63 protein-coding genes (2 of these 63 running past the window's edge) are annotated in these 56365 nt (G+C 43.3%); 42 read left to right on the forward strand and 21 right to left on the reverse strand.

Annotated features, from left to right (window positions below):
* A protein-coding gene (locus J0L83_11730) for a class I SAM-dependent methyltransferase (protein MBN8665240.1) crosses the window boundary here: on the forward strand, window positions 1-584 show its 3' portion. It extends 94 nt beyond the left edge of the window; 584 of the gene's 678 nt are visible here — the last part of the coding sequence; its start codon lies off the left edge, out of view; its stop codon occupies window positions 582-584.
* On the opposite strand, the gene selD is transcribed toward J0L83_11730, so the two are convergent.
* The 3 genes from selD to J0L83_11745 all read right to left on the reverse strand — a co-directional run bounded on the left by selD (window position 581) and on the right by J0L83_11745 (window position 3772).
* Complete coding sequence (gene selD, locus J0L83_11735; GenBank protein MBN8665241.1) at window positions 581-1633, reverse strand: selenide, water dikinase SelD; 1053 nt, start codon at window positions 1631-1633, stop codon at window positions 581-583. The two genes, J0L83_11730 and selD, sit on opposite strands and share 4 nt — an antisense overlap.
* 1 nt (window position 1634) lies before the next feature.
* Window positions 1635-2819: an MFS transporter gene (locus J0L83_11740; protein MBN8665242.1), complete on the reverse strand. Its 1185-nt coding sequence runs from the start codon at window positions 2817-2819 to the stop codon at window positions 1635-1637.
* Between the two features lie 65 nt (window positions 2820-2884).
* Window positions 2885-3772 carry a biotin--[acetyl-CoA-carboxylase] ligase gene (locus J0L83_11745; protein MBN8665243.1) on the reverse strand — a complete coding sequence of 296 codons (888 nt, stop codon included), beginning with the start codon at window positions 3770-3772 and terminating at the stop codon, window positions 2885-2887.
* A gap of 6 nt (window positions 3773-3778) precedes the next feature.
* Between J0L83_11745 and rsfS the strand changes: the two genes are divergently transcribed.
* From rsfS to J0L83_11775, 6 genes are read left to right on the forward strand one after another with little or no spacing between them, the layout of a single operon-like run.
* Window positions 3779-4183 (forward strand): ribosome silencing factor, encoded by a 405-nt coding sequence (gene rsfS / locus J0L83_11750; protein MBN8665244.1) that lies wholly within the window; start codon window positions 3779-3781, stop codon window positions 4181-4183.
* Window positions 4184-4223: 40 nt separating this feature from the next.
* Entirely contained in the window at window positions 4224-6290 is a 2067-nt protein-coding gene (gene ftsH / locus J0L83_11755) for an ATP-dependent zinc metalloprotease FtsH (GenBank protein ID MBN8665245.1), read from the forward strand.
* Entirely contained in the window at window positions 6287-6916 is a 630-nt protein-coding gene (locus J0L83_11760) for an LUD domain-containing protein (protein ID MBN8665246.1), read from the forward strand. Before ftsH ends, J0L83_11760 begins: the two co-directional genes overlap by 4 nt.
* A 27-nt stretch (window positions 6917-6943) precedes the next feature.
* The gene (locus tag J0L83_11765; protein MBN8665247.1) at window positions 6944-7372 is read left to right on the forward strand and encodes a gamma-glutamylcyclotransferase; all 429 of its coding nucleotides are present in this window, start codon (window positions 6944-6946) and stop codon (window positions 7370-7372) included.
* 9 nt (window positions 7373-7381) lie between these two features.
* A complete protein-coding gene (locus tag J0L83_11770; GenBank protein ID MBN8665248.1) occupies window positions 7382-8137 on the forward strand; it encodes a UDP-2,3-diacylglucosamine diphosphatase in 756 nt (251 codons plus the stop codon).
* Window positions 8138-8146: 9 nt separating this feature from the next.
* Window positions 8147-9235, forward strand: a complete 1089-nt coding sequence (locus tag J0L83_11775) for a mechanosensitive ion channel (protein ID MBN8665249.1) — start codon at window positions 8147-8149, stop codon at window positions 9233-9235.
* Here J0L83_11775 and J0L83_11780 read toward each other — a convergent pair.
* Both J0L83_11780 and J0L83_11785 read right to left on the reverse strand, forming a co-directional pair.
* Window positions 9232-9753 (reverse strand): thioredoxin family protein, encoded by a 522-nt coding sequence (locus J0L83_11780; GenBank protein MBN8665250.1) that lies wholly within the window; start codon window positions 9751-9753, stop codon window positions 9232-9234. The genes J0L83_11775 and J0L83_11780 overlap by 4 nt on opposite strands.
* The gene (locus tag J0L83_11785) at window positions 9750-10394 is read right to left on the reverse strand and encodes a MerR family transcriptional regulator (GenBank protein MBN8665251.1); all 645 of its coding nucleotides are present in this window, start codon (window positions 10392-10394) and stop codon (window positions 9750-9752) included. Before J0L83_11785 ends, J0L83_11780 begins: the two co-directional genes overlap by 4 nt.
* Before the next feature lie 91 nt (window positions 10395-10485).
* Here J0L83_11785 and J0L83_11790 point away from each other — a divergent pair, with 91 nt between their 5' ends.
* From J0L83_11790 to J0L83_11875, 18 genes are all read left to right on the forward strand, one after another.
* A complete protein-coding gene (locus J0L83_11790; protein ID MBN8665252.1) occupies window positions 10486-11337 on the forward strand; it encodes a 3-hydroxybutyryl-CoA dehydrogenase in 852 nt (283 codons plus the stop codon).
* The gene (locus J0L83_11795) at window positions 11288-12463 is read left to right on the forward strand and encodes a glycosyltransferase family 4 protein (protein ID MBN8665253.1); all 1176 of its coding nucleotides are present in this window, start codon (window positions 11288-11290) and stop codon (window positions 12461-12463) included. The genes J0L83_11790 and J0L83_11795 overlap by 50 nt, the downstream gene beginning before the upstream one ends.
* A gap of 36 nt (window positions 12464-12499) precedes the next feature.
* Window positions 12500-12844, forward strand: coding sequence for a gliding motility protein GldC (gene gldC, locus J0L83_11800; protein ID MBN8665254.1), 345 nt, complete (start codon window positions 12500-12502; stop codon window positions 12842-12844).
* 11 nt (window positions 12845-12855) lie between these two features.
* Window positions 12856-13308 carry a GatB/YqeY domain-containing protein gene (locus J0L83_11805; GenBank protein ID MBN8665255.1) on the forward strand — a complete coding sequence of 151 codons (453 nt, stop codon included), beginning with the start codon at window positions 12856-12858 and terminating at the stop codon, window positions 13306-13308.
* Between the two features lie 88 nt (window positions 13309-13396).
* Window positions 13397-13906 carry a CvpA family protein gene (locus tag J0L83_11810; protein ID MBN8665256.1) on the forward strand — a complete coding sequence of 170 codons (510 nt, stop codon included), beginning with the start codon at window positions 13397-13399 and terminating at the stop codon, window positions 13904-13906.
* A 126-nt stretch (window positions 13907-14032) separates the two neighbouring features.
* Entirely contained in the window at window positions 14033-14797 is a 765-nt protein-coding gene (locus J0L83_11815) for an alpha/beta hydrolase (protein ID MBN8665257.1), read from the forward strand.
* A gap of 50 nt (window positions 14798-14847) precedes the next feature.
* Window positions 14848-15507, forward strand: a complete 660-nt coding sequence (locus tag J0L83_11820) for a CBS domain-containing protein (GenBank protein ID MBN8665258.1) — start codon at window positions 14848-14850, stop codon at window positions 15505-15507.
* 86 nt (window positions 15508-15593) lie between these two features.
* Window positions 15594-16472: an NAD kinase gene (locus J0L83_11825; GenBank protein MBN8665259.1), complete on the forward strand. Its 879-nt coding sequence runs from the start codon at window positions 15594-15596 to the stop codon at window positions 16470-16472.
* Between the two features lie 120 nt (window positions 16473-16592).
* Window positions 16593-17387 (forward strand): outer membrane beta-barrel protein, encoded by a 795-nt coding sequence (locus tag J0L83_11830; protein MBN8665260.1) that lies wholly within the window; start codon window positions 16593-16595, stop codon window positions 17385-17387.
* A 64-nt stretch (window positions 17388-17451) separates the two neighbouring features.
* Complete coding sequence (locus J0L83_11835; GenBank protein ID MBN8665261.1) at window positions 17452-18216, forward strand: isoprenyl transferase; 765 nt, start codon at window positions 17452-17454, stop codon at window positions 18214-18216.
* Window positions 18217-18353: 137 nt separating this feature from the next.
* Window positions 18354-21095, forward strand: a complete 2742-nt coding sequence (locus tag J0L83_11840; protein ID MBN8665262.1) for a BamA/TamA family outer membrane protein — start codon at window positions 18354-18356, stop codon at window positions 21093-21095.
* Between the two features lie 22 nt (window positions 21096-21117).
* The gene (locus J0L83_11845) at window positions 21118-21633 is read left to right on the forward strand and encodes an OmpH family outer membrane protein (protein ID MBN8665263.1); all 516 of its coding nucleotides are present in this window, start codon (window positions 21118-21120) and stop codon (window positions 21631-21633) included.
* 30 nt (window positions 21634-21663) lie between these two features.
* Complete coding sequence (locus J0L83_11850) at window positions 21664-22263, forward strand: OmpH family outer membrane protein (GenBank protein ID MBN8665264.1); 600 nt, start codon at window positions 21664-21666, stop codon at window positions 22261-22263.
* Window positions 22264-22330: 67 nt separating this feature from the next.
* Window positions 22331-23164 (forward strand): glutamate racemase, encoded by an 834-nt coding sequence (gene murI / locus J0L83_11855; protein ID MBN8665265.1) that lies wholly within the window; start codon window positions 22331-22333, stop codon window positions 23162-23164.
* Between the two features lie 155 nt (window positions 23165-23319).
* Entirely contained in the window at window positions 23320-23475 is a 156-nt protein-coding gene (rpmH, locus tag J0L83_11860; GenBank protein MBN8665266.1) for a 50S ribosomal protein L34, read from the forward strand.
* Between the two features lie 76 nt (window positions 23476-23551).
* Window positions 23552-23950 carry a ribonuclease P protein component gene (gene rnpA, locus J0L83_11865; protein ID MBN8665267.1) on the forward strand — a complete coding sequence of 133 codons (399 nt, stop codon included), beginning with the start codon at window positions 23552-23554 and terminating at the stop codon, window positions 23948-23950.
* On the forward strand, window positions 23925-24155 hold the full coding sequence (yidD, locus tag J0L83_11870) for a membrane protein insertion efficiency factor YidD (protein MBN8665268.1): 231 nt from the start codon (window positions 23925-23927) through the stop codon (window positions 24153-24155). The genes rnpA and yidD overlap by 26 nt, the downstream gene beginning before the upstream one ends.
* Before the next feature lie 191 nt (window positions 24156-24346).
* Window positions 24347-24799 carry a CHRD domain-containing protein gene (locus J0L83_11875; GenBank protein ID MBN8665269.1) on the forward strand — a complete coding sequence of 151 codons (453 nt, stop codon included), beginning with the start codon at window positions 24347-24349 and terminating at the stop codon, window positions 24797-24799.
* A 40-nt stretch (window positions 24800-24839) separates the two neighbouring features.
* Here the strand turns inward: J0L83_11875 and J0L83_11880 are convergent, their stop codons facing one another.
* From J0L83_11880 to J0L83_11890, 3 genes are all read right to left on the reverse strand, one after another.
* The gene (locus J0L83_11880) at window positions 24840-25454 is read right to left on the reverse strand and encodes a hypothetical protein (protein ID MBN8665270.1); all 615 of its coding nucleotides are present in this window, start codon (window positions 25452-25454) and stop codon (window positions 24840-24842) included.
* Between the two features lie 68 nt (window positions 25455-25522).
* Window positions 25523-26128, reverse strand: a complete 606-nt coding sequence (locus J0L83_11885) for a superoxide dismutase (protein ID MBN8665271.1) — start codon at window positions 26126-26128, stop codon at window positions 25523-25525.
* A gap of 103 nt (window positions 26129-26231) precedes the next feature.
* Window positions 26232-26678, reverse strand: coding sequence for a nucleoside deaminase (locus J0L83_11890; GenBank protein MBN8665272.1), 447 nt, complete (start codon window positions 26676-26678; stop codon window positions 26232-26234).
* A gap of 109 nt (window positions 26679-26787) precedes the next feature.
* Here J0L83_11890 and J0L83_11895 point away from each other — a divergent pair, with 109 nt between their 5' ends.
* From J0L83_11895 to J0L83_11905, 3 genes are all read left to right on the forward strand, one after another.
* A complete protein-coding gene (locus tag J0L83_11895) occupies window positions 26788-28155 on the forward strand; it encodes an aldehyde dehydrogenase (GenBank protein ID MBN8665273.1) in 1368 nt (455 codons plus the stop codon).
* Window positions 28156-28268: 113 nt separating this feature from the next.
* A complete protein-coding gene (locus J0L83_11900; protein MBN8665274.1) occupies window positions 28269-28811 on the forward strand; it encodes a glutathione peroxidase in 543 nt (180 codons plus the stop codon).
* A gap of 38 nt (window positions 28812-28849) precedes the next feature.
* Window positions 28850-29563 carry a CPBP family intramembrane metalloprotease gene (locus J0L83_11905; protein ID MBN8665275.1) on the forward strand — a complete coding sequence of 238 codons (714 nt, stop codon included), beginning with the start codon at window positions 28850-28852 and terminating at the stop codon, window positions 29561-29563.
* On the opposite strand, the gene dusB is transcribed toward J0L83_11905, so the two are convergent.
* A complete protein-coding gene (dusB, locus tag J0L83_11910) occupies window positions 29545-30582 on the reverse strand; it encodes a tRNA dihydrouridine synthase DusB (protein MBN8665276.1) in 1038 nt (345 codons plus the stop codon). The genes J0L83_11905 and dusB overlap by 19 nt on opposite strands.
* Before the next feature lie 60 nt (window positions 30583-30642).
* On the opposite strand from dusB, the gene J0L83_11915 reads away from it, so the two are divergent.
* The 5 genes from J0L83_11915 (at window position 30643) to J0L83_11935 (ending at window position 33608) form a co-directional block, all read left to right on the forward strand.
* On the forward strand, window positions 30643-31557 hold the full coding sequence (locus tag J0L83_11915) for a CPBP family intramembrane metalloprotease (GenBank protein MBN8665277.1): 915 nt from the start codon (window positions 30643-30645) through the stop codon (window positions 31555-31557).
* Complete coding sequence (locus tag J0L83_11920; protein MBN8665278.1) at window positions 31554-31760, forward strand: DUF2007 domain-containing protein; 207 nt, start codon at window positions 31554-31556, stop codon at window positions 31758-31760. The genes J0L83_11915 and J0L83_11920 overlap by 4 nt, the downstream gene beginning before the upstream one ends.
* Window positions 31761-31762: 2 nt before the next feature.
* Window positions 31763-32641 carry a phosphatidate cytidylyltransferase gene (locus J0L83_11925; GenBank protein MBN8665279.1) on the forward strand — a complete coding sequence of 293 codons (879 nt, stop codon included), beginning with the start codon at window positions 31763-31765 and terminating at the stop codon, window positions 32639-32641.
* A gap of 41 nt (window positions 32642-32682) precedes the next feature.
* A complete protein-coding gene (locus J0L83_11930) occupies window positions 32683-33339 on the forward strand; it encodes a phosphatidylserine decarboxylase family protein (protein MBN8665280.1) in 657 nt (218 codons plus the stop codon).
* A gap of 71 nt (window positions 33340-33410) precedes the next feature.
* Window positions 33411-33608 carry a hypothetical protein gene (locus tag J0L83_11935; protein ID MBN8665281.1) on the forward strand — a complete coding sequence of 66 codons (198 nt, stop codon included), beginning with the start codon at window positions 33411-33413 and terminating at the stop codon, window positions 33606-33608.
* Window positions 33609-33641: 33 nt separating this feature from the next.
* Here the strand turns inward: J0L83_11935 and J0L83_11940 are convergent, their stop codons facing one another.
* Complete coding sequence (locus J0L83_11940; protein ID MBN8665282.1) at window positions 33642-34337, reverse strand: YjjG family noncanonical pyrimidine nucleotidase; 696 nt, start codon at window positions 34335-34337, stop codon at window positions 33642-33644.
* 69 nt (window positions 34338-34406) lie between these two features.
* Here J0L83_11940 and J0L83_11945 point away from each other — a divergent pair, with 69 nt between their 5' ends.
* The 3 genes from J0L83_11945 (at window position 34407) to J0L83_11955 (ending at window position 37186) form a co-directional block, all read left to right on the forward strand.
* Window positions 34407-35105 (forward strand): SDR family oxidoreductase, encoded by a 699-nt coding sequence (locus tag J0L83_11945; protein ID MBN8665283.1) that lies wholly within the window; start codon window positions 34407-34409, stop codon window positions 35103-35105.
* 70 nt (window positions 35106-35175) lie between these two features.
* Complete coding sequence (locus tag J0L83_11950) at window positions 35176-35706, forward strand: PH domain-containing protein (GenBank protein ID MBN8665284.1); 531 nt, start codon at window positions 35176-35178, stop codon at window positions 35704-35706.
* Window positions 35687-37186: a PH domain-containing protein gene (locus J0L83_11955; GenBank protein ID MBN8665285.1), complete on the forward strand. Its 1500-nt coding sequence runs from the start codon at window positions 35687-35689 to the stop codon at window positions 37184-37186. The genes J0L83_11950 and J0L83_11955 overlap by 20 nt, the downstream gene beginning before the upstream one ends.
* Here the strand turns inward: J0L83_11955 and J0L83_11960 are convergent.
* Genes J0L83_11960 through J0L83_11970 form a run of 3 tightly spaced genes read right to left on the reverse strand, consistent with a single transcriptional unit; the run spans window position 37166 to window position 39553 of the window.
* Window positions 37166-38056 (reverse strand): flavin reductase family protein, encoded by an 891-nt coding sequence (locus J0L83_11960; GenBank protein ID MBN8665286.1) that lies wholly within the window; start codon window positions 38054-38056, stop codon window positions 37166-37168. The two genes, J0L83_11955 and J0L83_11960, sit on opposite strands and share 21 nt — an antisense overlap.
* A gap of 41 nt (window positions 38057-38097) precedes the next feature.
* Window positions 38098-38484, reverse strand: coding sequence for a GxxExxY protein (locus J0L83_11965; GenBank protein ID MBN8665287.1), 387 nt, complete (start codon window positions 38482-38484; stop codon window positions 38098-38100).
* 55 nt (window positions 38485-38539) lie between these two features.
* Window positions 38540-39553 (reverse strand): fumarylacetoacetate hydrolase family protein, encoded by a 1014-nt coding sequence (locus J0L83_11970; protein MBN8665288.1) that lies wholly within the window; start codon window positions 39551-39553, stop codon window positions 38540-38542.
* Window positions 39554-39631: 78 nt separating this feature from the next.
* On the opposite strand from J0L83_11970, the gene J0L83_11975 reads away from it, so the two are divergent.
* On the forward strand, window positions 39632-42220 hold the full coding sequence (locus J0L83_11975; protein MBN8665289.1) for a glycoside hydrolase family 9 protein: 2589 nt from the start codon (window positions 39632-39634) through the stop codon (window positions 42218-42220).
* Here the strand turns inward: J0L83_11975 and J0L83_11980 are convergent, their stop codons facing one another.
* Window positions 42221-42490, reverse strand: a complete 270-nt coding sequence (locus J0L83_11980; protein ID MBN8665290.1) for a hypothetical protein — start codon at window positions 42488-42490, stop codon at window positions 42221-42223. It abuts the gene before it with no gap.
* A 96-nt stretch (window positions 42491-42586) separates the two neighbouring features.
* Window positions 42587-43366 carry a TIGR02757 family protein gene (locus tag J0L83_11985; protein MBN8665291.1) on the reverse strand — a complete coding sequence of 260 codons (780 nt, stop codon included), beginning with the start codon at window positions 43364-43366 and terminating at the stop codon, window positions 42587-42589.
* A gap of 70 nt (window positions 43367-43436) precedes the next feature.
* On the opposite strand from J0L83_11985, the gene bglX reads away from it, so the two are divergent.
* Window positions 43437-45665: a beta-glucosidase BglX gene (bglX, locus tag J0L83_11990; GenBank protein MBN8665292.1), complete on the forward strand. Its 2229-nt coding sequence runs from the start codon at window positions 43437-43439 to the stop codon at window positions 45663-45665.
* Window positions 45666-45717: 52 nt separating this feature from the next.
* Here the strand turns inward: bglX and J0L83_11995 are convergent, their stop codons facing one another.
* The 3 genes from J0L83_11995 to J0L83_12005 are packed head-to-tail and all read right to left on the reverse strand — an operon-like array spanning window position 45718 to window position 48077.
* Entirely contained in the window at window positions 45718-46857 is a 1140-nt protein-coding gene (locus J0L83_11995) for a cystathionine gamma-synthase (protein ID MBN8665293.1), read from the reverse strand.
* A gap of 26 nt (window positions 46858-46883) precedes the next feature.
* A complete protein-coding gene (locus tag J0L83_12000) occupies window positions 46884-47456 on the reverse strand; it encodes a DUF2911 domain-containing protein (protein MBN8665294.1) in 573 nt (190 codons plus the stop codon).
* Between the two features lie 30 nt (window positions 47457-47486).
* A complete protein-coding gene (locus tag J0L83_12005; GenBank protein MBN8665295.1) occupies window positions 47487-48077 on the reverse strand; it encodes a DUF479 domain-containing protein in 591 nt (196 codons plus the stop codon).
* A 353-nt stretch (window positions 48078-48430) separates the two neighbouring features.
* On the opposite strand from J0L83_12005, the gene J0L83_12010 reads away from it, so the two are divergent.
* From J0L83_12010 to J0L83_12025, 4 genes are all read left to right on the forward strand, one after another.
* On the forward strand, window positions 48431-48874 hold the full coding sequence (locus J0L83_12010; GenBank protein MBN8665296.1) for a hypothetical protein: 444 nt from the start codon (window positions 48431-48433) through the stop codon (window positions 48872-48874).
* A 118-nt stretch (window positions 48875-48992) separates the two neighbouring features.
* On the forward strand, window positions 48993-49967 hold the full coding sequence (locus tag J0L83_12015; GenBank protein ID MBN8665297.1) for a deoxyhypusine synthase family protein: 975 nt from the start codon (window positions 48993-48995) through the stop codon (window positions 49965-49967).
* Window positions 49968-50062: 95 nt separating this feature from the next.
* Window positions 50063-52105: a penicillin acylase family protein gene (locus J0L83_12020; protein MBN8665298.1), complete on the forward strand. Its 2043-nt coding sequence runs from the start codon at window positions 50063-50065 to the stop codon at window positions 52103-52105.
* Between the two features lie 69 nt (window positions 52106-52174).
* A complete protein-coding gene (locus tag J0L83_12025) occupies window positions 52175-53842 on the forward strand; it encodes a putative transporter (protein ID MBN8665299.1) in 1668 nt (555 codons plus the stop codon).
* 62 nt (window positions 53843-53904) lie between these two features.
* Here J0L83_12025 and J0L83_12030 read toward each other — a convergent pair whose 3' ends face one another.
* The 3 genes from J0L83_12030 to tatC all read right to left on the reverse strand — a co-directional run.
* Window positions 53905-55428 carry a M28 family peptidase gene (locus tag J0L83_12030; protein MBN8665300.1) on the reverse strand — a complete coding sequence of 508 codons (1524 nt, stop codon included), beginning with the start codon at window positions 55426-55428 and terminating at the stop codon, window positions 53905-53907.
* 17 nt (window positions 55429-55445) lie between these two features.
* The gene (gene rpiB, locus J0L83_12035) at window positions 55446-55898 is read right to left on the reverse strand and encodes a ribose 5-phosphate isomerase B (protein ID MBN8665301.1); all 453 of its coding nucleotides are present in this window, start codon (window positions 55896-55898) and stop codon (window positions 55446-55448) included.
* 65 nt (window positions 55899-55963) lie between these two features.
* Window positions 55964-56365: the 3' end of a twin-arginine translocase subunit TatC gene (tatC, locus tag J0L83_12040; protein ID MBN8665302.1), read on the reverse strand. It continues 453 nt past the right edge of the window; the window shows 402 of its 855 coding nt (coding positions 454-855); its start codon lies off the right edge, out of view; it ends in the stop codon at window positions 55964-55966.

Consider the following 56365-nt stretch of genomic DNA (forward strand, 5'->3'; position numbering starts at 1 on the left):
TGGTAACGAATGCAGCAATTGTGAAAGCCATTACCCAATTGCAACCTGCTTCTGTATTGGACTTAGGTTGTGGCGAAGGGTGGTTGAGTCGTGCTTTGAAAGCTGAACTGCCACAAGCCAATATCAAAGGTGTGGATGCGATTCCTGCGTTGATTGATGCAGCAAAGAATTTATCGACAGCTATTGATTACACAGTAGCTAGTTATCAGGATATTATTGCAGGTGCATTACATGATGCACAATACGATTTGATTGCCATCAATTTTGCTTTGTTTGGTGATGAATTGGTGCGTGACTTATTACAAACCCTGCGCAAGCATATTACAGAAGGTGGTTATTTGGTGATTCAAACATTGCATCCAGTTGTGGCTTGTGGTGATTTGCCTTACCAAAGTGGCTGGCGAGAAGGCAGCTGGGCCGGCTTCTCCAGCGATTTCAAAGATGCACATCCTTGGTACTTCAGAACACTGGAAGATTGGTTGGCTTTATTCATTCATTGCGGCTATCGAATTCAATCCATGCAGGAACCTATGCATCCCAAAACAGGTAAACCTGCTTCGGTGATTTTTATTTTGAAGAATTAAATCACCATCACTCTTTTCACTCCCGCAGCAGTCATGCGACCAATCGGCTGGGTAAATGCAGCCAAATTATTTGCTTGAAAGATGGCTTGTACTTCAGCCAAAGCAGTTGGTGCAACCGCAATCAATAAGCCGCCATTGGTTTGTGGATCGGGTAAAATGCTGAATGCTTCCATCACATTCACGCCTGCACCAAAACCGGTTTGTGCATTATAACTATTCCAGTTGCGGTAAGTGGCATCGGGTACAATTCTATCTTTTAAATAAGTTCTCGCAGATTCAAGAATGGGTATTTGCTGATAATGCAGTTCAGCGCCCAATCCGCTGCCCTCAGCCATTTCCATGCAATGGCCCAATAAACCAAAGCCGGTAATATCCGTCATGGCATGCACACCTTCAATTTGTCCTAATTGTGCGCCAATCTTATTGAGTGTTGTGAGTTGTTGTATCAATGCTGTTTGGTGTTCAGCTGCCAACACACCACGCTTCATCGCTGTGCTGAGGATGCCCACGCCGAGTGGTTTGGTCATGAGTAACACATCATCTTCTTTTGCAGTGTTGTTTTGTTTCAGTGCATGCGTAGCGACTAATCCGTTTACGGATAAACCAAAAATGGGTTCCTTGCTATCAATACTATGTCCGCCTGCCAAAGGAATATTCGCTTCTGCGCAAATGCTACGTGCACCTTCCAAAACTGCTTTCGCCAAATTGGCTGGTAATTGTTCTACAGGCCAGCCGAGAATCGCAATCGCTAAAGTGGGTGTGCCGCCCATGGCATACACATCGCTGATGGCATTGGCTGCAGCAATGCGACCAAAATCAAAAGCATCATCCACAATCGGCATGAAGAAATCCGTGGTGCTGATGAGCGCCTGACCATTCCCCAAATCATAGACTGCTGCATCATCTTTGCTGCTGTTGCCCACCAATAGTGATGGAAAATCGCCTGCAGGTAGATCGCTATGCAAAATGGTTTCCAGCACAGCAGGTGCAATCTTGCAACCACAGCCTGCGCCGTGCGAATATTGGGTGAGTTTGTATTCAGTGCTCATCTTATGCTTGTTTGGGAATGCGTGCCGCCACAAAGGTAGCCAGTATCACAACTGCCACACTAATGAATCCCACAATGGGATAATGTTCCAATTGTCCGTCAGGTGCTTTGGTAACAACCACACCTGCAAGCAAAGTAGCTAAACCTGTAAACGCTTGTGTGATACAACTATTGAAACTTTGGAAGCTGCCGCGTTGGTGCGGTGGTACTACATTGCTTACAATCGCTTGTGCAGGAATGTTTCGGCCACTGCTGAGTAAAAACCAAATACCTGTTACCACTAATACATAGTAATAAGGAATGCGGGGCATATTGGTGATGAGGAAAATCGGTATCACACTCAGCAAAGCAAAAATGGTAAAGACCTTGTGCTTGCCGTATTTATCAGAAAGCTTACCGGCCATGGGCGCAGAGAAAATGGTGACGGTGCCGCCCACCATGTACACCAGTTGTCTTTGCCATTCATTAAAGCCCACATTGAACTCCATGAATGGATTTAAAAATGGAATGATCACAAAGTGTCCCAACATTAAAGTAGCCGACAAAGTAAAAGCCGTCAAATTGATTTTACTGCCAAGAATATTGCGCAGTATCTGCATGGGCTTTTCCTTTTCAGCCAATAAATGCTCGGTCATGGGTTGCATGAAACGTGCAATGGATGGAATGATGATGATGCCCAAAGCACCAATGAAAAAGAAAGGCGCATGCCAACTGAACGTATCTGCTAAGAAAAGTGAGAGGGGCACACCTACAATAGAAGCCACTGAAAAAGCCGTAAACAAAAAGCCCATGGCTTGTCCGCGTCTTTCGTAGGGAAATGTATCTGCAACAATGCTCAATACCTGTGCGCCAATGAGTCCGCCAAACAAACCTGCAACGATTCTGCTACCTAACAACAAATAATGTGTGGGTGCAATGCCGCAGAAAATGGTACCAATGATGAATCCGGTATAACCGAAAAGCAATACTTTTTTTCTATCGAAACGATCTACGAAAAACATTCCAATCAATCCGCTTACAAAAGCACTAATACTGTATGATGCTACAATAATGCTGAATTGTTGGGGTGTGATATGAAAATAGGGCATGAGTTTGTTGCCGAGGGGCATCATCACCATAAAATCCAGGATATGGGTGAAGTTGATGCTGGCTAATAAAAACAGAATGATTCTTTCCTTCCAGGTCATGTGGTTGTGTAAGGGCGCAAAGTTGCCTGAATTATCCGGGCTGCAGAAATTCTGTTGACGAAGGGCTACATAATCACCCATTCTGCTTCACCATGGTTGAAAGCCGGTTGCATGGCACCATCAACAAGTAGCTGACCTTCTTCATTCACCCCAAGCACGGTACAGCTGAAGGCTGCATTGTTCTTGCGAAGGCGGATAACCTGCCCTTTTTTGTAGAGAATGGCGTTATAATCACTCAAAATGGGCGTAAGGCCTTTATGTAGCATTTGCTGGTAGCGTGTTTCCAGACAAGCGCAGAGCTCTTTAGCCAATGCTAATGTATCCATTTGTCTGCCGGTGATTTGTTTAAGGGATACCGGATTAATGAGTTCAGGCGGAAACAGGGTTTGGTTGATATTGATACCAATGCCGATAATCGCCCATTTCCAGACCGGCTCGCCGAATGTGTTGCTGCCAATCACCGATTCGATGAGGATACCACCTGCCTTTCTGTCACGCCAATACAAATCATTGGGCCATTTAACAGAACTTTCATCACCTGCATACTTGCTGAAAAAATCATACACACCCAAGGCAACAGCCATACTTAGCCCGAATTGTTGGTGCATTCCCCAATGGCTGGTATCGGCTACCAGTGATAAAATGATGTTTTGCCCTTCCGCCGTGCGCCAAACCTTGCCCATCTGGCCCCTGCCTGCAGTTTGTGCATGGGCAAAAAAGGCCGTTCCATGGGCAGCCGTATTGGCTTTCACCTGAAACATGGCATAACTATTGGTACTCGTAGTAGCAGCCAATTCTATGAACGGTGTTCCGAGGGGATTAGGGTTGGTTGGGGCTGACAAAGAATCACTATTTTTGAACGAATTTAGGTGAAGCCGCGTTAGCTTAGTAGTGCTTGTCTTGAATAAGACAGCTAACCAGGAAAAGAGCGATTGATAACTTAAAAACAGCATTCATTATTGGCAACACTATCTGTTTCGAATCTGCGTAAGAAGGGTACCGTGCTCCGGATCAACCGGAATTCTAAAGTGTTCAAGACCATTATCAGGGCCATTCAGGATAAAAAGGGCGAGCACATCGTCAGTTTAGACCTGCGTAAAGTGGCGGAAGCAGCAGCAGATTTCTTTATTGTCTGCGAAGCAACCAGCACAACCCAAATCAAAGCCATCATCGATCATGTAGACAATCAGATGCGGCTGGAATGCGCAGAAGCGCCTTACAGACAGGAAGGTTACAAGGGTATGCAATGGGTTTTACTGGATTACGTGAACATTGTCGTGCATGTGATGCACCCGGAATCACGTAAGTTCTACAAACTCGAGGAGATGTGGAGCGATGCCGATTTACAAGAACATAACTTATAAGCAAACAAGCGATCAATACAACTAAGAGGGAGAATGTGTTATGCCACAAGATGAAAGAAATCAGCGATTCAATTTTCAAGACAATAAGGGCGGCGGCGACGGACAGCGTAAAACGCCCCGTTTCAATATCTACTGGATCTATGGTCTGATTGCACTGACCTTACTGGGTGCGCAGTTCATGCGCTTCTCACCAGACCTGGTACGTGTATCTGAACAGGAATTCAAGCAGCAAATGCTGGTTGCAGGCGATGTTGAGAAACTGGATCTCGTTAAAAACAAAGACCTGGTACGCATCTATGTAAAGCCTGATGCGCTGGGTAAAGAGTTCTATGTAAAGAAGTTTGGTAAAGTATTGCCCCGTGAAAAAGTGAAGGGCATGCCTTTGTTCGAGTTTAATGTAACTGACTGGCGTAGCTTCAAAGAAGACCTACGCGAGTTTTACAAAGCCAATAATCTTGCTGAAGTTCCTGAGAACACAGTTAGCGAAGCCGAGTGGTTTGGTCCTGTGTTGAACACAGTAGTGAGTTTACTGGTGATTGTATTTGCCTGGATTCTACTCATGCGTAAAATGGGTGGACCTGCAGGTGGCGGCGGCCCCGGTGGTATTTTCAATATTGGTAAGTCGAAAGCAACCTTGTTTGAAAAAGGCACCAAGGTGAACATCACTTTTGCGGACGTAGCCGGTTTGGATGAAGCCAAGGTGGAAGTGATGGAAATTGTTGACTTCCTCAAAAATCCTAAAAAATATACTTCACTCGGTGGTAAGATTCCAAAGGGTGCTCTGTTGGTAGGTCCTCCGGGTACAGGTAAAACCTTGCTGGCTAAAGCCATGGCGGGTGAAGCACAAGTGCCTTTCTTTAGCCTGAGTGGTAGTGATTTTGTGGAGATGTTTGTGGGTGTGGGTGCAAGCCGTGTGCGTGATCTGTTCAAGCAGGCACGTGAGAAAGCACCTTGCGTGATCTTTATTGATGAAATTGATGCCATCGGTCGTGCACGTGGTCGTAACGCCATCATGAGCAACGACGAAAGAGAAAATACGTTAAACCAGTTGTTGGTGGAGATGGATGGTTTTGCAGGCGATGCAGGCATCATCATTCTGGCGGCTACCAACCGTCCGGATGTATTGGATTCAGCCCTGCTGCGTCCGGGTCGTTTCGATAGACAAATCACTATCGATCGTCCGGATCTGAAAGGTCGCGAAGCGATTTTCAAAGTGCATTTGGGACCGATTAAAATTTCTGAGAAACTTGATATTCATAAGCTGGCAGAACAAACACCTGGTTTTGCAGGTGCAGATATTGCCAACGTGTGTAATGAAGCAGCTTTGATTGCCGCACGTAATGGCAAAGAAGCGGTAGATATGAAAGACTTCCAGGATGCGATTGATCGTGTGATTGGTGGTCTGGAGAAGAAGAATAAGATCATCCTGCCGGAAGAGAAGGAAGTAATCGCTTATCACGAAGCCGGCCATGCGATTTGTGGTTGGTTCCTGGAGCATGCGTATCCTTTGCTGAAAGTAACCATCGTACCACGGGGTACAGCCGCTTTGGGTTATGCACAGTATACACCGAAAGAACAATACCTCTATACCATTGAGCAGTTGATGGATCAGATTCGTATGACATTGGGTGGACGTGCAGCTGAAGAAATTTTCTTCGGTAAGATTTCTACCGGTGCGTCTAATGATCTGCAGCAGATTACCAGAACTGCTTATGCCATGGTAACGGTGTATGGTATGAACAGCAAAGTGGGCAATGTGAGCTATTATGATCCTTCTGCTGAGAATACATTCACCAAGCCTTACAGCGAGGAAACAGGTAAGATCATTGATGAAGAAGTACGCAAGATCATTGACCTGGCTTATCAGCAAACACTGGTGCTTCTGCGCGAGAAGCGTGAAGAAGTGGAGAAACTGGCAAAAGCCCTGTTGGAAAGAGAAGTCTTGCACCAGAGCGATGTAGAAGAACTGATTGGTAAGCGTCCTTTTGGTGAGAAGAAATTGCTGGAAGTAGAAGAAGCAGAAGTAGTAGCGACTGAGACAGTTTCAACAGAACCTGCACCAGCTGCTGATACCACAACTGAACAAAATGATCAACCTGTTGCATGAGTCAGTCTGCAAGAGAAAATATTTTAAATAGGATTCAACAGGCACTGCAACAGCAAGTGCCTGTTCCCTTTCCTGCAAGAACAGTAGATCGTGCAGTCTTTCATGCATCTACTGAAGAACTGGCTATTGCCTTTGCAGAGAATTTTTCCAAATTACAAGGTCGATTTTCTTTCTGTGCCAATGAAGCTGAGTTGGCAGCTCAACTGCAGCAATTGGTGGAAGCCAGGCATTGGGAACATTTGTATTGCCGTGAGCAAAAGATTGTGGATATGCTTTCAGCCCAAGGCTTTCAAGCTGCCACTACAGATGACCTGCATCATTGTGATGCATCTATTACATCATGCGAGCAATTAGTAGCCAGAACGGGCAGTATGCTGCTGAGTAGCGCATCTGCAAGTGGCAGAACCACCAGTGTATATGCACCCGTACATATTTGCATTGCGTATACAGATCAGTTGGTTGATGATATTGGTGATGCTTTGTTACAAACAGCAGATCAGCATCAGCAATTGCCCTCACTGATTAGTTTAGCAACAGGGCCAAGCAGAACTGCCGATATCGAGAAAACACTGGTTGTTGGTGTGCATGGTCCCAAAGAAGTATTTTGTTTTCTCGTAGAACGCTGAGTCGGAATGGTTTATCTTTATGGTGTTATGCCAGATAAGTGTTATCAATTATTCGTGTATGGTTCTTTAAGAAGCGGATTCAAGCATCCGGCATATGCGTATATCAGCAATTTTTTCACGTTGGTAGGAGAAGCATCGGTGCCTGGTTGTTTGTATGATATGGGCGAATACCCTGCAGCCATTCCCAGCGATGCTGGATGCATGATTAAGGGAGAATTGTATCATATCACCAATGCAGATCAGTTTGGCTGGGCTATTGCACAGTTGGATGATTATGAAGGGGTGCAAGCTGAAGATGGTGAACAACCGCATTATCGCAGGGCCATCACCAAAGTGGTCTACAATGGTGCAGAATCCACTGCCTGGATTTACTGGTACAATCTTTCGGTTGAAGGCCGCCCCTTAATTGAAAGCGGCGATGTGCTGGAATACCTTTTCCGCAAAAACAATTCCTGATACTTGCAAGTGTTTAGTTCAAATAAGAAATTATACCTCCTGTCTGATTTTCATCTGGGTGCACCCAATGCTGCAGCCAGCCTGGAAAGAGAAAAAGCTGTGGTGGCTTTTTTGGAGTCTGTTCGTCACGATGCAGGCCGCATCATTATTGCTGGAGACATTTTTGATTTTTGGTTTGAATACAAGAAAGCCATTCCTCGCGGGTTTACACGTTTGCTTGGTAAGTTAGCTGAGTTAACAGATAGTGGTATTCCCGTGGAAGTATTTGTTGGCAACCACGATATGTGGATGCGCGATTATTTTCAGCATGAGTTGAATATACCTGTGCACTACGAGCCCAAAGTATATGAGTGGAATGGCAAAAGATTTTATATCGGCCATGGCGATGGTTTGGGCCCCGGTGATCATGGCTTCAAATTCATCAAGAAAATATTTCGAAACCCACTTTGTCAGTGGCTCTTTGGTTGGCTGCATCCCAATTTGGGTATTGGATTGGCCAATTATTTCAGCAGAAAAAGCCGGGAGAAAACGGGTGAAGCTGATGCGGAATTTTTAGGTGCAGATAAAGAGTGGTTGATTATTTACTGTAAGGAAGTATTGTTGAAAGAACATTACAACTATTTCATTTTCGGACACAGACATTATCCGATTGATTTTGCGCTGAATGAACGAAGCAGGTATATCAATCTGGGCGATTGGATACGGAATTTTACCTATGCCAGTTTTGATGGGCAGGACGTGCAATTGCATCATTGGAAAAAATAGTATTGAGCTATGCAGGATTTTTTGAATCAGGTGATTTGGAATAACACCGTACGCAGTTATTTGCTGGTGCTGCTGGCTATTGGTATGATTGCCCTGATCAGGCGAATCATCTCCAAATACTTTGCCGGATTGATTTTCAAGCTTGTCTCCAAGAAAGGCAGACAGACATTACGCATGTCTTTTGTGGATTTGGTGAAGCAACCACTGGAATTATTTCTAATTACGTTTATCACTTTAATTGCTGTAGAGAAACTACGTTTTCCCTCAGCACTGGATGTGTCTATTTATAAAGTAACGCTGAAGAATCTGGTGAGTGGTCTGGGCGATTTAATTCTCATCAGCACATTTATCTGGCTTTGTTTACGCCTAATCGAATTCATTGCCTTGATTCTGGAAGAGAAAGCCAGTAAAACAGCTGATCAAACGGATAATCAGTTAATTGTTTTCTTCAAGGATTTTCTAAAAGTGCTGATCGTGCTGAATGGCATCCTGCTCATTCTGCATTTTGTATTTCATAAAGATATTGGCAATCTGCTTACGGGCTTAAGCATTGTGGGTGCGGCCATTGCATTGGCAACAAGAGAAAGTTTAGAGAACCTGATTGCTTCATTTATTATCTTCTTTGATAAACCTTTTGTTACGGGCGATTTGGTGAAAGTGCAAGGCTTTACTGGAACCATCGAGAAAATTGGTTTACGCAGCACACGTATTCGTACAACAGAAAAAACCTATATCTCTGTGCCTAATAAGCAGATGGTAGATAGTATTGTTGACAATATTTCTTTGCGTACACAACGCAAAGCGGAAATGAAGCTGGAGATTGGCTTAAGTGCCAGTGCTGCACAATTGACTGCATTAACTGCTGCTGTGAAGCAAATACTTGCAAAGCCAGGTATCGACGGACAAGTTGTGTTTTTATCGGATACAGGTAAGCATGCACATGTATTCACCATTGAGTATATGGTATCTATGGAGTACAATGTTGAAGCATTCAACGAATTGCGTGCGCAGATTAATTTGGAGATCATCCAGTGGTTAAATGAACAGCAAATTGAATTAGCTGCTGCCAGCACCGATGTGGTTGTGCGTCAGGCTTAAAGCTTGGCAACAATCGCACCCAATTCTTTTATCGGGTCGCCGGTTTCACCGTATTCAATAACCCGCCCAACTTCTTTTCCATGTTTGATGACAAGAAACGCGGGCACAGCATAGACTTTATACTGCTCGTGTAAATTATTGGCAGCTTGCTTTTTTCTATCTGTTGCGATCAACTTTACTTTCTCTAAAGGAAAACCGCTTGCATCGGTGAGTTGATAAAGTTTAGGCAATAAGTTTTTGGTATCTAAGCACCAAGTGCCAACAAAAACCACCAGCGAGAACTGATCTTTTTTCTCGCGAAATGCCTGCACGGCTGCATCGTCTGGCCTGCCGTACTGCATATTGGATTTCAGCCAGCTAAATGCGGGATCATTTTCTAAAGTGGCCCGTGTAATAATGCCTTTGAGTACTTTATCTGCAGAATCAGGTACAACAGTAAAATCAGCTTTGGTAACTGCGCGTTGGGTGCTGCAGGAAAATACTACTGCAGTCAAGATCAATAAGAGGGCTTGCTTCATGCGTCTAAGTTAGCACGCAACTCCAGCAGAAAGGCACGGAATTTTGTTAAAGATGCTACTACCTGCATTTGTGCATCGGCTTGTTGCTTGTGCTGCTTCAAATAATTGCGTGCACCTTCAATAGAAAATTTGCGTTGGCGCAATAGATAATAAATCAGTTGTAGGTTCTTGATATCTTCTACGCGAAAGAGACGATCGCCTTTTCTGTTCTTTCTAGGCTTTAAAATATCAAACTCGTTTTCCCAATAACGAATCAACGAAGTGTTCACACGAAACCAGCCTGCTACTTCGCTTATAGAGTAATACAATTTTTGTTGTAGGGTGGCATCATCGGGCACATCAATCAAATCAACCTCAGCATCCAGTTCCTTTAGTGATTTTCTCCCACGCTTGCCTTTGGCTGCAGCAGGTTTGGGTTCTTTTGCTGGTATTGGTTCAGCTGGTTTTGTGGTAACAGATTCTGCAACAACCTTGGCTTTTACCTTCACGCTGATGCGTCCATCATTGAATACTTCCGGATTGGGCTCAGCCACTACAGATGGCTCAACCGGAGGAGGCACAGCTTTCGCCGCCTTCTTTTTGGGTGCAGCAGGCTTGGGTGCCGGCGTGTACGCATTACCAAATAGATCGAGTTGTTCCATCATGCTGTAAAAATAGTGCAGGTAAACCCCATAAAATGCTGATTGGCAGGCATGGTGGATAAACTGTAAGTTTGCCGTTCAAATCTCAGCCATGTATACGGTGGAAACGATCTGTGTTTGCGGCGCTGGCACTATGGGCAGCGGTATTGCTCAGGTAGCTGCACAAGCGGGTTTTTATACCATTTTGTTCGATCTCAATGCTGGAGTTCTGGATAAAGCTGCAGGTAATATCCGCGCCAGCCTGGATCAATTAGAGGCTAAGGGCCGACTGCAAGCGCCTGCGGCTGATGTGTATGCACGCATTCAATTTACCGGTGATTTGCAGTTATGCATTGCCGATTTGATCATCGAAGCCATCATTGAACAGACTGGAGCCAAAGTGGCTTTATTCAACCAATTGGCTGAGCTCAACCACAGCGAAACCATTTTTGCCACCAATACTTCTTCAATCTCAGTAAGTGCGATTGCTGAAAAAGTGGTGAATCCATCCCGCGTTGCTGGTATGCATTTCTTCAATCCTGCTCCTTTGATGAAACTCGTGGAAGTGATCCGCGGCACGCAAACAGATGAAACTGTTATTGCTATGCTCGTAGATATTGCTAAGCGTATGCAGAAAGTACCGGTTGTATGTAAAGATGCACCGGGATTTATTGTGAATCGTGTGGCCAGACATTACTACCTCGAAGCCATGCAATTGGTAGAGCAAGGTCTCGCAGATCCTGCCACGATTGATCATGTGATGGAAGCGACTGGTTTCAAGATGGGGCCCTTTAAACTCATGGACCTAATTGGTATGGACATCAATTACGGTGTGAGTCAGATTGTGTGGGAAGCATTGGGTAAACCAGAGCGATTAACACCATCGCCTGTACAGGCCGCAAAAGTAGCCGCCGGTGAATTGGGCAGAAAAACAGGAAAAGGATTTTACGATTACAGCAAGTAAAATGACCATCGCCATCAACGCCATATTTCTGCAGAGAGGTCAGCTGGAAGGCTATGGCTATTTTGTGCAGGAGATTGTGCGCAGGTGGGTGGCGCAATATCCGCAACACCAGTTTGTGTTGGTATTTGACAGACCAGCAGATTCTTCGTTTCGTTTTGCAGAGAATGTAACGCTGGTAGAAGTTGGTCCGCCTGCGCGACACGCACTGGGCTTTTTGTATTGGTACAACCTACGGCTGCCAATGGCATTGCGTAAATACAAGCCTGATGTATTGGTACAGCCTTATGGTTTTTGCAGCATCACAACCAACATTCCGCAGGTGATGGTGGTGCATGATCTATCATTCAAACATTTTCCGCATTTTGTGCCGGTCTACCATCGTTGGTTTTATCAATTGTTTACCGGGGCATTTATCAAGAAAGCAACGCAGTTGGCAACAGTATCTGATTTTTCCGCCAAGGACATCATCCAGCATTATCCAAAAGCTGCAGGAAAAATCAATATTGTGTATAGTGCAGCCAAACCATTTTTTCAGCCGTTAGATTACGAAGTAAAAGCTGCGGTGAAAGCGCAGTATGCGAACGACTGCGAATATTTCTTATTCACCGGAGGTATTCATCCGCGTAAAAATCTCTTGAATTTGCTGAAAGCATTTTCTGTATTCAAGAAATGGCAGCGTAGCAATATGCAATTGCTGGTGGTGGGCAGAAAAGCCTGGCAGTATGAAGATGTGTTGGAAAAACTGAGCACGTATAAATTCAGGGAAGATGTGGTGCTGTTGGATTATTTGGATGAAGAGGAATTAGCCAAAATCACGGCATCGGCATACGCGGCAGTCTATCCTTCTTTTTGGGAAGGTTTTGGTGTGCCCATTGTAGAAGCCATGCAATCCGGCGTGCCCATTATTACCTCCAATACCAGTGCCATGCCTGAAACTGGTGGGGATGCGGCATTGTACGCAGATCCTGCTGATCCGAATACGATCGGTCAATTGATGAAACAACTTTATAAAGACGAGCAGCTGCGTAGCAGATTGATAGCCAAAGGGCTGGAGCATTCAAAACAGTTCAGTTGGGAGCGTACAGCTCAACTGCTTTGGACTGGTTTGGAAAAAGCCAAGGGCTGATGGCTTTGTTATACATTTGCGCTTCAATTTTACTCTATGCGTAAATCAACAATAACAGTAGACGTTCACTTGGATGAGGATAAAGTGCCTGAGCAGATCAACTGGACTGCTACAGATAGCACTGCGGATATGATGCAACAGGCCAAAGCCATGATGCTGGCTTTTTGGGATGGTGCTGACAAATCTGCCCTGCGTATTGATTTGTGGACCAAGACCATGATGGTGGATGAGATGGCAGATTTTTATTACCAGACCATGATGGGCATGGCAGATGCATTTGAACGTGCTACGCACAACCAAGAACTGGTAAAGGAAATGAAGGATTTTGCGAAAGAGTTTTATAACAAATTCCGCGAACAGCAATTAAAAGAAAACGCTTAAATCAAGATACCATGAGTTTGGAAGCAAAAGTGATGGAAGGCATGAAGGATGCCATGAAAACCAAGAATGAAGCTTTGTTGCGTGCTTTACGTGCCATCAAAGCGGAAATCATCAAAGCCAAAACAGAGCCCGGTGCCAATGGTGCAGTGAGTGAAGAAGGCGAGCTGAAATTGTTACAGCGTATGGCTAAGCAGCGTAAAGATTCACTGGAAGTGTTTACCACACAGGGCCGTGCAGATCTCGCGCAGAAAGAACAAGAAGAATTAGACATCATCGAGCAATTCCTGCCTAAGCAATTGGGTGCGGATGAGCTGAAAGTGATTTTGGAGAAAATCATTGCGGAACTTGGTGCTGCTGGTCCGCAAGACATGGGTAAAGTAATGGGTGTGGCCACCAAGCAACTGGCCGGTCAGGCAGATGGTAAAGTAGTTTCTGCACTGGTAAAAGAATTACTGGCGAAATAATTACAGCGACCAATCGTTTTTATCAGACCTGCTCTTGGGCAGGTCTGTTTGTTTTATGATAGATATTGCGTTTCTCATATGTATAGCAATGGCTGTTTGGAAGGGTTATTCCAAAGGCCTAGTGGTGGCTTTGTTCAGCTTTGTGGGTATGATTGTTGGGATGTTGCTGGCATTGAAGTGTTCAGCCGTGGTGGCAGTCTGGCTGGGGGAAGAGACTAAATTGGATGCAAAATGGTTGCCCTTTCTGGCTTTCTTACTCATTATCATTGGTGTGTATTTTGGTGTACGCATGTTGGCTGCACTGGTGCAGAAGAGCCTGGAGTTTGCAATGCTGGGCTGGGCAAATAGAGTTGGTGGTATCTTATTGTATGCATTGCTCTACAGTAGTTTGCTAATATTGGTGCTCTTTTATGCAGATAAAATGGAATTATTGTCGGCAGAAGCAAAAGCCGATTCTCAGTTTTATCAATTCATGCATGGATTTGCAAAACCCATCATCAGCTTTATTGCAGATGCGCTTCCATTTATTAAAAACATGTTGCATCAACTCACTGATTTTTTTGCTGATCAACCTGCTTCAAGCACAGCCTTGCTATAGGTTTATACAAGTAAATCAATTATCTTAGCGGACACTGCTTAGTAATTAAGTAACAGGCATTTCTGCAGATTTTTGGAGGTTTTTCCTTTATTTGTGTTTGTCTGACGATTGCCGAAACAACTGAACATGAATTACGAGATCAAACAGGTAGATAAATTCAAATTTGTAGAAGTAGGTGAAGGTGAGCCGCTGGTCTTGCTCCATGGCTTGTTTGGTGCCCTTAGCAATTTCAAAGAACTGGTAGAACATTTCAGACACACACATAAAGTGGTGGTGCCTATTTTGCCTTTGTTCGACTTGGATATTTTTCATACCACAGTAGGTGGATTGGAAAAGCACGTACAGAAATTCATTGAAACAATGGATTATCAAAATGTGCACCTGCTGGGTAACTCACTTGGTGGGCATGTGGCTTTGGTGCATGTGCTGAAACACCCTGAACGTATTAAATCCCTGATTCTAACCGGCAGCTCAGGCTTGTTTGAAAATGGCATGGGTGATAGCTATCCTAAGCGCGGCGATTATGAGTATATCAAGAAAAAAGTAGAGATTACTTTTTATGATCCGGCTGTTGCTACCAAAGAGCTGGTAGATGAGGTTTTCGAGATCACGAATAATCGTCTCAAAGTGATTAAGATTATTTCACTCGCGAAGAGTGCTATCAGAAATAATCTTGGTGAAGAGTTGAATCAGATCAAAGTGCCTACCTGCTTAATTTGGGGAAATAACGATATCGTTACGCCACCATTTGTTGGCAGGGAGTTTAATAAACTCATTACGACAAGTGAGTTGCATATCATTGACCATTGTGGTCATGCGCCGATGATGGAAGTGCCGGTTGAGTTTAACAAAATTCTCGAAGGATTTCTTGCTCGCCTCAAGCAGCAGTAATACCCGGTTGCGTGGTCTTACCTATATTGCACGCGTAAACAAATCCGTACATGCTCAACAACCAGTTGATCAGAACATCTTATCCAAATCTGCAATTGCAGGACAAGGTTGGCTTTGCACTGCAGTTAATGGATGATTACGATATACATCACCTGCCGGTAGTGAGTGAGGAGAAGTATGTGGGCATGGTATGTAAAGAAGATTTATTGGATGTGGACGAAGCTGCGCCTATTGCCGTTTTGGAAGATCAATGGGTGCGGTCAGCAGTGAAGGGGGAGGAGTATTTTCTTTCTGCATTGAAAATTACCAATGAACATCAATTGTCTCTGGTGCCGGTTGTGAATGAGCAAGGCGAAATTGCAGGTTGCATTCCTGCAACAGAACTGCTTTTGTTGTTAGGCACATTCACTGGCGCTGCAGATCCTGGCGGAGTAATTGTGCTGGAGATGGATAAGCGTCATTTTTCATTTGGTGAAATCAGTCGCTTAGTTGAAACCAATGATGCCTATATCACGCAATTGAACACCTATCAGGAACCTGATTCTGGTTTATTCATTGTAACCATCCGTATAAATAAGGCAGAGATCAGCGATATCGTTGCTACTTTCCAGCGTTATGAATACGCGGTTCGTTATTATTTTGGCGATGAGCAATATGCCAATGAGTTGAAGAGTAATTACGATCATCTCTTGAATTATTTGAATATCTAAAACCACTTTCCAGCTGAGTCTGCTTTGGGCAGACTGGCTGAAGAAAGGTATATTTACAGAAGCGCAGCAGCTTGCTGCAAACGTTTATGAAAGTTGCGATTTACAGCCGCGGGCTTGATATAGAACAAGAAGATGCCTTACAATTGTTGATTGAAGAATTGGCCAGGCATGATGTAGCCATGCAGATTTACGATCCGCTCTTGCACATTTTTGCTGTACCTGAAGCTTTGCGTGCTGAATTAACCCCCTTCAAAAAAAGAGAAGAGTTAGAGCCCGAAACGGATTGCCTTATTAGCCTAGGTGGTGATGGCACCATGCTGGATGCAATTGCCCTGGTTGGAGATGCAGGTATTCCCATACTCGGAATCAACTTTGGACGATTAGGTTTTTTGGCAAGTATCAGCCGGGAAGAACTAACCCTTGCAGTTGATGCGCTGGTGAATCATACTTATGTAGTAGATAAGCGTTCACTCATTCATGTTGATGCCAATCTGCCCTTATTCAAGGATGCGCCTTTTGGTTTGAACGAGTTTGCAATTCATAAAAGGGATACTTCTCCGATGATCAAGATACATACGTATCTGAATGGGGAGTTTCTGAATACTTACTGGTCTGATGGGTTGATTGTATCCACCCCAACAGGCTCTACAGGATATAACATGAGTTGCAATGGCCCGATTCTTTTTCCTGATTCGGCCAGCTTTGTCATCACGCCTGTGGCGCCACACAACTTGAACGTGCGTTCTATTGTGGTGCCAGATAATACAGTAATCTCCTTTGAGATAGAAGGAAGAACAGATCAATTCATCTGTGCTTTGGATGCCCGACGGGAAATTGTTACCAAAAGCATACAAATTGCTGTAAAGCGTGAAACTTTTTGCGCAAGTTTGCTTAGGCTGAATGAAAATAGCTTTTTGTCGACCCTTCGCACCAAACTGACCTGGGGCCTTGACAAAAGAAATTAACGTTTACCTATATATGGTCTTTATTGGTTTTGATTAATTTACACGCGTTTAAGTGCAGCATTGAAGAAAGGACTGTTGATAGGAATCTTTATACTCGCAATATCCAACCTGCGTGCGCAGATGTTGCAGAGCTTTGTACACCAGGGAGAATTTGGTTTTTCAGTGGGTGCCGCACATTATTTTGGAGACCTGAATACGTTTACCTCAATCAAAAGACCCAAATTAGCCGCTGGCGCATTCTTCAGAAAGCAGTTCGGTGATTATCTCGGTGTAAGATTGTCTGCCAATTATGCCCAGCTCGGTTATTCAGATGTCTATAGCCCTAGCCCCTTAGAACGCAGAAGAAACTTAAGTTTCAATACAGATGTTTGGGAAATTGGCATCGCAGGTGATTTCAACTTCTTTCGATTCAACCCAGAGTTTCCTGAATACATTTTCACACCTTATGTAACCATGGGGGTGAGTATTTTTTCTTACGATCCATACACGTATTTCAATAATCAGAAATATTTTCTCCGGGATATTGGCACAGAAGGCCAGGGTAGTCCGCTTTACCCCAACTTACAGAAATACGGCACTACTGCGATTAGTATTCCTTTTGGTGTGGGTGTGAAGTACAGCCTGAACCCCAAGCTGAACGTTTTTGCCGAATTAACTTATCGCTTTACCAACACAGATTTTCTGGATGATGTAAGCGGGGTATATGCCCCTAATGCCTATCCATCTTTGGAAGCAGATGGCGTCACTTTTACACCTTTCGGTTTGCTGCAGGATCGTAGTTACGAAACCAGTAATGGTGTGAACTACTTCACAGCAGGTGCCCAGCGTGGAAACAGTAAAAAGGCTGACAGCTTTGTTACACTCCAATTCGGCCTGTCCTTTAATCTTTCTTCCTACCGTTGTCCCGACAGATAAGGGTCTTTCGCTGCCGTCAACAAACCTTTTCGTACCTTCGCGCCCTGAAAATGCCAGATGTATGCTGGAAAACCTGATAGCCCAAATTGATAAAACAAGATTACCCGAGCATATTGCCATCATTATGGATGGGAATGGTCGTTGGGCAGAAGAAAAAGGCCAGGAGCGCTTGTACGGTCATTTTCATGGGGTTGAAAGTGTAAGAAATATCGTGGAAGGCTGCGCTGAATTAGGCGTTAAGTACTTGACACTCTATGCGTTCAGCACAGAAAATTGGGACAGACCGCAGCGCGAAGTGGATGGTTTAATGACCTTGTTGGTTGACACAATCCGCAAGGAAGTAGCTACCCTGAACAAGAATAATATCAAGCTGCACGTCATTGGCGATATGAGCATGCTGCCAGATTTTGCCAAGAATGAATTACAGGAAGCTTTGGATATGACTTCGGTCAACACAGGCCTTAACCTCATCATGGCACTGAGTTACAGCAGCCGTTGGGAGTTGGTGAATGCTGTAAAGCATATAGGATTGGATGTAAAAGCTGGAAAAATTGATCCTGAAACTATTGATAGCCAGACACTTCAGTCATATTTAACCACAAGTGCCTTCCCTGATCCTGAATTGATGATCCGCACCAGCGGAGAATATCGCATCAGTAATTTCCTTTTGTATCAATTGGCTTATGCCGAGCTCTATTTCACCAATACCCGTTGGCCAGACTTCCGCAAAGAACACCTTTGCGAAGCTATTCTGGATTACCAATCGCGTGAGCGCAGATTCGGAAAGACCGGGCAGCAAATTCAGGAATCAACTGATGCAACTGCTTGAAAATGAAACGTCAATTATCACTGTCTATTTAACAAACACTTTTGAATAATCCCGTTAATTTGCCCCACCTAAACAACCGGACAACTGCTTTAAAAAGTGCTGTGCAGCCTTTGAGCAAGCTTCAAACTGGAACTCGCATGCGTAAGACTCATTATTTGTTCATTTTGCTCCTTATTGGATTATTCAGCAGCACCAATGTCATTGCACAAGAAACAGGAAAGGATACCACTGTTACTGAAGTAGATGTAGACCTGCTCAACATCTTTACTCAAAAGACACCCCGCAAATACAAGATCAATTCAATCAAGGTTACTGGCAACAAATATTTTGATGAAGCATTGCTGATCTCTATCGGTAACCTGAATGTGGCTGATGAAGTAATGATTCCCGGTGGCGATAATTTTTCTAAAGCTATTTTGAAATTGATGGGCCAGAATTACTTCAGTAATGTGGCTATCTATATTACCGGCATCAAGGAAAACAAACTCATTGATGTTGAAATTGAAGTAACAGAGCGTCCGCGTTTATCAAAGTTCAATTTCGTTGGTGTAAGAAAAGGCGAGCAAGAAGACCTGACTGCCAAAACAGGTTTGTTCCCCAACAGAGTGGTTACTGAGAACATGCGCAGAACAGCGGTGGATGGTATTCGTAAGTTTTACGCTGAGAAAGGCTTCCGCGATGTACAGATAGATATCAAAGAGAAAAAAGATTCTTCACTGGAGAATACCATCATGCTCGACTTCGTGATTCGTAAGGGTGGCAAGGTGAAAATCAATAATATCAATTTCGGCGGCATCACTGTAGATGAAACCAAGTTGAAAAAGCAGATGAAGGGTACAAAGGAGAAGTCACGTATGACTCTCTATCCTGTTACTGATAAGCCGGTGATTGTTGAGCCACGTCACTACACGTTTAATGATTACCTCAGAGAGAAAGGGTATCTCACATTCAGCAAAACAAAGCGTGTGATGGATCCTTACCTGAGATTGAAATTAGCAAGCGCAAAGTTTGACGAAAAGAAATACGACGAAGACAAAGAGAAACTGCTGGAATATTACAATGCATTAGGTTATCGTGATGCCATTATTGAAAGAGATACTATTTACAGCAATGCTACTAGTCAGCTGAATATTGATTTGAAGTTGAAGGAAGGCAGAAAGTATTATTTCGGTAATATCAGCTGGAGAGGAAATACCAAATATTCTGATTCTATCCTTACGGCTATTCTTGGTATCAGAAAAGGAGATATCTATAATCTGGAAAACCTGAATAAGAAACTTGGTAAGAACGCTTCACCGGAAGGTGGTGATATCAGTGGATTATATCAGGATGATGGTTATCTGTTCTTCCGCGCAGAGCCAGTTGAGACTGCTGTGTATAATGATACCATCGATTATGAAATTCGCTTGATGGAAGGTCCGCAAGCATCCATCAAGAATGTACGTATTACGGGTAATGACAGAACCAAGGAATATGTGATTCGTCGCGAACTGCGTACAATTCCTGGTGAAAAATTTAGTCGAACAGACCTGGTACGTTCTCAGCGTGAAATTGCCCAGTTGAATTATTTCAACCAGGAAAAAATTGGAATCAATCCGATACCGAATCCTGAAGAAGGCACTGTTGATATTAACTATAGCGTAGAGGAAAAATCAAGTGATCAGTTGGAGTTGTCAGCTGGTTGGGGTGGTGCTATTGGTTTAACAGGTACATTAGGTGTTTCATTCAATAACTTTTCTGCTAAGAACCTGTTCAAGAAAACTGCCTGGGATCCCTTGCCGATGGGCGATGGCCAGAAGCTGAGCATTCGTGTACAGAGTAACGGCCGTGCATTCCGTTCATATAACTTCTCATTCACAGAACCCTGGTTGGGTGGCAAAAGGAGAAATGCTTTGACATTCTCTGTGTACAATACCAAGTTCTCTAATCAGTTCGATTCACTCGGCCGATTCAATATCCGCGATGCAGGTAAAAACAATTATATCTCTACTACCGGTGCTACTTTGAGTTTAGCAAAGCAGCTACGTTGGCCTGATGACTTTTTCAACCTGTCTGTAGGTTTAAACTTTACCCGTTATAAGCTGAAGAATTATTTCATTGATCCGGTGAACCTGCCCGGCTTTAATAATGGTTTTGCACATAACCTGAACCTGAAGCTGGCATTGCAACGTTCTTCAGTTGACCAGCCGCTTTTCCCAAGATCTGGTTCTAACTTTTTGCTGAGCTTACAATTAACCCCACCATACTCTCTTTTCAACCCATCGGTTGTAAACAAGATCAATCCTTATAAGTGGGTGGAATACCATAAGTGGCGCTTTAATGGGGAGTGGTTCTTCTCCTTGGGTAAGCCACATGGCGAGGAAAGAAATAAGCAGTTTGTATTCCGTGCAGCGGTGAAATATGGTTTCATCGGCAGATACAACAACAACCTGAACATCTCGCCATTTGAAAGATTCCAGGTGGGTGATGCGGGTTTAACCAACCAGTTTGCATTGCTTGGTTTCGATATCATCGCACACAGAGGTTATCCTGTGTATGAGAGTTCTAACCCAAGGGTAAACCCTGATCAGCAAAGTGCCCGTCAGTACTTTACCATCTTCAACAAGTACACGATGGAATTGCGTTATCCGCTGAGTTTGAACCCAAGCAGTACCATCTACGGTCTTACTTTCTTTGAAGCCGCTAACGGTTGGTACAATTTCAAAGAGTACAATCCATTCCAGTTACGCCGCTCTGTGGGTGTGGGTATGCGCTTCTTCCTGCCCATGTTTGGTCTCCTTGGTTTTGATTATGGCATAGGATTGGATAGGTTTACACCAAATAACCGCCTGAGGGATGCAGCACGCTTTACCTTCATGCTCGGTTTTGAACCTGAATAACCTATCTAAAAACGATTTGCATATGAAAAAGCAAATAACCCTGTTTCTGTTTCTCCTGCTGGTAGCTCTTGCACCGGCAATCGCTCAGCGATACGCGGTAGTAGATACTCGTTATATTTTGAGCAAGATTCCAGACTATAAAACTGCAGAAACCAAGATTCAGCAGGTTACTGAGCAATGGCAGAAAGAAATTGATGAGAAGCAGGTGGCTTTGGACAAAATGTACAAGAATTTTGATGCCGAGCAGTTCATGCTGTCTGAAGACCTGAAGAAGAAAAGAGAAGACGAATTGTTCAATAAAGAGAAGGAAGTACGCGAATTACAGAAGAAGCGTTTTGGCTATGAGGGCGATTTGTTTAAGGAAAGACAAAAATTGATTAAACCCATTCAGGATAAAGTCTACAATGCCATTCAGAAGATTGCCATTGCACGTTCTTACGACTTTGTTCTGGATAAAAGTGAGGGAATTACCGTTATATTTGCCGACCCCAAGCTGGACAAAAGCGATGATGTTCTGCGTGAATTGGGGATCAGATAAAGCGTTTAACAGTTAAATAAAAACCAAGCAATGAAAAAAGTTCTTTTGGTGATAGCGTTTGCCTTTCTCGCAAGCTTTGCTAACAACCTGCAGGCCCAGCAAATTAAAATTGGTGTGTTCGACGAGGAAACCATTCTTCAGCTGATGCCTGGTATTCAAAAAATTGATTCTTTACTCCAGATTTACCTGAAAGATTCACTGGGTGTTGAAAGAGATTATGATCTTACTCAATATCAGCGTAAGGATAGCGCTTTCAAAAAGGATTCAGCTACCATGCCAGCTAAAGCGCGTGAATTGGCTAAGAAAGAAATCAATGAGCTTGGTTACAAACTCGTAAACTGGAATCAGTATCAGCAACAAATGTTGCAGAACAAGCAGGCTGAATTGCTGGCACCAAACATGCAGAAAGTATATGACGCATTACGTGATATCATCACCAATGAAAAATATACCCATGTATTCAAAAGTGATGCATTCTTTGCACCTCCTTCATTAAGCGATAACCTCGTAGTGAAAGTAGCACAGAAACTTAAGTGGCCTTTACCTAAAGAGTTGGAAGAAGCACTGAAGGCGCAGGCTGCTCCTGCCCAACCAGCTAAACCAGCTGCTAAGCCTGCAGGCAAAGGATAAGCTAAGTATTATAGAATAATATATTTGGGAACCACGCTGTATTGCAGCGTGGTTCTTATTTTTGGTGATGCAGCAAACAGCACCCATTGGTGTTTTTGATAGTGGTTATGGCGGACTCACAGTCTTGAAAGAGATTGTAGCCGCATTACCGGAATACGACTATTGTTATCTGGGTGATAATGCGCGTGCGCCTTATGGTCCGCGTTCTTTTGAAACAGTCTATCACTATACTTTAGAAGCAGTACAATGGTTTTTTGCGCAAGGTTGTGAATTAGTAGTCTTGGCATGTAATACAGCTTCAGCGAAAGCTTTGCGCACCATTCAGCAGAAAGACCTGCCTCGCATAGCACCTGATAAGCGAGTCTTGGGTGTAATCAGGCCTACCACCGAAATCATTGGGCAGTTTTCTCAAACAGGGCATATTGGTATTTTGGGTACCAATGGAACGGTTACGAGTAATAGCTATCCCATTGAAATAGCCAAGTTTTATCCTCAGCTGCAAGTGTATCAGGAAGCTTGCCCTATGTGGGTGCCCCTGATTGAAAATGGTGAATACAACCAACCCGGTGCTGATTATTTCGTCAGAAAGCACTTGGATCATTTGTTGGGGCAGTCGGCAGATATTGATGCCATTCTGCTGGCTTGCACCCATTATCCTTTGCTGATGGAAAAGATCAGACAATTGCTGCCTAAGCAGGTTCAGGTAATAGCGCAAGGCGCAATTGTTGCGAAAAGTCTGGCCGAATACCTGCAAAGACACCCGGCAATGGCCGCAAAATGCTCGAAAAATGGCCAATTGCGCTTTTGTACAACCGATGATGCAGTCAATTTTGACCAGCAAGCGGCTATTTTCTACGGGAGAGCGGTAGCCAGTGAGCAAGTTGATCTAATTCACAGCTGATTATCAGTCCGTTGCAAATAGGTGGTCAAAAAAATTGCCTGAAGCTTTGTCTTTTTTCCCTGCCAACCATTACCTTTGCCGTCCTTTCACAGGATCGCAGTATGGTGACTGCATTCAGTTGAAATCTGATTTTAGGTTAGTAAAACTAAAAAGCAATGAAACGTACATTTCAACCACATAAGCGTCGTCGTAAAACCGTACATGGTTTCCGTAAGCGCATGCAGACTGCCAATGGTCGTAAAGTATTGGCTAGCCGCAGAAAGAAAGGCCGTAAGAAATTGACTATTTCTGACGAGAGAGGACTGAAATAATCCTTACTGATCTGCAGTAAGCTTTGAAGTATATTTAATCCCGTTCTGCAGCAATGCAGCGCGGGATTTTTCATTTATGACACCAAACCAATCATACGGTAAAAAGGAAAAGCTGAAAAGCCGCAAGGACTTGGATGCTTTGTTTAATGGTGGAAAATCCTTCCTGGTTTTTCCTGTTAAGGTATTTTATACCTATGGTGATCAAGCAACGGCTGCAGTTAAAACCGGTGTAGGTGTGAGTAGCCGGTATTTTAAAAAAGCCACAGACCGCAACCGAGTAAAGCGTTTGTTGCGCGAAGCATATCGAACAGAAAAGTCACCTTTGTTTGAAACAATAGAAGCGAATGCGGTTTCACTGAATGTGTTTCTGTTGTATGTAGATAAGACACTTCCGGAATATGCCAACTTGAAAAAAGTTATGGCTACTGTGATGCAAAAACTGATGCAACATGCAACTGCTCAAAAAAATACTTAGTTGGCCTTTCCTGCTGCTGATACGTTTCTATCAGTATGTCATCTCTCCCATGATTGGGCCTAAGTGTCGTTATACACCCACCTGTTCTGCTTATGCGCATGAAGCTATCACGAAACATGGTCCTTTAAAAGGGTTGTGGCTTGCTATTAAGCGTATTAGTAAGTGTCATCCCTGGGGCGGTCATGGTTATGACCCTGTGCCCTAACTTAAAAACAAATTAAAGCAAATCCGGGTGATATAGTCGTTCGTATCTCTTTATACGAATTCAATATCCTCCCGTTTTTATCCAATATCCGTATAGCAAAAATCAGGTTGTAGATAGCTGCAACCTTTTTGCTTTTAGTGACTAAAGCAAACCAAAGCTGTTTGATTCTCGTAAATGAACTAAACAGTTGTATGAAAAAATCACTTTTTACTTTATTGTCAGCTTTCTTGTTATTGTTTAGTGCATGTAAGAAAGAAACAAACGATAACATGATTGTTACAAAAACCAATTTATCACTTTCAGGCGCTCAGGAAGTGCCTGCAGTTACTACTACTGCAACAGGCAGTATGGATGTATCATATAACAAGAGCACCAAAGTGCTGAGTTATACCTTGCGTTGGAATAACCTGAGTGGTGCACCTGCAGCCATGCACATTCATGGTCCTGCACTTGCTGGTGTGAATGCTGGTGTATTGTCTGGTATCAGTGGATTTACTGCAGCGGCAACAGCCACATTCTCAGGTACTGTCGTTGTTGATAATATGACACTCAAAGAAGAAGACCTGCTTGGTGGAAAATGGTATGTGAACATTCACACTTCAGCCAATCCAAGTGGTGAGTTGCGCGGACAGATCAATTTTTAGTGAAATAAAAATCCCCCCACAATTCTGTGGGGGGATTTTTTTATTCTTTGGGTGCTTCGGCTTGCGTAAAGCCTTTGAGCTTATCAATGGTTTCTCTGATTTCTTTGATACTCCAGAAACGATAAACTTCCGGTGCTTTACCATCTTTTCCTTCCATAGAAGTCATCTGATGATAGGGTGTAACCACAAAAGCTTCTACGTTATCAGATAGTTTGGCAACCTGCCCAGGTGCCAAAAAGAAATTTCTGTTGGCAGCACTAACATTTTTGTTTTGAATCAATAATTCAAGTGAATCAATGCTTTTGCGCAGGGTTTCCTGAGAAATACTGTTCTTAGATGCTTTACCTGGATCGCTATACAACTGATAGCTACCGAGAATCGTGTCTTTAGTAGTATTCAGAAAATGCAAACCATCTTCTTTCACAGCTACTGTAGCTGTTGCATTATCTTCTTGTGTTACTGTTAAATTGATGATATCGCCAGTGCTGTAAAACACCTCTTTTTCACCTAAACCGCTTCCTCCCTTCAATACCACAGTTTTTTTGTCGCCATCAATATCGGCGTTGCCCTTAAATAAAATCAGGATGCGCTTATTGTGACTGGTACAGGTGCTGAATGCGGAAGCAAGTGCCAGAATAAAAAGGGTTCTTCTCATGATCCGGGTTTCGATAAAAAAAGAGTCACGCCTAAGCGTGACTCAAACTTAGGACTATTTTCCGGTAATTACTTAGCTGCGGCGAAACGTTCAGCCACTTTATTCCAATTTACCACATTCCAGAAAGCAGCCAGATAATCGGCACGGCGGTTCTGGTACTTCAGGTAATAAGCATGTTCCCAAACATCTGCGCCCAAAATAGGGGTGCCTTTTACTTCAGCTACATCCATCAGTGGGTTATCCTGATTAGGCGTAGAGCTTACTTCCAGTTTGCCATCTTTCACAATCAGCCAAGCCCAACCTGAACCGAAACGAGTCATGCCGGCAGCTGCAAACTTCTCTTTAAATGCATCGAAGCTGCCAAAAGCAGCGTTAATCGCATCAGCCAAAGCGCCAGTAGGTGTGCCACCAGCATTGGGTGCCAGACTCTCCCAGAAGAAAGTGTGGTTCCAGTGACCGCCGCCATTGTTGCGTACAGCAGGAGAAATACTACCTGCAGCAGCAACCAGTTCCTCCAGGCTCTTGCCTTCGTTTGGCGTACCAGCAATAGCTTTATTCAGGTTGTCTACATAAGCCTGGTGGTGCTTACCATGGTGAATCTGCATGGTTGTTGTATCAATATGCGGTTCCAGTGCATCGTGTGCATAGGGTAATGGTGCGAGTGTAAATGCCATAATCTATTGTTTTTAGCTTGTTTGTTGAATGGATAACAAATGTAGCGCCATTCTGTTTTGACAGAAGGGCGGATTACAGATTCTTTCTGATGTCGAAAATGCTCTAGCGCTTGTTGCGGAAAAAGGCCTTCATCAACTCAGCGCAGGGGGCTTCCAGAATACCGCCAAGTATTTCGGCTTTAGGGTGAAAGGGCGATTTGCTGTAAAAAGCCCGATAACCCTGTTTTACATCGGACGCTCCATAAACAATCCTCCCAATTTTACCCCAGTAAATGGCGCCGGCACACATGGGACAGGGTTCAAGTGTAACATATAAAGTGGCTTCGGGAATGTATTTGGCTCCAAGGGTATTAAAAGCGCTTGTTAAGGCAATCATTTCAGCATGGGCGGTGGGGTCGTTCAGGCGTTCTACCTGGTTATGGCCTCGTGCAATAATGCGGTTGCCCAGCACCACCACTGCACCCACCGGTACCTCATCGGCATCAAACGCTTCTTGGGCCTCTTTCAAAGCCTGTTGCATAAAATATTCGTGCGATCCGGGTAAATGCATGGGTTAATTTGCTGTAAAAGTAGGATGCGCAAAACAAAGTCGCACTTTCCCGGTTGAATTAATCGCCAGCACTGGTGCTTTGATTACTTTTATTACTCATTACGATTGTATGCAGGAACAATTACAAGCCCTTAGAAACTATTTTGATACAGGTGCAACGCGTAGCTATGCTTTCCGTCTTCAACAATTACAAAAGCTGAAACAAGCCATCGAAGCACATGAGCAAGCTATTTACGATGCACTCTACGCTGATTTAAAGAAATCAAAAGAAGAGTGTTGGGTAACAGAGAATGGTATTGTGTTAACGGAATTGCGTCACGCGATCAATGAGTTGAAAGCATGGATGGAGCCGCAGCGTGTGCGCACTAACTTGTTGAACCTGCCTTCCAGCAGTCGCATTGTATCAGAGCCTTTGGGTGTTGTCTTGATTATTGCCCCATGGAATTATCCTTTTCAATTATTGATTAATCCGCTAATTGGTGCAATTGCCGCTGGCAACTGTGTGGTATTGAAACCAAGTGAACATGCGCCTGCCACAGAAAAAGTGATGCAGCAAATCATAGAGTCTGTCTTCGATAAAAATTATATCTGCTATGTACAAGGCGATGGTGCCAAAGTAGTGCCTGAAATGATGCAGTCTTTTGCATTTGATCATGTGTTCTACACAGGTAGTACCGCAGTAGGTAGAATCATTTATCAATTGGCCGCAGATAAACTCGTACCAGTTACATTAGAGTTGGGTGGTAAAAGTCCGGTGGTGGTGGAAGCTGATGCAGATATTGCTGTTACTGCCAGAAGAATTGCCGTAGCGAAATTTTCCAATGCCGGGCAAATGTGCGTGACAGCAGATTATGTGCTGGTGCATACATCCAAAAAGCAAGCACTGATCGAAGCGCTGAAAAAGACGATTCACGATTTCTTTGGTGATGATCCTAGCCAGAGTAGTAATTATGGCAAGATCATCAATGCAAGACAGTTTCAACGTATTCAACAATACTTGCAACAGGGTCGTGTATTGGTGGGCGGACAAACCCATACCGACAGCTTATACATCGCACCTACCTTAATGGATGAAGTATCATTGGATGCGCCAGTGATGCAAGAAGAAATCTTTGGTCCGGTATTGCCTATCATCAGCTTTGAAACAAAAGAAGAAGCTTTGCAGATCATTGCGCGTAATAAGAATCCATTGGCTTTTTATGTGTTCACAGCATCAAAGGAAAATGAACAGTGGTGGATGGATCGAGTGTCTTTTGGTGGCGGTTGCGTTAATAACGTGGCATGGCATCTCACCAATCATCATCTGCCATTCGGCGGTCGCGGTTTCAGTGGAACTGGCGCGTATCATGGCAAAGCCAGTTTTGATACGTTTAGTCACAAGAAGTCGGTGATGAAAACACCAACCTGGTTCGATCCTGCCATCAAGTATCCGCCACTCAATGGTAAACTCAAACTCTTTAAAATGGTGATTCGCTAATGCGTACCAAACTATTCATCGGGCTGGTTGTCATTATAGTGTTACTCACAATAGTGAAACAAAAGGATATGACCTGGAGACAATCATTGATGAAATCGTTTTACAGCTTAATCATGCTGCCGGGAAAGTTATTCGGCAGTAAAGCAGCTGTTCAGTTAAATACGCATGACCAATTACCAAAATCATCAGTTTTTGCATTGAGCACAACCGGGATCAATGGACAACCATTAAACTTGGCCGATTATCAGGGCAAATATTTACTCTTGGTGAATACGGCCAGTGATTGTGGTTATACAGGTCAGTATAGCGAATTGGAGACATTGTATCGTCAGTACAAGGATAAGCTGGTCGTGATCGGCTTTCCCGCCAATGATTTTAAAGATCAAGAAAAAGGGAGCAACAAGGATATCGCTGCATTCTGTCAAAAAAACTATGGAGTCAGCTTCCCTTTAGCGGAAAAAGCTTCAGTGGTGAAGGGCGCATCCCAACAACCCATTTATCAGTGGCTTACCAATCCTGCGCAGAATGGTTGGTGCAGTCAGGCCCCCGTTTGGAACTTCAGTAAGTATTTGATTGCTCCTGATGGAAAACTCATTGGCTTTTTTGCACAAACTGTTTCACCATTAGATAAAAGTCTGCTAGAGCAAATCCGATAATCATTTTTATTGCAGCTGATAAATTAGTAGTTTACCATATGCTTGGTATTCTCGTACAGCTGATACTCTCCTGGATCATCCTGCATTTTCTTGCGAAAGCAAGTCTGCAAGTATTGGGCTATCGCATCACCAGTGCTGTTTTTCAACTTTGTGTGGGTTTGTTTCTTTTTACGATGCTTGCAGCATTGCTTGGCTATGCTTTGCGCTGGTGGTTTGGTGAGCGATGGGGCATGAATCCGGATTTTTCTCTGATGCTCTTAGTGAATGGTATCTGGTGGAACATCAAGTCTGTCTTGTTTGAAGAATTAATATTCCGCGGTGCTTTGTTTTATCTACTGATTCAATGGCTGGGTGCAAAAAAAGCTTTGTGGCTATCAGCTGCTGCTTTCGGTGTGTATCATTGGTTCTCTTATGAAATACTTGGCCAGCTCATACCTATGCTGGTTATCTTTTTGCTGACTGCTACAGCCGGATTGGTGTATGGCTATGCGTACTTAAAAACTGCTACACTCTATGCACCCATCGCCATGCATTTTGCCTGGAACTTCACCAATAATTTTCTATTCTCTGGCGGACAAATCGGTAAAGGCATTTTCGTGCCACTACCTACCGATGCAGTGCAGGTAGGCTATATTGCTTTTGTATTGGTGCAATACCTGCCATTGGTGCTATTCTTTGTTGGCAATTACTTTTTGTTGAAACGCTTTGGGAAAGTGTATGTCGACAAAACGCATCAAGCCCCACAGCTATAAGCCATGGCATCCATATCAATCTTTCTACGCTCAAACTGATAGCCGGTATAGGCTTTGATAACTGTGTCCAACACTTCGTTCAGCTCTGGCAAGGTTTTCAGCTGACACAGTTGTAATCTATATTCTTTGATATTGGGTAAGCCTTTCAAGTAGTTGGCATAATGTCTGCGCATTTCCAAAATACCTAGTATCTCACCCTTCCACTGAACAGAGCCACTCAAGTGTTTACGGATTACTTCCACACGTTGTTCAATGGTAGGCGGTGGTAAGTGTTCACCTGTTTTCAGAAAATATTTGATCTCGTTAAAGATCCATGGGTAACCAATGGCTGCTCTGCCAATCATGATACCATCTACACCATATCGGTTTTTGTATTCCAGTGCTTTCTCCGGTGAATCAATATCGCCATTACCGAAGATGGGTATCTGGATGCGTGGATTGTTTTTGATCTTACCAATCAGTGTCCAGTCTGCATGACCTTTGTACAATTGTGCTCTTGTGCGTCCATGAATAGATAATGCTTTGATGCCTACCTCTTGCAAGCGTTCTGCAACTGTTTCAATATTCTTGCTTTGATCATCCCAACCCAAACGAGTTTTTACGGTAACAGGTAAGTTGGTAGATCGCACACAAGCAGCAGTGAGGCGTTCCATTAAATCAATATCCTTCAGCACAGCAGCACCTGCACCTTTGGTGACGACTTTTTTAACCGGACAGCCAAAATTGATGTCGAGCAAATCCGGATTCACAGTTTCTACAATACGGGCACTCATGGCCATGGCTTCCTCGTCGCCGCCAAAGATTTGAATACCTACGGGGCGCTCTTCTTCAAAAATATCCAGCTTCTGACGGCTCTTGATGGCATCACGAATCAATCCCTCACTACTGATAAACTCAGTATACATGAGGTCGGCACCATTGTCCTTGCACACCGCACGAAAGGGCGGATCGCTCACATCCTCCATGGGCGCCAGCAACAAGGGAAAATCCGGTAATTCAATGTTTCCGATTCGAACCATACAAAAAATAAATGCAGCTGTGGGCTGCATTTGCAAATGTACGTGCTTATTTTCGGTTCTATGAAAGCACAAATCAGGCTAAACTGGCCCGCACAAGTTGCAGTATTACTGGGTGTTGTGGGTGTCTGTATGATCTTGGGTGCATTTGGCATGCAGGCATTGGCTAGCGCCATGGATGTGCGTATTGAGAATGGAAGTATTGACGGTACTGGCAGGCAATTGGGCATACTCAACAGTGTTGGCTCATTTTTGATTATCTGTTTACCTGCCTTGATTTTTGCCATGGTGGTTTCCAATAAACCGATGCAACACCTTGGTTTTAATGGCGTGATGGGCAGTCGCCAAATATTATTGGTGTTATTTATTAGTGCAGCAGCAGTGGCTTTGAGTGGTGCTTTGGCAGAAGTGATGGAATATATTCAGCTTCCTGCATCGCTTAAAAAAATGGCAGACGCCATGGAGGAAAGTTATAAGCGAGAAGTGTTGAAGATTGCGACCATTAAAAATGTAGGGGATTATCTCTTTGCTTTGCTGGTGATCGCTTTGCTGCCAGCACTCTTTGAAGAAATTTTATTTAGAGGTGCAGTACAACAAACAGCAGTTGGTTTAACGCGCAATGCGTTTGCGGGCATTTTGATTACGTCCATCTTGTTCAGTGCGATCCATTTTTCAGTGATGGGCTTTCTATCTCGAACAGCGCTTGGTTTATTGCTTGGGTATGTATTTTATTACAGCAAAAATCTTTGGCTAAGTATCTTGATGCACTTCATCAATAATGCTTTTGTGATTACTGCACTATTTGTGGCACAACAGAAGGGGCGTAAGATTGAAGATGCAATTGATGAGTCCATGCCTGTATGGTTTGGATTGATTGCTTTAGCAGCAATCGTTTGGTTGATGATGAATTTTCGTAAAGCATCTGATGAAGTGCAGACAGCACACCAGCATGATACACAGGAAACTTTGCTAGGATGAGTCAATGGTTGAAAATATACGCTACCCGAAATCCTGCAGAAGCCAGTATTGTGCAGGGTTTGCTCAGTGAGAATGAGATTCCGGTGCAGATTATGAATAAGATGGATAATAGTTACCTCAATTTTGGTGATATTGAAGTATATGTACCATCGCATCTGAAAGATGTGGCGCGTGAATTATTGAATCAAGCTTTATTAAACTAAGCATGGCATTAAATCTACAAACCCTTAAAATAAGAAGCTTAACAGCTGTTGTCTTTGTGGTGGTGATGCTGGGTGGGTTGCTCACCAATCAGTGGACTTTATTCGCTTTGTTCAGTTTGGTGCATTTCGGTGCTTGGCAGGAATACCAAAAGATTGTGGCAAAGATTGATCCTGATTATGCAGGTATTCATGAATTACACAAGTACGGTGTAATGCTGGCAGGTTGGGGATTGATGCTCTGGTTGATGAATGAAAATTATCAGCTTACGGAAACCATCTATTTACATGAAATTGGCTGGTGGTTGTGTTTGCTGATGGTGGTGGTGTTGCCGCTGGTAGAAATCCTATTCAATAAAAAGCTGCAACTCAAGTTGATTGCTCATTCTTTTTTCGGGTTGATTTATTTGTCTTTAAGTCTTGCTTTGCTAATGAATCTGGTTGGTCGCAAGTACACCATCCAGGAGCCGGGTATGGATTATTTCGCTTTCTTTCCTTTATTCATCATTGGTTGTATGTGGGTGAATGATACGATGGCTTACTTCGTTGGCTCCATGATTGGTAAAACGCCATTATCACCTATCTCTCCTAAGAAAACCTGGGAAGGCACGATTGGGGGCATTGTATTAACGGGAGGAGTTGCTTATTTGGTGATCGGTATGCTGCTCCATTGGCAAACGCATCAGTTTACCATGGCTTTATTGGCCGTTGTCGCAGCTATTGTGGGTACATTGGGCGATTTGCTGGAGAGTAAACTGAAAAGATTGGCCAATATCAAGGATAGCGGCAGCATTATGCCCGGCCATGGTGGCTTTTTAGATCGTTTCGACTCCTTATTGCTGGCTGCACCTGCTATCTGGCTGGTTGTGTATTGGCTGTTCTGAGCTAGGCGCAGATACGTATATTTGCCGCTCAAATTCTACTAATGACTATTCATCGGGAAGGCTATACTTCCATCGCCATTGCTGCACTGATTTTCGGTATTATCAACCTAACGGCTTATGCTTTTATCAGTGAATCGCTGGCATGGTTAACGATTTCTATTTTCGTCTTGACATTAGCACTATTCTTATTTATCGTCTCTTTCTTCCGTATTCCCAACAGAACACTTACCGTTAATGACAACCAGATTGTTTGTCCGGCAGACGGTAAAGTGGTGGTGATTGAAGAAGTGGTGGATGAGGAATATTTCAAGGATAAACGTATTCAGCTCAGTGTGTTCATGAGTCCGGCTAACGTTCACGTCAACCGTAATCCAGTGAGTGGTGAAGTGGTGTACAACCAATACCACAAGGGCAAATACTTGGTGGCCTGGCATCCAAAATCATCCACTGAGAATGAACGCTGGTCTGTGGTGTTGAAGCATGCGAAAGGGGATATTCTGGTGAAGCAGATTGCCGGTGCACTGGCCAAGCGAATTTGTAATTATACCAAGGTTGGTCAACAGGTAAAACAGACCGATGAATACGGATTCATCAAGTTTGGCAGTCGGGTGGACCTATTATTGCCTGTAGGTACCAAAGTGCATGTACAGCTGAATGAGGTGGTAAAGGGTGGGGTAACCGTATTGGCCAGCTGGTAATTTTAACAAAAAACGGTACTAAGAACTGACCGGATCAGGTATATTTGATAACGCTTAAAAACAAATAACATATGAAAAAAGTATTGGTACTCGCAACAGCTGCTTTACTGACCACAGGTATGGCTTTTGCTCATGGCAAAGAGTGTGGTAAGGGTAAAGAGTGCTGCAAGAAAGAAATGAAAGAAAAAGGCAAGGAGTGCTGCAAGAAAGAAGAGAAGAAGGAAGACAAGAAAGAAACTAAGACAACCAAGCCTGCTACAAAAGCTTAATCAAAAACCCTCTCAAACGAGAGGGTTTTTCTTTTATAAAATGTTTTCCAGTTCTTTCAGGTGATGAATCACATAAGTGGATGGGATGTATGGATCTGCATTCACATGGTTCACGAAAATGGTATCCATACCTGCATTATTACCACCTTGAATATCGGCTTCCAGATTATCACCAATCATGATGCTTTCTGCTAATTGTGCACCTGACTTTTGTAGTGCGTATTCAAAAATTGCTACATCTGGTTTGATGCTGTTGCTGGCTTCAGAAGTGATCACTTCATCAAAAAAATCAGTAAGGCCTGAATATTTCAGTTTTCTATGTTGCACTGATTCAAAGCCATTGGTGATGAGGTGCAGCACATAGCCTTTGTTTTTCAAATAAGTCAGAATCTCTATCGTGTAAGGAAACAAGTGCTGCTTGGTAGGTAGCAGTTCCAGAAATTGCGCTGCCAGTCCGCGGGCCAATGTTTCATCTGCTATTTTATAATCCAGCAAAGCCAGCCACATCCTTTTCCATCGCAATTCTTCCTGTTTGATAAAGCCCTTGGTATAGCGATCCCATAGTCTTTCATTATGATAGCTATAGCGTTCAAAGAAAGCATCAAAATCTGTAATGCCTCTGTCTATGAGTTGATTGCTGTGGTATAAATCCTGCAGGGTGGCTTTGGCATTGGTTTCAAAATCCCACAGGGTATGATCAAGATCAAAAAAGATATGTTTATAAGGCATGCTGCAAGGTAAACCGAACCATGCAGAAACCTGCCGAAAAACAGCGTACTTCGCATAAAAGTTTTTGTTATGCAGGTAGTGATTACAGGAGCGTCTAAAGGTTTGGGTAAAGCTATTGCGGAGGCTTTCGCGAAAGAGGGACATACACTATTTCTCTGTAGTCGCAACCATGCAGCTTTGTACAAAACCATGGAAGAGCTGATGGCAGCCTGGCCTTATGCACAATACAAAGCACGACCTGCAGATATGGCCGATGCGACAGAAGTGCAAGCATTTGCTGATTGGGTTTTGGAACATGGTGTACCTGATATTATTGTCAACAATGCCGGTCAGTTTGTGCCTGGCAGTGTACATAATGAGCCAGCAGGTGCTTTGGAACAAATGCTGCAGGTGAATCTCTTTAGCGCTTACTATTTGACACGTGCTTTGTTACCAAAAATGATGGAAGCCAAGCGCGGTCATATTTTCAATATCTGTTCCATCGCATCACTGCAGGCTTATCCTAACGGTGGTGCATACAGTATCAGCAAGTTTGCCTTATCAGGTTTCTCTAAAAATCTGCGTGAGGAAATGAAGCCGCATGGTATTAAAGTAACGGGTGTATATCCTGGTGCAGCTTATACTGATTCCTGGAGTGGTTCAGGCGTAGACCCTCAACGTATTATGGAAGCTAATGATGTAGCGCAGATGGTCTATGCAGCAGCGCAATTATCACCTCAGGCTTGTGTGGAGGATATCGTTTTGCGTCCCCAGCTGGGCGATCTCTGATAAACCTTTTGGTGATAAACAACCCAGCTTTCACAACTTGTCTTTAAGCCGACAGTAGTATTTTCACGATATGCAGTATGAAAACCCGATTATCCCACATGCGGATATACCACAATATGCAAAAGCGTTATTGCAACCTGTTGAAACAAGGTATAAGCGGGTACTATTCATCAGTTGGGGAATAGCTTATGGTATCTTATTGATTGCGCTCATTTGCTTGTTTGTTTTTGTGCGAAAATTCCAGCTCTGGTGGGCTATTGGCTTAGCATCATTGGTATTTACTTTATTGATTGCATTCACTATTGCTGCAATACAGATTGGATTCAAGAATCGTGCATGGGCTTTGCGCGACAAAGACATCATCTTTAAAAAGGGCTGGCTATTCCAATCAACCCATATCATTCCCTTTATCAAGATTCAGCATTGTGTGGTGCGTAGTGGTCCGATTGAAAGAAAATTCGGTTTGGCTTCTGTACGATTGATGACTGCCGCCAGCGGTGATGTAGATATCAGTATACATGGCTTAGAAGCGACTACTGCTGAGCAATTGAAAGAATGGATCATGGAAAAAATTGCTGCACATGCAAGTCCCGGCGTTTGATTGTTCCAAGCCACAGCGGCAGTCGCCCGTTGCCTTGATTTTCATCCTCTGGAAAATACTCAAGGAAAGCTGGTTTGCGGTACTTTTTGTTTTTGGTAAATACCTGTTTGGCAGTTCCGAAAGTAAAAAATCCCGATTTGCAGACTATGCTATCTATTATGCACTGGGCTTTTTTGTTTTCATCATTTTAATCCGCATCAATCACCTAATTCAATTTTTCAGATTTAGGATATATGTTCAAGGCGGTGAGTTGATCGTTATCTCCGGTGTTTTGTCCAAAACACAAACCATTCTCCCTTTAGAGCGAGTTCAATCTGTTCACCTCAAGCAAAACTACTTACATCGTTTCACCAATACCTGCGGATTGAAATTAGAAACTGCTGGTAGCGCACATACAGAAGTGGAAATTGATGCGATTGATCTACATAAAGCCATGGCTTTGCAGCGGCTTTTGCAGCAGCAAACACATACAGCAGTTACTAGCGAAAAGCAGGAAGTACCTGCGTCAATCTTGGGAATTAGTACGGCGGATGTATTGAAACTGGCTATATCAGAGAATCATATCAAGACCTTACTGCTGATTTTATTTTTTGCGATTGCGCGAATGGAGGATTTGCGTCAATATTTTGGAGTTGATACAGAAAAAGTGATTGGGGAACAAGTGGATAAGGTTTTGTCTGCAACTCAGCTTTGGGCGCTATTAATTAGTGCTGTATTAACTTTAACATTGGCCGTTTCATTTGCACGAGTATTGATTCGCTATTATGCCATGCAGTTACGCATCTCTGAAAAAGGCTTTCAGATGCAATGGGGGTTTTTGCAAACACAACAGAAAATGTTGTTACACAATAAAGTGCAGATGCTGAGCTGGAATAGCAATTGGGTAAGGGGCATGCTGGGCATCCGCATACTACGTTTCTTCATGGCTGGAGAAGATATTACCAAAGATGGTCAGTGGATTCGCCTTCCGGTGTTACAGCAAGATGTTCTAAGAAAAATTATTGCACCCTATCAATCCGTATGGCCTGCAGAAAACAGTGAGCCCCATAAAGTACATCATGCATATGGTTGGCGTATGACCGTATTGATTGGTCTTCCTGCTTGTGTGTTGCTTTGTATACCCATTTGTTTATGGAAACCCTGGTTGGTTGTATTCCCTATTTTGGCTTTGATGTATTATGCCATCAGTAACCTGATTGCGCAACGGAATTTTCGCTATTGGTATAATCAGCAAACCCTGCAGATTGAAAAAGGGGTATGGGGTAGGGAGCATATCTTGCTCAACTTAGCGCGTGTGCAACATGTTATCGTTAAGACAAGTCCGTTTTTGCGTTCGAGGAACTTAGCCACATTGGAATTGCATACTGCAGGAGATACCGTGAAAATACCCTACATCTCACTTTCGCAAGCCAATTATTTAGCTGATTGCTGCTTACTGAATGTTGAGTTTGATCTATCCTCAAGCAGTTTCGCCAGCTAGTAAAACTTGCCATGCAGCAGCCACCTGATTGGCTGCAAGCAACTTAGCGGCGTAACGATGTAATTCCTGCTCCATTTCCTCTGGATTCACAGAGAAATACTGTACAATATTTTTCAATTGCGCATCTTCAAATGCAGGATCTACCACAGGCATTTCGTGCACATTGGCCAACATACCCAGGTCATTGCCTGTAAGTGTTTTGCTGTTTCTAATGCCTGCAGGTAATGCATCAATCCCGATACCCAATTGTGTATTGGGCTTAGGAACAGTAAAGAGATTATCGGGGTTAACTTTGCAATACCAATCACCACCTAATCTGGCAACCAATTCAATTTTGCGTTGGTCAATCATCGTTCCTTCACTATTGAGAATGCTGTCATCTACATGCATGCACAACACTTCAGCAATAATAAGCTGACCAGCACCGCCGTTTTCACCAAGGCTTTTTGTCTCCAACACCTTGCATTCCATTTTGATCTTGGCTTCCTTCACCATGGGTACACGCACCATGGTAGCAGCTTCTTTGGTAAAGCCTGCTTTTACAAACTCATCTACGCCCTTGGGGTATTCGCAACTGGCGAGGCTGGTTTGCTGTACCATGGCATAATCGCAGATATTGATCACGCACTCGGGTACTTCTATTACATTTTGTAAAGTATGCTTGGTGGTATTATCGCGCACGCGGCGTGCAGCAGAAAAAATCACCACGGGTGGGTTAGACGAGAAGAGATTGAAAAAGCTAAAAGGGCTCAGGTTGGCATTGTCTGCTGCATCAATGGTGCTGGCAAATGCAATAGGTCTGGGGGCAACCGCATGTTGCAACCAGGCTTGCTTTTGAGCGGGGGATAAGGTACTTAGGTCTATTTTCATATTTAACCGCAAAGGCGCAAAGACACGAGGTCCCGCAAAGATTAATAATTATTTACTCTTCTTCTAAAACCATCCTTTAGGAGAACAGTGTTAAAGTTAATTAAGAAGCCCATCTTTTTATTAGCAAGTTTCAGATAAGAAAGTAATTGTGCTTCATGTACAGGATGAATCTCATCTACTGCTTTCAATTCAATGATTAGCTCGTCTTCTACCAATAAGTCGATATAAAATTCTTTTCCGGTATTGCTCCCCTTATAATATAAAGGCACTGCAACTTGCTGTTGAAAGGCGATTGATCTGATGGATAACTCCTTGCAAAATGCATATTGATATACACTTTCCAGCAAGCCGGGGCCAAGCTCCTTGTGTACTTCTAATGCAGCAAGAAAAATTTGCTTGGCAAGCCACTCATATCTTTCCTTTGTCATCATTGTCTTAGCGATACTTTGCGTCCTGGCGTCTTAGCGGTTAAGCTTTTAACCACTAAGTAGTTAGATGCCTCTTCTTAAAAATAGAAAAATCGGTTTCTTCAGCAACAATGGTATTGTGTAATCTACCTAGTCCGGTGATTTCCATCTCTACTACATCACCATCTTGTAACCATTGTTCTTTGTACTCAGGATTATTGAGTTTGCCTGTGCCATTTAATTCCAAGAAACAGCCTGTGCCAACTGTACCGCTACCAATCACATCACCAGGATTCAATGTTACGCCATAAGCACAACGCTCAATGATTTCAGCAAATGTCCAGTCCATATCCGCCACATTGCCATCACTCACTTGCACACCATTCACCCAGCATTGCATACGTAGATTCCAGCTCTTACCTGTATGTCCCGGCTTAGGTGCAGTTTCATAAGCTTCCAGTTCATCCAATGTCACGAGGCAGGGGCCGATTACGGTAGAGAAATCTTTGCCTTTAGCGGGGCCAAGGTTTAATAACATTTCTTCCATTTGCAGGCGACGCGCACTCATATCGTTCATGATCATCAATCCGCCGATATAACTATCCGCTTCTTCTGCAGGAATATTTCTGCCTTGTCTGCAGATGACAATCGCAGCTTCCAATTCAAAATCCAGTTTTTCAAAATGATCCGGCATACACACAATGGGGCCCGGACCTTGGATACTGTGGTGATTGGTGAAGTAAAAGATTGGATACTGATCAAACTCAGGAATCATGGGTACGCCGCGGTTTCTTCTGGCAGCAGCTACGTGTTGTCTGAATGCATAACCATCTCTGCAGGATGAAGGAAAGGGAATCGGCGCCAGCAGGTCTACTTTTTCCAAATCAATACCTTTCTCTTTGCCAATACGACCTTCTACAATGGCTGCATTTATTTTCTGCGCAATAGGGAACATATCATCCCAGAAATGGAGAAACATATTCATGCTGTTGGGCAGATCCGGATGCTGCATATCCGCATCATACAAAAAACCATCGTGCAGAAAAGCCAATTGATCGTGTCCTTCTCTCAGGTAAGAAACCAGTTTCATAAGCAAACTTTGAGCGCCGAAATTAGCTGTTTTGCACCACCTGCATGATTGTGTAACTTAGAAAAGAATTTAGGATGCATGAAAAACAGTCTAACCCATTGCCTGCTAGTTGGTTTATTGTTGTGCCTGTATGGTTTTGACTCGCCCAAGCCTGTCAATAGCTGGATTCGCATCAACCAGCTAGGCTATCTGCCGGGCGGACAAAAAACTGCTGTTTGGTGCAGTAAAGACAAAGTACCTATTAGTGCCTTTGAATTGGTGAATGCTAAAACCAATCTGCCTGTTTTCAAAGCTGCGGTTGGTTTGCTGTATGGTGCTTATGGTCCGTTTCAACAAACTGCACGTTTGGATTTCTCTGCGTTTCAGCATCCTGGTAAATATTATCTGCGTGCGGGCAATGCAGCATCTCCTGTTTTTGAAATTGGCGAAGATGTATATGAGGGCACAGCCGATTTCTGTTTGCGTTATATGCGTCAACAACGTAGTGGCTACAATCCTTTCTTACAGGATAGTTGCCATACGCATGACGGTTATGTATTGTATGGTGCCAAAGCCGGATTAATGGATAGCAGTTTTATGGATGTAAGTGGTGGTTGGCATGATGCCAGTGATTATTTGCAGTACGGTACTACTTCTGCCAATGCGGCTTACCATTTGCTGATGGCTTATCGCGATTTTCCTGAAGTGTTTGGCGATGAAAAAAAATCCAACGGTACAAACGGTAGTAATGGATTAGCCGATGTGTTGGATGAAGCTAGATGGGGCTTGGATTGGTTATTGAAAATGCATCCGGTACCAAATATTCTTTTTAATCAGTTAGGAGATGATCGTGATCATATGGGTATGCGTATTCCTAAAGAAGATACTTACTACGGCAGAGGTTTTGAACGTCCTGTTTATTTGGTAACAGGTGAGCCGCAACAGCGTGGCAAATTCTTGAATGATACCAAGGGTACATCTTCTACAGCTGCGAAATATGCAGCCAGCTTTGCATTGGGTAGTCGCTTGTTCAATAAAACGGATAGTGCTTACGCAAAATTATTACGCGAGAAAAGCTTGACAGCGCTGCGTTACAGCAATATTCAACCCGGCGTTACACAAACAGCATCTGTACGTTCGCCCTATATCTACGCGGAAGACAATTGGACAGATGATATGGAATTGGCTTATGCAGCTGTACAATCAAATAAGACTTATCTCGATTCTGCTTTCTGGTATGCACAACAGGAAAAGATAACGCCATGGTTGGGAAAAGACACAGCCAAGCATTATCAGTGGTATCCATTCATCAATGTTGGGCATTATGAATTGGCAAAGCAGGTAAAAGGTGCGCAAAGAGATAGCTTGATACAATTTTATCAACGTGGTATTGAAGCGGTTTGGCAAAAGGCCAAGCAAAATGCTTTCTTTCGAGGTATTCCTTTTATCTGGTGCAGCAATAACCTCACCGTTGCTTTTGCGCAGCAGTGCATGTGGTATCGACAGCTAACCAATAACAAGCAATACCTCGCATTAGAACAAGCCAATATTGATTGGTTGTTTGGTTGCAATCCCTGGGGCACTAGTATGGTCTATGGATTACCTTGGTGGGGCGATACACCTGTTGACCCGCACAGCGCATTTACGCATATCAAAAATTATCCGATTGATGGAGGTTTGGTGGATGGTCCGGTGTACACCAATATTTATAAAGGACTTATTGGTATTCAGTTGCAGGATGCTGATGAGTACGCCGAGTTTCAAAGTGATCTGGCCGTATATCATGATGACTATGGCGATTACAGTACCAACGAACCTACGATGGATGGCACTGCTTCATTGATTTATTTATTAGCAGCAAAAGAGCAGGAAGCCAATGTAGCAGCACATCGCAATCGTGGACGATTTGCGAATACTGCAGCGAATTATCTGCCTTTTGAACAACAGACTGTTCGTCCCGCAGCTGCCAATCCTTTCGGAAAGCAATTGTTTGTATCCCATGGCGCAGTAGTCAAAGCAAAGAATCGTTACCACAAACAAGTAGCCTTGGTATTCACCGGTGATGAATATGCAGAAGGTTTACCTTTTATTCGAAAGACATTAAAAGACCAGCAGGTAAAAGCCGGGTTCTTTTTTACCGGTAGAATGTATCGAAATCCGAAGTTCAAAAATGATATCCAGCAACTGTACAAAGACAAACACTATATGGGCCCACATTCGGATGGTCATTTGTTGTATTGCGATTGGCAGAAGCGAGATAGTTTGTTGGTGAGCTGGTCTACTTTTTCAGACGACTGGAACAGAAATCTCTATGCCATGGAAGAGTTGGGTATTCCGGCCAAGCAGGTAAAATATTTTATTCCACCTTATGAGTGGTGGAATGACAGCATTGCAACCTGGACCAGCTGGAAAGGTGCACAATTGTTCAGTTTTACACCCGGTGTACGCACCAATGCCGATTATACCTGGCCAGAGATGGGCAATCGTTATGTGTCTAATAAAACGATTATGGCATCAGTGAATCAGCAGCTCTCTTCTGCAGATGGATTGGATGGATATATTCTCTTAATTCATGTAGGAACAGACCCAAGGCGAAAAGAGAAATTGTATCATGAATTACCTGCACTCATCAAAACACTGCGAAAGAAGGGCTACCAGTTAGTGCCGATTGATGCGCTATTGCGATAATCACCAGCGTTCGTCTTCAGGAATATCACCCTGCTGTCTAAAAGTTTCTCTGCTTTTTTGCTTTTGTAACTGTCGCTCAATGATGAGTGCAGCAATCATTTTAGCTGCATCTTCTTGTGGATGTTCTGCCAGTAGTGTTTTGAGTTTGGCTTCAGGAATATCTAATCGGTAGAGGATGTAAATCAATTGATCAAAATCATGCAGGATCAGGTCGTTAATGGCCTTGATCAGGGCTTGTGGTCCTAGTTGTTCAATTTCCTGCAGATTCATTTTTGATGCTAAAGTTGTTTTGAAAATTTCTAGATCAACAAATGCAATTGATTATACTATTTTAGTTTTAGTAAGATACAAAGCTTTTTTGAGCGCTTAGTATTTCTCCATCACCCCCAAACCAAATAGTGCAAAATCATATTTCACCGGATCTTTAGGATCCATCTGCCTCAGCGCATCCGTTAATTCCTGTGCCGCCTGCCAGTCAATCTGCTTTCTTTCCAGCAAGCCAAAGCGATATGCCACTCGGGCCACATGTACATCTACCGGACAAATCAATTGTGCCGGACGAATCTTTTTCCAAATACCAAAATCAACGCCTTTTTTATCAGCACGCACCATCCAGCGTAAATACATGCTTAGTCGTTTACAGTTGCTTTGCTTCTCCGGTGTGGCAATATGTTTTTTACTTCTTGCAGGTGCATCTTCCAATGAAAAGCAATAGCGATGAAAGCCAGTCAATGCACGGGTGGTATCTGTGTCTGATTTTTCCATCCATTGCGCAAAAGCTGTTTCCAAACTATCGTGTTGCTGATAATGGTGTTGTAAAAACTGGATAAAATAGAGTAGGTCTGTTGTATTAAAAGTGCGATGCTTGAACGAGAGCAATCTCTTGAGGTCTGATTCCTGATGTTGGGTAATGAACTTGTGTGGTGCCATATCCATCAACTGCATCAATTCCTTGGACTTATTGATAATCGTAGTTCTGTTGCCCCAAGCGAATATGGCTGCAAAAAAGCCGGCAATTTCAATATCGGCTTTTGATGAGAATAGGTGTGGAATACAGACAGGATCAGCCGGAATAAAGGAGGGCTGGTTGTACAGCGCTACTTTTTCTTCCAGAAAATCCCTGAGTTTATGGTATTGATTGCTCATTTGTGGTAGACAGAATGGTACTTGCCACACATTTGTTTGTAACTTGGCGAAGTACCTAAAAGAATACCATATGAAGAAATTCCTGGGTCTGCTGCTGTTGGTACAAACCGTATATGCACAGACAACATTGCCTTACAAGAATGCACAATTATCCATAGAGAGACGCGTGCAAGATTTGCTTGGCAGAATGACAGTTGAAGAAAAAGCCGGTCAGCTCAATCAATTAAATGGTGGTGTGTTTACTGGTCCTGCTGCCAATGATGCGGGTCAGCAAGCTAAAATGAATGAAGTGAAATCAGGCCGTGTGGGCTCCATGCTCAATGTGAGTGGTGCAGCAGAGACAAAGGCTGTACAAAAGATCGCTGTAGAACAGAGCCGACTGGGTATTCCCTTGCTCTTTGCGTTTGATGTGATTCACGGGTATAGAACCATTTTCCCGATTCCTTTGGCAGAAGCTTGTAGCTGGAATACTGAAGCGGCAGAAATCACAGCTTCTATTGCTGCAAAAGAAGCTGCAGCTGCTGGTTTGCATTGGACTTTCGCGCCGATGTGCGATATCAGTAATGATCCACGCTGGGGCAGGGTAATGGAAGGAGCAGGTGAAGATCCTTATCTCGGTGGTTTGTTTGCTGCTGCGCGTGTGCGTGGTTTTCAGGGCGATCTCTCTGAAACCAATCGTGTACTGGCTTGCGTAAAACATTTTGCAGCTTATGGTGCTGTTGAAGCAGGAAAAGAATACAATACTGTTGATGTATCGCGCGTACAATTGTGGAATAAATACCTTCCACCGTATCAGGCAGCGGTGAACGCAGGTGCTGCTACGGTGATGAACTCATTCAATTTGTTTGAAGGTGTGCCTGCCAGTGGTAACAGTTATCTCGTGAATGATATACTGAAAAAGCAATGGGGTTTTAAAGGCATTGTAGTGAGCGACTGGAACTCTTTTGGTGAAATGATTAATCATGGCTATGCCGAAGACAATAAAGATGTAGCGCTGAAAGCCATTCAGGCTGGTAGTATGATGGATATGGAAACCAAAGCCATGGTGAACCATATTCCTGAATTGGTGAAAGAAGGCAAAGTGAGTATGGCTTTGTTGGATGAAGCAGTAGGAAAAATTTTGTACTACAAATTCAAGTTGGGATTATTTGAAGATCCATATCGCTATAGCGATGAAGCAAGAGAAAAAGCAAACATCTTCACCGATGAACATCGCGCTATTGCGCGCAAAGCAGCCAGAGAAAGTATTGTATTGCTGAAGAATGATAATCATGTATTGCCGCTGCAGCCAACACAAAGAGTTGCTTTGATCGGTCATTATGCCAAGAGTAAAGAAGATTTGTTTGATTTCTGGATTGGTAAAGGCGATGCCAATGAAGCTGTTTCTTTGTATGAAGCATTGATGGCACGTAAAACAGGCATGGTTACGTATGCGCAGGGCTATCGCCCCGATGATAAACTGGATCAAAAACTAATTGATGAAGCTGTGAAGAATGCCAATGCTGCTGATGTAGTAGTAGTGAATATTGGTATCAGTGGTAAGCTGGCCGGTGAAGATCGTGCCATTGCCATGCCTGAAGTGCCCGCAGCACAAATTCGTTTGCTTGAAGCGTTGAAGAAAACAGGTAAGCCTGTGGTAGCATTGGTGAATGCAGGTCGCCCATTGGTGCTCACACCAATCAAAGATCTTGTATCATCTATTGTTTACTGCTGGATCTTGGGTACAGAACATGGTACTGCTGTTGCCGATGTAATTCTGGGTGTGCACAATCCTTCCGGAAAAACAGTGATGAGTTTTCCTTATGCAGTAGGACAAATTCCAGTGTATTATAATTATTTCAATAGTGGCAGACCCAATGCAACAGATCCTGCTGGTAACTGGTATACCCGCTATCGCGATATTCCCAATGATCCATTATATCCTTTTGGCTTTGGTTTAAGCTATAGTGAATTCAAATACAGCGACTATAGTATTAGCGATACTGTGATGACCAGAAACAAACCTGTTTCAGTAAAAGTAACGGTAACCAATACCAGCAATACAGATGCTATAGAAGTAGTACAATTATACTTGCGTGATGTAACAGCTTCTATTGTGAGACCAGTAAAAGAACTGAAAGCTTTCAAGCGTGTTCCGGTAAAAGCTGGCGCTTCTGTAGAAGTGAGCTTTACGATAGAGCCAAGTGATTTGGCTTTCTATGATGGTTTTGGCCGACAAAAAACAGAGCCCGGTTTATTCAAAGTCTATGTGGGCGGCGACTCGAAGAATGTTCTTGAAAAATCATTTGTACTGCAATAAGCACTAATAAAAATCCCCACGGTCCCGATACATCGGGATGTGGGGATTTTTATTATCCGATCGCTTGGTTTAAATCATCAATTAGATCGTCAGCGTCTTCGATACCTACGCTTAGGCGAATCAAGGAATCACTCAAGCCGTTTTTAATTCTCTCTTCTCTTGGAATAGATGCGTGTGTCATAGAAGCGGGGTGATTGATCAGGCTTTCTACGCCACCTAGGCTTTCCGCTAAGGCAAATACTTTTGTAGAGGACAATACGCGCTTCGCATTGTCTACACTATCATCTTTCAACTCAAAACTCATCATACCGCCATAGCCACGCATTTGCTTTTTAGCAATCGCATGATTGGGATGATCTTCAAAACCACACCAGTATACTTTACCCACTTTTGGATGGTTGCGTAAGAAGTTGGCTACTTTCTCGCCATTCTCGCAATGACGTTGCATTCGCACATGCAATGTTTTGATACCACGTAAGACCAAAAAACAATCCATCGGTCCTGGAACAGCACCGCATGACTTTTGAATAAAATACAATTGATCACGCAGAGCAGCGTCATTCATTATCAAACAACCTTGAATCACATCGCTGTGGCCACCTAAATATTTGGTAGCGCTATGCATTACGATATCAGCGCCTAGGTCTAATGGGTTTTGTAGATATGGTGAAGCGAAAGTGTTATCCACGCACAGCAACACTTTGTGTTCTTTCGCAATGGCTGCCACTGCTGCGATATCTGTAATATTCATCAGCGGGTTGGTAGGCGTTTCTGTCCAGATTAGCTTGGTATTGGCATTGATGTGCGGACGAATATTCTCCGCCTGCTGCATATTTACATAGTGAAACTTGATACCAAACTTTTCAAATACTTTGGTGAAGAGTCGGTAAGTACCGCCATACATATCATTGGCACAGATCACTTCATCGCCGGGCGCTAAGAGTTTTATTACTGCATCTGTTGCGGCAACACCACTGCTGAAAGCCAGACCAAACTGTCCGTTTTCAATTTCTGCATAAGCTTTCTCTAATGCAAAGCGTGTAGGATTCTGGCTGCGGGCGTATTCATAGCCCTTATGTTGTGCTGGCGCTTCCTGTACGTAAGTAGAGGTTTGGTAAATCGGTGTCATGATGGCACCGGTAGAAGGATCGGGTTCTACACCAGCATGGATAAATTTGGTAGCAATTTTCATAATCGTTAGTTGAGCACTATGTGCGGTTATTTGGCTGATAATACTATTGGTAAGCTTGCTTTTACATCATCCCAAAGTACCACCATATTGGCACCTGTTTTAGTTTCTTCAAAATAAATGGTAAAAGCTTCGGCAAGCTCGCTGGTTTTCTCAATCTTGATTTCTGTTCTAAGAATATCTTTTTTGATATCATAGACAAAGTTGCCCCAGCAAAAATTATCCTTATTGATACAGATGGTCCACTTGTCTTCATCAGGTATACAATAAATTGTATAGCGACCACGCGTAACAGTCTTACCGGCAATTTTTACTGAACGGAAAAATTCAATCTCGGTGGCTTCATTTGCACCTAGCCTCCACATTTCCTTGTATTTGATGATACCGCCAAATATGGTTCGACCGTTTTTGGCTGGTCTGCTGTAGATCACTCGGGCAATGGGTTCATCCTTAGCCTTTCCATTCATTTTCAGAATAGGGTAATTTGCTGGCCAGTAACTCATGTCCTGAGGAGATTTGTCCAGATCAGTTGGTTTTTGCTGAGCCATCAGGGTAATGCTGAACAGCAAAAAAGCACTTAGTTGAAACAACTTATGCAGCATCTTCAAGAATTTTGGCAAATATAGCAGGAATCAGTCGCTGTTCTGTACCAGCCAATCCTTACAGAAAGTATAAATATCCGGGAAGAATTGATCATAGGCTGTTTGCAGTTTAGCATCTTCATGTTGGAAAACCTCAAAGGGGTCAGTTGCCTCAATCAAATACTTAGCTCTTCTTCTAATACCACCGAAGCTTTGCTGTATGCCCCATCGTAGGCGATAATGATATAACCAATTCTGTTCCCGCATATAAGGCAGCATTTGCGCAAACCTATCCGGTAAGAAATGCCGGTTGGCTTCTAATGTCTGATATACTTCTTCCGCAAACCCTTTCCAATCAGCTTCCGATAGTTGCTTGGGGTCGTTGGCGAGGTAGTAGTCGTACACCACATCTGCAAAAGCGGGCGCATATGCACCTACTGCAGGTTTGAATACATGTTTTATAATGGCAGTGCTTGGATGTGCATCAGTGAAAGTATCAATAGCACGATGTAATCGAATCCCTTTTTGAATGCCAATAGGATAATCGTATTGTTTCTTGCCCTTCACAAAATCGCTAATCATATTACCTACCAGAAGCTCGGGTTGGCGAAAAGAGAGGTATGCATGTGCCAGGTAATTCACTTCATGAAAATACACTTATCCGTGCAAACTACCTTTTATCAGTAGTCTGCATTCCGTTACTGTAAATTAACCCTGTGGTAACGGCTTTTAATTTTTTATTAGCATTTTCTTGCTCAGTCGCTACTGCACTGCATTTCAGCCCAATATTAACGCAGCTTAACATAGCCATTAACACCACTCATCAAGACAAATCTGTGATACGCATGTTTGCATCCAACTCTTTCTAATTGCGTTTAAGGCCGTTCTAAGTTTGTCTTGTCAAAACCAATTACGCATTGTGATTTTCTTAACGAACGTTTTTGGTCTTGCATCGTCTTTCAAAAACAAACATCATCAAACAAAAACAAAACCGTATGAAAAAGTTATTTGTAACCGCACTGGCTGCTATTGCCATCTCCGCTTCAAGTTTTGCAACTCCTGTTGCAGACATTACCAAAGTGAGCCTGAAAGTCATCAACAAATTCAAAGCTGAATTTTCAACTGTTGATCAGGTAGAATGGGAAGTGAAGAAAGATTTTATCAAGGCTAAATTCTCTGAAGATGGTCTCACACAGGAAGCTTTCTTTACGCAAGATGGAGAGCTGATTGGTACCAGCAAGCAGATTGATCGTGCAGATATGCCCTCTGTTCCCCGTAAGGCTTTGAATAAAGCAGTTGAGGGTGCTGAATTGTTAGAGCTTATTGAGTTCAATAGTACGGAGAAGGGTGTTGCCTATTATGCAAGCATCCAAAAGGATGGTGTAAAGCGCATCCTGGAAATCAGCAGCACTGGTACCGTAAGTAATTACAAGAAGTAATTGGGTTTCAGCATATCAGGAAGAAGGGGCACTGCTTTGCGGTGCCTTTTCGCTTTCATGCTGATTTAACTGTCTAAAAGCTTGAAAACAGTTACTTTTGCGGCTCAAAATTTCTGATATGCAAAAAGGTCCTGTATCACAGTTCATTACGCATCATTACCGCCATTTTAACGCTGCGGCCTTGGTAGATGCTGCCAAAGGATATGAAACACACCTGCTGGAAGGTGGCAAAATGCTGGTGAGTTTGGCCGGTGCCATGAGTACTGCTGAATTGGGTGTGAGCCTCGCGGAAATGATCCGTCAGGATAAAGTAGCCATCATCAGCTGTACCGGTGCCAATCTAGAGGAAGATGTGATGAATCTGGTGGCCCACAGTCATTATAAGCGTATTCCTAACTACCGCGATTTAACACCGCAGGAAGAGTGGGATCTGTTAGAGAATCATTATAACCGTGTAACAGATACGTGTATTCCTGAAGAAGAAGCTTTCCGACGCTTGCAAAAGCACCTGGTAAAACAGTGGAAAGATGCAGAAGCCAATGGCGAGCGTTATTTCCCGCATGAGTTTTTGTACAAGACAGTATTGAGTGGTGAATTACAACAATACTACGAGATTGATCCAAAAGACAGCTGGATTGTAGCTGCTGCAGAGAAAAACCTGCCTATCGTGGTACCGGGCTGGGAAGACAGCACTACCGGTAACATCTTCGCATCTTACGTCATCAAGGGTGAGCTGAAAGCAGATACCGTGAAAAGTGGTATTGAGTATATGGTTTACCTGTCTGAGTGGTATCGTGCGAACAGTGGCGGGAAGGGCGTTGGTTTCTTCCAGATTGGAGGTGGTATTGCCGGCGATTTCCCGATCTGCGTAGTGCCTATGATGTATCAGGATCTGGAATGGCATGATGTGCCTTTCTGGAGCTATTTCTGCCAGATTAGTGATTCTACAACTTCTTATGGTTCTTATTCCGGTGCTGTACCTAACGAGAAAATTACTTGGGGTAAGCTGGACATCCATACACCTAAGTTTATCGTGGAGAGCGATGCAACCATCGTTGCACCGTTGATTTTCGCTTACATACTTGGTTGGTAAGTCAATCAAATACAGATATTAAGCCGCTGGTAACAGCGGCTTTTTTGTTGCTGAACAGAATCGTTGTAATATCGTTTTAGTATAAAAAAAAGTATATGCGACTGCTTGTCCTCTTCCTGTTGATAGCGTATTCTGCTGCTGCTCAGATCAATCCTAAAAATGTAACCATCGCTCGTGATAGCTTTGGTGTGCCGCATATTTTCGCCAAGACAGATCCTGAAGTTTCATACGGACTGGCTTGGGCACATGCAGAAGATGATTTCAAAAGTCTGCAGTTGGTGGCATTGCCCGCCAAAGCCCTGATGGGTAGAGCACTTGGTAAGGAAGGTGCTGCGGGTGATTATGCATTTGCCTTATTTCGCTGCCGCGAAATCACAGAAGAAAAATGGCATACACTTTCGCCGGAATTCATTCGCTTAATCGAAGGTTATGTACAGGGCCTGAATGATTATGCCAAAGCGCATCCGGAAGAAGTCTTGGTAAAACAACTCTTTCCCATCACTACCAAAGATTATGTTGCTTCATCTGTATTGGCTTTAACGGTATTCAATGGAGGTGATCGTGCATTGCGTACCATTTTCGCCAACAGAGTATATCCGTTGATTGAATTTGAAAAGAAAGGCTCCAATGGTATTGCGGTACATCCATCTCGTACTGCAACAGGAGAAGCTTTTCTTGCAATCAATGCGCATCAGCCGAATGAAGGTCCGCAAGCTTTTTACGAAGCACATGTGGCCAGCGAAGATGGTTGGAATGCACTCGGTGGATTGTTAGCTGGCGGCCCTTGTATTCTGCATGGTGTTAATGAGTACCTGGGTTGGGCGCATACAGTGAACCTCTGTGATAGAGTAGACATTTTTCAATTACAAATGAATCCTGAGAATAAGAACCAATACTTGTTTGACGGACAATGGGTGGATTTGGAGAAGAAAAAAATCAAACTGCGCATCAAGGGTATTCCTATTGCAGTGAACAGAACAGTTTACTGGAGTAAGTATGGCGCTACCATGAAGAATGAACAGGGCGCATTTGCTATTCGATTGGGTGCAAATATGGAAATACGTGCTTTGGAGCAATGGTATCGCATGAATAAGGCGAAGAATTTCACACAGTTTTACGATGCCATCAGCTTACAGGGCTTATCCATGTTCAATATGGTGTATGCAGATAAGCACGATACCATTTTCTATGTAAATAATGCTTTGATGCCGGTACGTAATCCCGATCCGGCGTATAACTGGAGAAGAACGGTGCCAGGTAATACAGCAAAAACTTTGTGGACAGAATTTCGCAACATCAAACAATTGCCACAGTACATAAATCCCGCTAGTGGCTTTTTATTCAATACCAATCATTCCCCTTTCGCTGCAACTGCACCAAAGGATAATCTGAATTATAGAAGCTTTCCAAGAGAAGATGGTTGGGAGAATAACCAGAACAACAGAAGTGTGCGCTTCATGCAATTGTTTCCAAAAGAAGGAGCAGTGGGTTACGAGCAGTTTAAGACGATTAAGTTCGATAGACAATTGCCCCAAAAATTGCAGTATATCTATCCTGTTGATACTTTGTTCTTGTTAAAGGGTGATGCTTACCCTGATATTGCAGAGCAGATTAATACCCTGCAAAGCTGGGATAGAAAAGGTGATGCAGACAGCAAGGGCGCAGCGATCTTCTTGTTGGTATATGAATATGTTGCCAAGAAAATGGACGGACAAGATGCCAGGCAAATGACGACTGCCGAGTGTGTAGAGATATATCGTTACGTAAAGAATTATATGCAGCAGTATTTTGGCCGAACAGATTTAGTACTCGGTGATATCCAGAAATTGGTTCGTGGCGATAAGGAATATCCTTCTAGTGGTTTACCTGATTTATTGGCGCCTGAGTGGTCTGTTCCTTATAAAGATGGTAAACGAAAAGTAACCGGAGGTGATGCTTATGTTGCTTATGTGCGTTTTCCAAAACAAGGTTTACCAATTATAGAAACTGTGAACACCTATGGTGCTTCTGCCAAACAAGGCAGCAAGCATTTTGATGATCAGGTGCCTTTGTTCTTGGCACAAAAGACCAAGCCAATGACTTTGGATAAGGCATTGGTATTGAAACAAGCTGTACGTACGTATCATCCTGGTGAATAAGGGTATGACATTCATCATATTCATCCGAGGTGAATATGAGTAATTTTGTGCCTCAACAAATCTTACCGTATGCAATGGTTGATTGATTTGTTCTTTGTACCTGGCATTCCACAAACAGTTGCTGTTTATGGTTTGGTAATAGCAATTGGTATCTGGCTGGGTCGTATTTCCTTTAAAGGTATTTCCTTGGGTGTAACCTGGGTGCTCTTTATGGGCCTTGCTGCTTCATACTGGGGCATCAATGTAAATAAGGAGGCAGAACATTTTCTAAAAGAGTTTGGATTGATCTTGTTTGTGTACTCTATTGGCTTGCAGGTTGGCCCTGGTTTTTTTGCATCATTGAAAAAAAATGCATTGGTGGCAAATGGGCTTGCTGCATCTGTTGTGTTGATTGGTGTGCTCACCACTATCGGACTCTTTTACTTCAGCCATAATGATATCGCAGCAATGACGGGTGTAATGAGTGGTGCAGTAACCAATACACCGGGCTTAGGTGCTGCTCAAGCTGCAATTACCGATTTACATTTGGCGAAAGACAACAGTGCCACGCTTACACTGGCTTATGCAGTTGCTTATCCTTTCGGGGTTTTTGGTATCATCATTGTATTGATTCTGCTGAGAAAAATTTTTGGTACTGATCTCGAAAAGGAAAGAGAGTTGCATCGTAAGCTGAGTATCATCAAATCGAATCGCCCAGTATCGGTACACCTGAAACTGGATAATCCACAGATGATTGGTCAGCCAATACGCAGTGTATTACAGATGATGAAACAGCCCATTGTTGTTTCACGCATGTTGCACGACGGTGAAATCATCACACCAACACCTGATGTGATCATGCATGAAGGTGATGTGTTACTGGTGGTAGCACCTAAAGAAGCTGTCGGCCAGCTCAAACTCATTATTGGTGACGAAGCGGACGTGAATCTGAAAGAAGCCAAGGAAAGTGAATTAATCTCACGCATCATTGTTGTAACAAGACCTGAAGTAACACACAGAAGACTGGGGGACATTCCTGAACTGCATCAGCAGGACTTTACCTTAACTAGACTCAGTCGCTCCGGTATTGAAATGGTGCCGCATGGAGATATTGTTTTGCAGCTGGGCGATAATATTAAAGTAGTTGGTACAGCAGATGGTGTGGCCATGGTAACACAAGCAATGGGTAATTCTTTAAAGCGATTAGAAGTGCCTGATCTCGCGCCCATCTTTATTGGTATTGTATTGGGTGTGGTCCTTGGTAGTATTCCTTTCCACGTAGCCAATATGCCTGTTGCAGTAAAGATTGGTTTAGCAGGCGGACCGTTGATTGTGGCTTTATTGCTGAGTCGATTTGGTAGCAAACTTTACCTAAACAACTATACCACCAATAGTGCTAACCTGATGATTCGTGAGTTGGGCATTACTTTATTCTTGGCGAGCGTAGGCTTAAGTAGCGGACATGGGCTGCATGATGCATTTGCCGGTGGTACAGGTTGGCAATGGATGCTGATGGGTGCAGTCATCACTATTTTGCCTTTGTTGATTGTTGGATTGGTGGCACATTATGCTTTTCGTAAAACCTATTTTGAGATCTGTGGCTTGTTAGCAGGCGCCAGTACAGATCCTCCGGCATTAGCTTTTGCGATGCAGACTGCCAAAACAGATATTCCTTCAATTACATATGCAACAGTGTATCCGCTGACTATGATTCTGAGAATCATTGCAGCACAATTATTGATTTTACTCTTCGCTTAGCGATTCATCAACTTGAAATAAAAAAGGGCTGCAACTGCAGCCCTTTTGTTTGGTAAGCACAATTATCTTGGAGGCATGTTCAAAGGCATATCGCGCTTGAGCATTTCATCTCTGTTAGCCATTTCCCAGGCTGTATGGAAAATCAGTCTGGCGCGCTTCTCCATCACATCAAAATTGATCTTGTCAACCGTATCGGTTGGTCTGTGGTAATCTCTGTGTACGCCATTGAAGTAGAAAATGATGGGTACACCCTTTGCTGCGAAATTGTAATGGTCGCTGCGATAATAGAAACGGTTCGGATCTTTTGGATCATTATATCTTCTATCCAGCTCCATCTTGATAAACTTGTTATTTACTGCATCAGTAATCTTCATCAGGTCACTGCTCAGCTTGTCTTCACCAATCACATACACATAGTTAGTACTATCGCCTTTGTATGAGGGATCAATTCTACCCACCATGTCAATATTCAAGTTGGCTGTTGTCTTAGCCAATGGGTAAGTTGGATTATTGCCGTAGTATGCAGAACCCCTCAAACCTTTTTCTTCACCAGAAACTGTCATGAACACAATTGTTCTGCGTGGGCCTTTTCCTTTTTTCTTAGCCTGCATAAAAGCTTCTGCTAACTCTAATACACTTACGGTACCGGAACCATCATCATCAGCACCATAATAGATAACTGTGTCGCGTTTGCCCAAATGATCATAGTGCGCTGTGATGAACAAGTATTCATCTTTCTTGTCTGTTCCTTCAATAACACCTAATACGTTAGAACTCTCCAGATTCAGGGTTTCTTTCTTGGCAACCAATTTCAGTTCAGCTTTGTAAGTAGCTTTCTTTGATTCCAGTAATGAAGTTGAATTCTGTATACTTGTTCTGCCCAATAATGCAGAAGCAACTGCTTCAGAAATATTGGCTGTAATAAAACTATTCGCAGCAGCAGATTGCTGGGCGAAATACATATTGCCTGTAACAGGACTAGCATTTCGCTTAGGAAAGTCCTTGCTCACCAGCAATAAACCAATAGCACCATTATTACGTGCAGCAGTAATCTTACCCCCTAATGATGCAGGGTTATTCATACGCAGGTTGGTGGCATTACCACTACCAGGAGCACCTTCTAACGCAACAACGATTTTACCTTTAACATCCAAGCCTTTGTAATCGTTATTCAATGAGTCAACTAGACCATAACCAACAAATACTGTTTCATTGATTGTCCAATTGCCACTGGCTGCGCTTTGCAGGCTAATTACATAGTCTTTGTCCCATTCAAAGACGCGACCATTTACAGATAATTTTTTTTCTGTCAGCTGATCCTGATACACAGGATACATCTGTTGATAGCTGCTGCCGTTACCAGGCTTTAAGCCGAGGCTTCTGAAATGATTTTCGATATAGGCTGCTGCTTTACGCTGACCTTCTGTTGCGGTCTCGCGGCCTTCCATCTCTTTGCCAGCTACAATGGTGAGATGTGTTTTCAAATCTGCTGCGGTAACAGTAGCAGCATATTTTACTGCTGTTTCGTCTTGTGCGAACAAACCTGAACTCAGCAGGAGCATGCCTGCAAGCAATTGTTGTTTCATGTGTATACTCAGGGGTTTTATGAACAAGCTATTTTTCCAACACGGTTACTATGCCTGCCTCCTTCAAATGGGGTTTGCATAAAATGTTCAATCATCTGCTGCGCCAGCGGCAAAGCCACAAAGCGTGCAGGAATAGAAATGATATTGGCATCATTGTGCTGTCTTGCTAAAATGGCGATATCATTTTGCCAACACAATGCTGCGCGAATGCCCTGGTGTTTATTGGCAGTGATGTTCACGCCATTGGCGCTGCCACAAAACAAAATGCCAAAAGCAGCTTCACCATTTTCAACCGCACTAGCTGTTGGGTGGGCAAAATCTGGGTAATCAACAGAAGCATCACCATGAGTGCCAAAATCTAATACCTCATGGCCTTTTTTTTTCAGCCATTGCTTAACGGCTTCTTTGTAGGTAACACCCGCATGATCGCAACCAATGGCGATGGGTTTACTTAAGTCAAACGTATTCATGTTGTAAATGTAGGGCTATCCCTTGTATCCACCTGCTGCAAGTGTATTTCTTGGATGAACGGAGATTAACTCCACTCTTCCATTTTCTTCTCTTCCTCTTTGTACACACGTGCCGATACAAGAATGCTGAGTTGGTACAACAGGAATAATGGGATAAACACCAAGAGCTGACTAATCCAGTCGGGGCTTGGTGTGATAATGGCCGCAACTACCAGAATAATGACAATCGCATATCTGCGACTTTCCTTTAAGAACATAGGGGTGATTAACCCGATCTTGGTAAAAGCATATGCCAGTACAGGTAATTCAAATGCTATACCACAGCCCACCAGAATATTGATGAGGTTATCTAGGAAATCGTTCAAGGTTGGCTTGGTCTCCAAGAAATGACGCGTTCCAATATTGAAATTCGCCAAGAAGTTGAAGGTGAATGGGCCTAATACGAAATAGCCAAAGGAAATACCGAG

The sequence above is a fragment of the Chitinophagales bacterium genome (assembly GCA_017303835.1).
Lineage (GTDB): Bacteria > Bacteroidota > Bacteroidia > Chitinophagales > Chitinophagaceae > JAFLBI01.

What these genes read in the sequence shown, in the direction of transcription:
- J0L83_11785 (MBN8665251.1), bottom strand. Translation starts at nt 10,394, where the DNA reads ATGGAACAACTCGATCTATTTGGTAATGCGTACACGCCGGCACCCAAG.
- J0L83_12025 (MBN8665299.1), top strand. Translation starts at nt 52,175, where the DNA reads ATGCAATGGTTGATTGATTTGTTCTTTGTACCTGGCATTCCACAAACA.
- J0L83_11925 (MBN8665279.1), top strand. Translation starts at nt 31,763, where the DNA reads ATGGCATTAAATCTACAAACCCTTAAAATAAGAAGCTTAACAGCTGTT.
- selD (MBN8665241.1), bottom strand. Translation starts at nt 1,633, where the DNA reads ATGAGCACTGAATACAAACTCACCCAATATTCGCACGGCGCAGGCTGT.
- dusB (MBN8665276.1), bottom strand. Translation starts at nt 30,582, where the DNA reads ATGGTTCGAATCGGAAACATTGAATTACCGGATTTTCCCTTGTTGCTG.
- J0L83_11820 (MBN8665258.1), top strand. Translation starts at nt 14,848, where the DNA reads ATGCTCAACAACCAGTTGATCAGAACATCTTATCCAAATCTGCAATTG.
- ftsH (MBN8665245.1), top strand. Translation starts at nt 4,224, where the DNA reads ATGCCACAAGATGAAAGAAATCAGCGATTCAATTTTCAAGACAATAAG.
- J0L83_11805 (MBN8665255.1), top strand. Translation starts at nt 12,856, where the DNA reads ATGAGTTTGGAAGCAAAAGTGATGGAAGGCATGAAGGATGCCATGAAA.
- J0L83_11890 (MBN8665272.1), bottom strand. Translation starts at nt 26,678, where the DNA reads ATGCATTTACCCGGATCGCACGAATATTTTATGCAACAGGCTTTGAAA.
- J0L83_11930 (MBN8665280.1), top strand. Translation starts at nt 32,683, where the DNA reads ATGACTATTCATCGGGAAGGCTATACTTCCATCGCCATTGCTGCACTG.
- J0L83_12030 (MBN8665300.1), bottom strand. Translation starts at nt 55,428, where the DNA reads ATGAAACAACAATTGCTTGCAGGCATGCTCCTGCTGAGTTCAGGTTTG.
- J0L83_11935 (MBN8665281.1), top strand. Translation starts at nt 33,411, where the DNA reads ATGAAAAAAGTATTGGTACTCGCAACAGCTGCTTTACTGACCACAGGT.
- J0L83_11760 (MBN8665246.1), top strand. Translation starts at nt 6,287, where the DNA reads ATGAGTCAGTCTGCAAGAGAAAATATTTTAAATAGGATTCAACAGGCA.
- gldC (MBN8665254.1), top strand. Translation starts at nt 12,500, where the DNA reads ATGCGTAAATCAACAATAACAGTAGACGTTCACTTGGATGAGGATAAA.
- J0L83_11920 (MBN8665278.1), top strand. Translation starts at nt 31,554, where the DNA reads ATGAGTCAATGGTTGAAAATATACGCTACCCGAAATCCTGCAGAAGCC.
- J0L83_11965 (MBN8665287.1), bottom strand. Translation starts at nt 38,484, where the DNA reads ATGACAAAGGAAAGATATGAGTGGCTTGCCAAGCAAATTTTTCTTGCT.
- J0L83_11995 (MBN8665293.1), bottom strand. Translation starts at nt 46,857, where the DNA reads ATGAAAATTGCTACCAAATTTATCCATGCTGGTGTAGAACCCGATCCT.
- J0L83_12020 (MBN8665298.1), top strand. Translation starts at nt 50,063, where the DNA reads ATGCGACTGCTTGTCCTCTTCCTGTTGATAGCGTATTCTGCTGCTGCT.
- J0L83_11980 (MBN8665290.1), bottom strand. Translation starts at nt 42,490, where the DNA reads ATGAATCTGCAGGAAATTGAACAACTAGGACCACAAGCCCTGATCAAG.
- rnpA (MBN8665267.1), top strand. Translation starts at nt 23,552, where the DNA reads ATGACACCAAACCAATCATACGGTAAAAAGGAAAAGCTGAAAAGCCGC.
- J0L83_12000 (MBN8665294.1), bottom strand. Translation starts at nt 47,456, where the DNA reads ATGCTGCATAAGTTGTTTCAACTAAGTGCTTTTTTGCTGTTCAGCATT.
- J0L83_11765 (MBN8665247.1), top strand. Translation starts at nt 6,944, where the DNA reads ATGCCAGATAAGTGTTATCAATTATTCGTGTATGGTTCTTTAAGAAGC.
- J0L83_11985 (MBN8665291.1), bottom strand. Translation starts at nt 43,366, where the DNA reads ATGAGCAATCAATACCATAAACTCAGGGATTTTCTGGAAGAAAAAGTA.
- J0L83_11885 (MBN8665271.1), bottom strand. Translation starts at nt 26,128, where the DNA reads ATGGCATTTACACTCGCACCATTACCCTATGCACACGATGCACTGGAA.
- J0L83_11960 (MBN8665286.1), bottom strand. Translation starts at nt 38,056, where the DNA reads ATGAAAATAGACCTAAGTACCTTATCCCCCGCTCAAAAGCAAGCCTGG.
- J0L83_12010 (MBN8665296.1), top strand. Translation starts at nt 48,431, where the DNA reads ATGAAAAAGTTATTTGTAACCGCACTGGCTGCTATTGCCATCTCCGCT.
- J0L83_11840 (MBN8665262.1), top strand. Translation starts at nt 18,354, where the DNA reads ATGCGTAAGACTCATTATTTGTTCATTTTGCTCCTTATTGGATTATTC.
- J0L83_11780 (MBN8665250.1), bottom strand. Translation starts at nt 9,753, where the DNA reads ATGAAGCAAGCCCTCTTATTGATCTTGACTGCAGTAGTATTTTCCTGC.
- J0L83_11815 (MBN8665257.1), top strand. Translation starts at nt 14,033, where the DNA reads ATGAATTACGAGATCAAACAGGTAGATAAATTCAAATTTGTAGAAGTA.
- J0L83_11740 (MBN8665242.1), bottom strand. Translation starts at nt 2,819, where the DNA reads ATGACCTGGAAGGAAAGAATCATTCTGTTTTTATTAGCCAGCATCAAC.
- J0L83_11830 (MBN8665260.1), top strand. Translation starts at nt 16,593, where the DNA reads ATGTTGCAGAGCTTTGTACACCAGGGAGAATTTGGTTTTTCAGTGGGT.
- J0L83_11875 (MBN8665269.1), top strand. Translation starts at nt 24,347, where the DNA reads ATGAAAAAATCACTTTTTACTTTATTGTCAGCTTTCTTGTTATTGTTT.
- J0L83_11790 (MBN8665252.1), top strand. Translation starts at nt 10,486, where the DNA reads ATGTATACGGTGGAAACGATCTGTGTTTGCGGCGCTGGCACTATGGGC.
- J0L83_11970 (MBN8665288.1), bottom strand. Translation starts at nt 39,553, where the DNA reads ATGAAACTGGTTTCTTACCTGAGAGAAGGACACGATCAATTGGCTTTT.
- J0L83_11745 (MBN8665243.1), bottom strand. Translation starts at nt 3,772, where the DNA reads ATGCTGTTTTTAAGTTATCAATCGCTCTTTTCCTGGTTAGCTGTCTTA.
- J0L83_11810 (MBN8665256.1), top strand. Translation starts at nt 13,397, where the DNA reads ATGGCTGTTTGGAAGGGTTATTCCAAAGGCCTAGTGGTGGCTTTGTTC.
- J0L83_11975 (MBN8665289.1), top strand. Translation starts at nt 39,632, where the DNA reads ATGAAAAACAGTCTAACCCATTGCCTGCTAGTTGGTTTATTGTTGTGC.
- rpiB (MBN8665301.1), bottom strand. Translation starts at nt 55,898, where the DNA reads ATGAATACGTTTGACTTAAGTAAACCCATCGCCATTGGTTGCGATCAT.
- J0L83_11880 (MBN8665270.1), bottom strand. Translation starts at nt 25,454, where the DNA reads ATGAGAAGAACCCTTTTTATTCTGGCACTTGCTTCCGCATTCAGCACC.
- J0L83_11945 (MBN8665283.1), top strand. Translation starts at nt 34,407, where the DNA reads ATGCAGGTAGTGATTACAGGAGCGTCTAAAGGTTTGGGTAAAGCTATT.
- J0L83_11940 (MBN8665282.1), bottom strand. Translation starts at nt 34,337, where the DNA reads ATGCCTTATAAACATATCTTTTTTGATCTTGATCATACCCTGTGGGAT.
- J0L83_11825 (MBN8665259.1), top strand. Translation starts at nt 15,594, where the DNA reads ATGAAAGTTGCGATTTACAGCCGCGGGCTTGATATAGAACAAGAAGAT.
- J0L83_11845 (MBN8665263.1), top strand. Translation starts at nt 21,118, where the DNA reads ATGAAAAAGCAAATAACCCTGTTTCTGTTTCTCCTGCTGGTAGCTCTT.
- J0L83_12015 (MBN8665297.1), top strand. Translation starts at nt 48,993, where the DNA reads ATGCAAAAAGGTCCTGTATCACAGTTCATTACGCATCATTACCGCCAT.
- J0L83_11775 (MBN8665249.1), top strand. Translation starts at nt 8,147, where the DNA reads ATGCAGGATTTTTTGAATCAGGTGATTTGGAATAACACCGTACGCAGT.
- J0L83_11955 (MBN8665285.1), top strand. Translation starts at nt 35,687, where the DNA reads ATGCAAGTCCCGGCGTTTGATTGTTCCAAGCCACAGCGGCAGTCGCCC.
- J0L83_11950 (MBN8665284.1), top strand. Translation starts at nt 35,176, where the DNA reads ATGCAGTATGAAAACCCGATTATCCCACATGCGGATATACCACAATAT.
- J0L83_11905 (MBN8665275.1), top strand. Translation starts at nt 28,850, where the DNA reads ATGCTTGGTATTCTCGTACAGCTGATACTCTCCTGGATCATCCTGCAT.
- bglX (MBN8665292.1), top strand. Translation starts at nt 43,437, where the DNA reads ATGAAGAAATTCCTGGGTCTGCTGCTGTTGGTACAAACCGTATATGCA.
- J0L83_11895 (MBN8665273.1), top strand. Translation starts at nt 26,788, where the DNA reads ATGCAGGAACAATTACAAGCCCTTAGAAACTATTTTGATACAGGTGCA.
- murI (MBN8665265.1), top strand. Translation starts at nt 22,331, where the DNA reads ATGCAGCAAACAGCACCCATTGGTGTTTTTGATAGTGGTTATGGCGGA.
- J0L83_11915 (MBN8665277.1), top strand. Translation starts at nt 30,643, where the DNA reads ATGAAAGCACAAATCAGGCTAAACTGGCCCGCACAAGTTGCAGTATTA.
- J0L83_11900 (MBN8665274.1), top strand. Translation starts at nt 28,269, where the DNA reads ATGCTGCCGGGAAAGTTATTCGGCAGTAAAGCAGCTGTTCAGTTAAAT.
- J0L83_11850 (MBN8665264.1), top strand. Translation starts at nt 21,664, where the DNA reads ATGAAAAAAGTTCTTTTGGTGATAGCGTTTGCCTTTCTCGCAAGCTTT.
- rpmH (MBN8665266.1), top strand. Translation starts at nt 23,320, where the DNA reads ATGAAACGTACATTTCAACCACATAAGCGTCGTCGTAAAACCGTACAT.
- yidD (MBN8665268.1), top strand. Translation starts at nt 23,925, where the DNA reads ATGCAACTGCTCAAAAAAATACTTAGTTGGCCTTTCCTGCTGCTGATA.